This window comes from Actinomadura sp. BRA 177 (assembly GCF_013372625.1).
Taxonomy (GTDB): Bacteria; Actinomycetota; Actinomycetes; order Streptosporangiales; family Streptosporangiaceae; genus Spirillospora.
Genome location: NZ_JABXFD010000655.1, coordinates 1 through 53,035, shown reverse-complemented (window position 1 = coordinate 53,035; position 53,035 = coordinate 1). Strand labels below are relative to the sequence as shown.

Here is a 53,035-nt window from a genome sequence, read left to right as displayed (position 1 = left end):
TCGCAGGCCCACAGGGCCGCGCGCCGCGACAGCCCGAGCCCGTCGAACGCGCCCGCCGTGGCGAGCGCCTCCAGCGCCCCGCCCGACAGCGGCACGCGCCGGGCGAGGTCCTCCATGCTCGCGTAGGGACGTCCCGCCGCGATCGCCTCCGCCGTCGCGTCGCCCAGGTTCCTGATGCCGGACAGGCCGAGCCGGATCGCCGGCTGCGGCTCGCCCGGCGCATGCGGATGGTCGGACACGACCTCAACGGGCTCTTCCAGCGTCGGATGGACGTCGCTGGCGTTGATGTCCACGCCCCTGACCACGACACCATGATGCTTCGCATCGGCCAGGAGGCTTTGCGGGCTGTAGAATCCCATCGGCTGGTTGCGCACCAGAGCGGCGGTGAACGCAGCGGGGTAATGCCGCTTCAGGTAGGCGCTCGCATAGACGAGGTGGGCGAAGCTTTGCGCGTGCGACTCGGGGAACCCGAACCCGGTGAAGCCGAGGATCTTCTCGTAGACGCTCTCCGCGATGTCGGACGGGATGCCGCGCTCGGTCATCCCGTCCAGCAGCCGGCGCCGCAGCCGCTCCACGCGCTCGGGTGCGCGCTTGGCGCCCATCGCCTGCCTGAGCTGGTCCGACTCCGCCGGCGTGAACCCGGCGCAGTCGACGGCGAGCTGCATCATCTGCTCCTGGAACAGCGGCACGCCGAGCGTCCGGCCGAGCGCGGGCTCCATCAGCGGATGCGGGCACACCGCCGGCTCCAGCCCCTTGCGCCGCCGCAGGTACGGGTGGACGGACCCGCCCTGGATCGGCCCCGGCCGGATCAGCGCCACCTCCACCACCAGGTCGTAGAACTTCTCCGGCCGCAGCCGCGGCAGCGTCGCCATCTGCGCCCGCGACTCCACCTGGAACACCCCGACCGTGTCGGCGTCGCACAGCATCTCGTAGACCAGCGAGTCCTCCGGCGGGACGGACTGCAGGTCATAGCGGCGACCGTGATGCTCGTCCACCAGGTCGAAGCAGTCGTGCAGCGCGGCGAGCATGCCGAGGCCGAGCAGGTCGAACTTCACCAGGCCGGCCGCCGCGCAGTCGTCCTTGTCCCACTGCAGGACGCTGCGGCCCGGCATCGTCGCCCACTCGATCGGGCAGATCTCCCCGACCGGGCGGTCCGCGATCACCATGCCGCCGGAGTGGATGCCGAGGTGCCGGGGCAGCTTGAGCATCCGGTCGGCCAGGTCGAGCACCGGCGCCGGGATGTCGGCCTCCGACCCGACCGGGTCGCGCGGGTCGATGCCCTTCGACCAGGCGTCCTGCTGGCCGGGGGAGAACCCGAGCGCGCGTGCCGCGTCCCGGACGGCCATGCGCGGCCGGTAGCTGATGACGTTCGCGACCTGCGCCGTGCACTCCCGCCCGTACTTCTCGTAGACGTACTGGATGGCCTCCTCGCGGCGCCTGTGCTCGATGTCGAGGTCGATGTCGGGCGGGCCGTCCCGCCCGGGGGACAGGAACCGCTCGAACAGCAGCCCGTGCCGGACGGCGTCCACGCCCGTGATGCCGAGCGCGTAGCAGACCGCCGAGTTCGCCGCCGACCCGCGCCCCTGGCACAGGATGCCCTGGCTTCGGCAGAACTCCACGATGTCGTGGACGATCAGGAAGTAGCCGGGGAATCCCAGCTGCTCGATGACGTCCAGCTCCTTGGCGATCTGCGCGTACGCACCCGCCACCCGCTCGCTTTCGGGCGGCCCGTACCGCTTGAGCGCGCCCTCCTTCACCAGCCGCCGCAACCAACTCGCCTCGGTGTGCCCGTCCGGGACGGGCCAGTCGGGCAGCCGGGGCGCGACCACATCGAACCCGAACAGGCAGTCCCGCGCGAGCGCGACGGTCCGCTCCCGGACGCCGGGGAACCGCGCCAGCCGCTTCTCCATCTCCACACCGGACCGGATGTGCGCCGTCCCGCTCGCCGGCAGCCAGCCGACCATGTCGTCCAAGCTGCGCCGGGCCCGAACAGCCGCCAGCGCCTGCGCCAGCCGCGCATCGGCCCCGGGCGCCGCAAAATGCACATTGTTGGACGCCACAACGTCGACCCCGACACGCTTGGCCAACCCGAAGAGGGCGTCGTTGCGAAGATCATCGTCCGGCTGATCATGGTCAACCAGTTCAACGAACACGTTCTCGCGGCCGAACATGGAGATCAGGCCGCGCAACTCCTTCTCCGCCGCTTCAGGGCCACCCGCCTCCAGCGCCGCCGGGACGGGACCCTTCCGGCACCCGGTCAGCACCGCCCAGTGGCCGTCGTGCGCGCCGGCGAGGGCGTCCAGATCATAGACGGGACGGCCCTTGCGCCCACCCGCGAGCTGCGCCGACGTGATCGCCGAACACAGCCGCGCATACCCCTGCGCGCCCCGCGCCAGGACGAGCAGATGCCGCCCCGCCGGATCGGGCTCGCCGGTCTGCGGTCCGGGCAGGCCGAGGCTCAACTCCGCGCCGAACACCGTCCCGATCCCAACATCGTGCGCGGCCTGCGCGAACTGCACCGCCCCGTACATCCCGTCATGGTCGGTGACCGCCATAGCCTCCACCCCAAGCCGCGCCGCCTCCGCGACGAGCGAAGCGGGGTCACTGGCCCCGTCCAGAAAGCTGAACGACGAGTGAACATGCAGTTCCGCCCACGGCACCTCACCCTCGGCACGTCGCGGCAGTTCGGGGACTGGCGGAGGCTCTTCCGGCGCCCGCTCAGCCGGCCGCCACGACAACCGCTCCTCAAACTCCCGCCACGAGATCGCCGGGTTGTACCAGTTAGTCATACGCCGCGCCCCCAGCCCTGCGCCGTGGCCCAGTGATACGCCGTGCCCCAGCCATGCGCCGTGGCCTACTCATATGCCTTATAAGTCGTGGCCTTGTCATACGCCGCGCCTAGTCATAGACGGCCTCGATGTGCCATTGGCCGCGTTCGACGGCGAGGAGGTAGGCGGCGCTGTCCTCTGTGGTGATTTGGAAGCGTGCTCTGCGCCGCGCATTGTTCGGGTCCCACCAGCGTTCGTCGGCGGGCCATGGGCCCGTCCAGGCGGTTACGGCGGTGGGGTGGCCGTGGAGTATGAGGGTGGAGGGCGGGGCTGATACTTCGCAGCGCGCCGACACCACCACCGGCTCGCCGGACGCGTCGAGCAGTTCGGTGGCGGACGGTGACCGGGGGACGATTGCGGGCGCGGGGCCTGTTATGTGTCCCGGCCATGGGCCCTCGGGGAGGTTGGACGGGGGCAGGTCTCCGATGGGCACGCGGACGACCCGTTCGTCCGGAGCGCGACCGCCCACGAGGAGTGGGCGGGTGATTCCGCGATGGCCTAGCAGGGCCTGGATGCGGTCGGCGGCTCGGGTGATCCGGTCGGTGACGGCGGTGCGGCCCCAGAGCGACTCCTGGCGTCCCTCGTCCGGGACGATCTGGTCGGGGGCCAGCTCGACCCACGTGACGCCGCCCCAGATGTCCTCGGCCTTGGCGCCCTGCCAGGCCGACAGCTGCCAGCGCACCCGTTCGGCGACCGCCAGGGCCGACAGGCCCACGTGCCGCCAGAGCCGGCGCAGCACGTGGCCGTCCGCGAACCCGACCGCGACCTCCAGCCGGACGCAGGCCAGCCCGCCCGCCGCGAGCCCCTCGTGCAGCTCGCCCGCGAGCCGTTTCGCCGCGAACACCACCCGCTCGGCCTGCTCGGCGGGCGGGTCGAAGTCGCCGCGCACCGACAGGTCCGCCGCGCCCCGGACGGGGGCGAGCGGGCGCGGCTCCTCGCCGCGCGCCAGCCGGTGCGCGAGCGCGCCGTCCGGGCCGAACCGCCCGGCGACGTGCCCGGACGGCAGCGCCGCGAAGTCGCCGAGCGTCCTGATTCCTAGGCGCCGCAGCAGGTCGGCCAGTTCCGGCCGGTCCAGGACTGAGAGGGGGTACGGCGCTAGGAACGCCGCCGCGCCGCCGTCCGGGACTACTACGCCGCCGTCTCCGGCACGGGCCGCCAGTTCGGCGGCGAACAGGCCGTCCGCGATGCCCGAGCCGCAGTCGTGCCCGGCCTCCACGACCGTGTCCTGCACCAGGACGCGGAGCGCCTCCTCGCCGCCGTAGAAGCGGGCGGGCCCCCGTGCCGGGATCGCGCACAGCCCCGGCCGGACGACCTCGACGCGCGGTGTCAGCTCCGCGACCGCCTCTACGACCTCCTCGAACAGCCGTCCTTCCGCGTCCGGCTCCCGTTCCCGGACGACCAGGTCGGGGCAGCGGCGCTGCGCGTCCCGGAGCCGCTGCCCGCGCCGCACGCCCTGCGCCCGCGCTGCCGCCGAGCACGCCGCGACCCGCCCCTGCACCACCACGGCCCCGGCCGTCGCCGCGTCGACCCCGACGGCGGTGACCGGCCAGTCCGGGCACCACACCACCAGCACGCGCGTCATGCGGACGCCGGACTGATTGGGACCGCCGCGCCGGTGCCCACCGGTTGCGATGCGTGGTGGCGGGTCGTTGTCCTGGGCGAATGCGGTGTCAGTGGCCGGGGCGTGTGAACGGGCGCGCCGGCTGAAACGGTGTCGGGGACGAGTTCGAGCGGCGGTCGCGCGGTTTCGTCCGGTTTGACCGTGCCGTCGGGGGCGGGCAGCCAGAGGTGGGCGGTGCGGCCGGCGCCGGGGGCGTCGCGGCCCTCGGCGGTGATCTGGACGCGGCGGCCGGTCAGGCGGCCGTGGCCGTCGCTGAGGCCGTGCCAGGCCGCCTCGTCCAGGCGGAGGCGCAGCCGGGTGCCGGGCCAGGCGCGGGCGAACGGGCCGGTCAGCGTCAGAATGCAGCCGTGCTTGCGGGCCAGCGCCGACAGCCGCCGGACGGCGGCGGCGCCCGGACGTTCCGGCGGGCACAGCAGGATCAGGTCGACGGCCTCCGCGAGGGCGGCGACCACGTCCGGCCAGCGGTCACCCGGATCGTCGACGAGGAGCAGCCGTTCGGGGGCGGCGCCCATCCCGGCGGCGGCGGCCACGCCGAAGTCCGGGACGCCGACGACGCCGCACCAGCCGCCGGTGCCGTCCGCGCCGCCGTGCCGGGAGACGCCCGCGACGAGCGCGAGGCCGAGGGACGCGGCGCCGAGCCCGCCGAGGCCGACGACCGAACCGGGCCGCAGGCCACCGCCGGGCAGGACGGGACGCAGTGCGGGCAGCACGGGTACCGTGTCGCGCGGTGCCGTCTCCAGCACCGCCGACAGGTCCCGCAGCGCGGCCTCCGGCACCGGCGTCCCTCCTTTCGTGTCCCCTGCACAATTTCGAACACAAGTTCGACCTCTGTCAAGTTATCGCAGGTCACGGAGCGGAGTCGCGGCGGGTGGAAAGCCCGGTGGCGTGGGGGTTCGCGGTATTTTGGGGGATGTGACGAGTGAGGTGCGAACCCTGGAGTGGACGGGCGACGGGCTGCGGCTGCTGGACCAGACCGTCCTGCCGGGCCGCGTCGAGTACGTCGTGGCGCGCGACGTCGGCACGCTCGTGGACGCCATCCGGCGGCTCGTCGTGCGGGGTGCCCCGGCGCTGGGCGTCGCGGGCGCGTTCGGCGTCGCCATCGCCGTCCTGCAGGCCGCCCGCGAGGGATGGGACGACGCGGCGCGCGACGCGGCGATCGCGCGGGTCCGGGAGGCGCGGCCGACGGCGGTGAACCTCGCGGCCGGCGTCGACCGCGTCCTGCCGTACGTGGGCAAGGGCGCCGACGCGGTGGCGGCCGAGGCGCAGGCCCTGCTGGACGAGGACGTGCGCGGCAACCGGGCGATCGGTGCCTTCGGTGCCGACTGGATCCTGAACCGCACGGGCGACCGGCCCCTGCGCATCCTCACGCACTGCAACGCCGGTGCGCTCGCCACCGCCGGATGGGGGACGGCGCTCGGCGTCGTCCGCGAACTCCACGAGCGGGGCCGCGTCGAGACCGTCTACGCCGACGAGACCCGCCCGCTGCTCCAGGGCGCGCGGCTCACCGCCTGGGAACTCGACCAGGCCGGGATCCCGTGCGTCGTCCAGGCGGACGGGGCCGCGCCGAGCACGATCCTGCGCGGCCTCGCCGACGTCGCCGTCATCGGCGCCGACCGCATCGCCGCCAACGGCGACACCGCCAACAAGATCGGCTCGGTCGGCGTGGCGCTGGCCTGCCACGCCGCCGGAATCCCCTTCGTCGTCGCCGCGCCGTGGAGCACCGTCGACCTGGCGATCGCGGGCGGGGACGAGATCCCGATCGAGGAACGTCCCGCCGACGAGGTGCTGACCTGGGGCGGCACCAGGACCGCCCCAGATCGCGTGGCCGCGTTCAACCCCGCGTTCGACGTCACGCCCGCCCGCCTCGTGACCGCGCTGGTCACCGAGACGGGCGTGCTGGAGGTGTCGGCGGGTGCGACCCCCGGTCGCCTCAGGGGGTGAGCGTGCGGGTCGCGGCGCGGAGGCTCTCGTAGAGCCGAGCCTCGTATGCCTTGGCGGTTCGGACGTCGTGGTCGATGAACAGGGCGTCGTTGAGTGCAGGCAACCGCTGCGTGGCGTAACCCGTGTCGATGCCGGGCGCGTAAATCTGGTGTCGATACCAGGGGCGGCCCGGAAGCCCGGCTTGCGTCAGCAGGTCCCGTTCGGTCTGCATGATTTTGTCGTTCAGGCGGCGGAATGCGGCCGTGTCGCCCCTGCGAAGCGCCTCGTCCGCGCGCGCTTGCAGCGCCTCAGCGGCGCGCTGCCACGCCTTCGCCTGCTCGATATCGCGCGAGACGTCCACCACGACGGACCCCAGCCGTTTGCGCTGCTCGGCGGTGAAGTCGTCCAGGTACTGGGCCGTCTCCGCCGCGTATGGGCGGTAGCCCAGCGCGACGACGTCGGCGTTCGCCAGCCGCAGCGTCGCGATGCCGACCAGCCGCGACATCGCCGCGTGGTACTCCCAGCTCGGATCGCCGAAGTGCGACATCCAGTAGAAGTCGTCGCACGCGCAGTGGTAGTTCCCGGAGTTCCCCGGCGAGGACGACCCCAGATCCATCGCGGGCACCCCGTACCGCTGGAAGAACGCCTGGAAATCGGAGCCGCCGCCGATGCGGGAGATCGGCGTCTTGCCGTCGTTCTGCGCCTTCCACGCCTCGTACAGCGTCCCGTCCGTGCCGGGCCAGTGCACTTCCTTGGACGCGTCGATGACGGACTGGTCCAGCGCCGGTGTCGCCGTGGCGCCGAAGTTCGAGCCTCCGGCACCGTCCATGTTCACGTACGCGACCGCGTTGCGGAGCTGGTGCGCACGCTGCTCGGCGTACTCGGTCGAGCCGAACAGCCCGTACTCTTCGCCGTCCCAGGTGGCCAGGACGATGGTGCGCTTGGGCCGCCACCCCTTCTTGACGAGTTTCCCTAGCGCGCGTCCTATTTGCAGCACGTTCTCCGTGCCGGACAGGTTGTCGCTGCTCCCGTACGCCCACGCGTCATGGTGCGCGCCGAGGATGACCTCCTGCTCGGGATGCTCGCTGCCGGGGATGCGCACGGTGACGTCCCACAGCGGACGCACCTGGAACTTGTTCTTCAGATCGAGGTGCACTTTCGTGCCCCCGGGCCCGATCCGGTAGGTGAACGGCAGGCCGCCCTGCCAGTCCTTCGGAGCCTCTGCGCCCTTCAGCGCGCGCAGCAGCGGCTCGGCCGCGCCGTAGGAGATCGGCATCGTCGGGATGAGGCCCTTGAGCATGGGGGCCTGCGATGGCGGGATGCGGTGCGCGCCCTTCACCGCCGGCCAGCCGGGCGTCTGCGGGTCGCCGGCCGCGAGCTGGATCTGCGCGATGCTGCCGCGCTGGATGCCGTCCGGCGCGCGCCACGGCCCGTCCGGATACACCGGGCCGCGCCCGTACCCGTCGTCGGCGGGGTCGGAGTAGATCAGCACGCCCTTCGCGCCGCGCTTGGCGGCCTCGCGCGGCTTGATCCCCCGGAACACCGCCCCGTACCGGACGAGGACGATCTTGTCCTTGACCGAGACGCCGTTCTTGGCGAGCAGTGCGAAGTCCTCCGGCCGCCCGTAGTTGGCGTAGACGACCTCGCCTCGGACGTTCCCGGACGGCGAGAAACCGTTGTGCCCCGGAATGACGTCGTCGTAGTGCTTCTGCCAGGGCCGCTTCTTCTCCTTGACCGGCAGCGTGCGGTGCCGGGGCGCGGTCATCTCGACCTTCACGCGCTGCGGCATGGACAGGTACGCGTAGTACGTCCGGATCTGGGGCTTCAGTCCGTACGACCGGAAATGCCGGACGATGCGCTGGACGCGATGCCAGTCGCCGGTCGTCGTGGTCAGCCCCGGCTCGGCCGACAGTTCGGCGTCCAGGGCGCGGGCCGTCTTCGCGGACGGGACGGCGCTGAACAGCCTCTCGTGCTGCCGCTGCCATGTCGCGTGCGCGTCGGTGAAGCCCGCGATCGGGTGGTCGTTCTCGGCGGGGGACGAGGCCGCGGCGGGGGCGGCGGCCATGGTGAGTGCGAGGGCGGGGGCGCTCAGCGCCGCCAGTGCCTGGGTTTGGGAGCGGAACACCAGCGTTACCTCCCAGTACGCTCGGGACGAGTGCGCCCGGAACGTACGTCTCGATCGACCGAAGATCTAGCTCGCCTGCCGGATCCGGCCATCGCGTCACCCGGATCGTCCATCATGGTGATCGTGCCGACCTCCCCGAACCCCAGCGCCGCGCCGCGTCCGGTGGAGCTTGACGCGGTCTTGGAACGGATCACCTACGCCAACGAGGACACCGGCTACACGGTCGCGCGCGTGGCGACCGCCAAGAGCGGGCCCGACCTGCTCACGGTCGTCGGCGCGCTGCTCGGCGCGCAGGTGGGGGAGAGCCTGCGGCTGACCGGCCGGTGGCGCTCGCACCCGAAGTACGGCAAGCAGTTCGAGGTCGACTCGTACACGACGGTGCTGCCGGCGACGATCCAGGGCATCCGCCGCTACCTCGGCTCCGGGATGATCAAGGGGATCGGGCCGGTGATGGCCGACCGGATGGTCGGGCACTTCGGCACCGACATCCTCCGCATCATCGAGGAGGAGCCGAAGCGGCTCGTCGAGGTGCAGGGCCTCGGCCCGAAGCGCACCAAGCGGATCGCGGACGCGTGGGAGGAGCAGAAGGCCATCAAGGAGGTGATGGTATTCCTGCAGGGCGTCGGCGTCTCCACCTCCCTCGCCGTCCGCATCTACAAGCAGTACGGCGACAAGTCGATCGACACCGTCCGCAAGCAGCCCTACCAGCTCGCATCGGATGTGTGGGGCATCGGCTTCAAGACGGCCGACACGATCGCGCAGGCCGTCGGCATCCCGCACGACAGCCCCGAGCGGATCAAGGCGGGCCTCCAGTACACGCTGTCGGAGGGCGCCGACGACGGGCACTGCTTCCTGCCCGAGCCGAACCTCGTCACGGCGGCGGAGAAGATCCTCGGCGTGCCGAAGGAACTGATCGTCCCGGCGCTGGACGAGCTGGCCCGCGACGAGGGCGTCGTCCGGGAGCCGATCCCGGGGGAGGGGGACGACGCCGCGACGATCCCCGCCGTCTACCTGGTCCCCTTCCACCGGGCTGAACGCTCCCTCGCCCGCGGCCTCCTCGAACTCCTCGACGCCCCCACCGACCGGCTCAAGGCGTTCGCCGACGTCGACTGGGACAAGGCCCTCCCGTGGCTGAAGAAGCGCACCGGCCAGGCGCTCGCCGACGAGCAAGAGGAGGCCGTCAAGCTCGCGCTGACCTCGAAGGTCGCGGTGCTGACCGGCGGGCCGGGCTGCGGCAAGAGCTTCACCGTCCGGTCGGTGGTGGAGCTGGCCGCCGCGAAGAAGGCCAAGATCGTCCTGGTGGCGCCGACCGGGCGCGCCGCCAAGCGCCTCGCCGAACTGACCGGGCACGAGGCCGCGACCGTCCACCGCCTGCTCCAGCTCCAGCCCGGCGGCGACCCCAAATACGACCAGGACAACCCCCTCGACGCCGACCTGGTCGTCGTCGACGAGTCCTCCATGGTCGATCTGATCCTCGCGAACAAGCTGGTGAAGGCCATCCCGCGCGGCGCGCACCTGCTGCTCGTCGGGGACGTCGACCAGCTGCCGTCCGTCGGCGCGGGCGAGGTCCTCGCCGATCTGCTCGGCGCCGAGGTGATCCCGCGCGTCCGGCTCACCAAGATCTTCCGGCAGGCGCAGGAGTCCGGCATCGTCGTCAACGCGCACCGCGTCAACGCCGGCGACCACCCGCACACGCGCGGCTACAACGACTTCTTCCTGTTCCCGTGCGAGGAGCAGGACGAGGCCGCCGAGCTGACCGTGGACGTCGTCGCCAACCGCATCCCGCGCAAGTTCGGCCTCGACCCGCGCCGCGATGTCCAGGTCCTGGCACCCATGCACCGCGGCACGGCCGGGGCCGGCTCCCTGAACAACCTCCTGCAAGAGGCGCTGACCCCTCACGACGATGCCCGTCCCGAACGCCGCTACGGCGGACGCGTCTTCCGCGTCGGCGACAAGGTCACCCAACTCCGCAACAACTACGACAAGGGCGAGGCGGGCGTCTTCAACGGCACGGTCGGCGTCGTCACGAAGGTCAACCTGGAAGAGCAGTCGCTGACCGTCGTGACCGACGAGGACGAGAACATCGACTACGCCTTCGACGAGCTGGACGAACTCGCCCACGCCTACGCGATCACGATCCACCGGTCGCAGGGCAGCGAGTACCCGGCCGTCGTCGTCCCGCTGACCACCGGCGCGTGGATGATGCTGCGCCGCAACCTCCTCTACACGGGCATCACCCGCGCGAAGAAGCTGGTCGTCCTCGTCGGCTCGCGCCGCGCCCTCGCCGCCGCCGTCCGCACCGCCGGCGCGGGCCGCCGCCACACGGCCCTGGCCCACCGCCTGTCTCAGCGGTAGCGGGCCAGCTCCCACGGGTCGTGGGCGCAGAACACCTCGACCTCGCCGCCGCGCGCCAGCCCTCGTAGCCGCGCCACGTTGGTGAGCCGCAGCTCCCGGTCCACCTCGCCGCCCGCCTGGACGAGCTCCATCAGCGGATGCGTGACCGGCTCGGGGCGGTCGACCTCCCCGTGGTACATGTACGCGTCCCCGGCGTGCAGCAGCCAGCGGTCACCGTCCCGGACGGCCACGCCTGCATGCCCCGGTGTGTGCCCGCCGAGCGGGACGAGCAGGATCTCCTCGTCCACGCCGTCCAGAGCCCGGACACCACCGAACCCGTGCCAGGTCTCGCCCTCGCCGTCCTCGTAGACGACCCACTTCGGGCCGTGGGCGAGCTGCGCCGGGGTCTTGCCGCCGTCCATGCGCTCCGCCTCGAACACGTGCACCGCCGCGTCCGGGAAGTCGCTCAGCCCGCCCGCGTGGTCGCGGTGCAGATGCGTCGGGACGACGTGCCGGACGTCGCCGGTCGAGTACCCGAGCGCTTCGACCTGCCGGACGGCCGTCGCGGCGGGGTCGAGGGTCGGCCCGGCCATCTCCAGCCAGTCGTCGAGCAGCCGCTCGGACGGGCGCTCGATGTCGCCGAGCCCGATCCCCGCGTCCACGAGGACGAGCCCCGAAGAATCGGTCTCGATCAGCAGCACATGACCAACCGCCCGAAGCGGCCTCCCCGGCCCGTCGGCGGGTTCGATCTCCCGCATGGGGGCGCAGTCGAGATGGTGGACGCGCATGCGAACTCCTCACAGATGGTCGGCGAGCTGCCGGGTGACCTGGTGGATGACGGACACGTCCTGCTGGACGCGGGCGAGCATGATCGCGCCCTGCAGGGACGACAGCACCAGCGCGGCCAGCGGTCCCACGCGCTCCTCGGGCACGCCCCATCCGCGCAGGGCGGCCCGGAGACCCGCGAGCCAGTCCCCGTACGCGCCGTCGCAGGCGGCCCGGATCGGCTCGCTCTCGGCGGCCGTCTCCAGGGCCACGGTCGCGACGGGGCAGCCCTTGCTGAAATCCGACTCCCGCAAGCTCTGCGCGAAGTAGTCGCCCAGTGCCGCGAGCCCGGACCGTCCGTCCGGCGCGGCGAGGACGGCCTCGGCCAGCGCCTCGCCGACCGTCCGGCCGGACAGCGCCACCGACTCCGCCGCGAGTTGCTCCTTCCCGTCCGGGAAGTGGAAGTACAGCGAGCCCTTCGGCGCCCCGCTCTCGCCGAGGACCTGGTTCAGCCCGGTCCCGTGGTAGCCCTGCCGCTGGAACAGCTCCCCGGCCGTCCGCAGGATCCGCTCTCTCGTCTCTCCGCGCGGTGCCATGGCGGACACACTAGACCGACCGGTCTACAAACTCCAAGAAAATCGAGAGCCCGAACACGTTCTGCATGCTTAAGGCTGCAGAGTGTTGCTAGGCTTTGGTCATGGCTAGGTTCCGGCTATACCCCAGTGTGGAGCAGGAAGAGCGGATGCTCCTGCACTGTGCGCATGCCAGGTACGTATGGAACCTCGCTGTTGAGCAGCATTCCTATTGGCACAAGGGACGCAGATCGGCCCCCGGGTTCGCCGAGCAGTGCCGCCAGCTCACCCAGGCCCGACGTGAGAACGAATGGCTACGTGAAGGGAGCGTCACTGTTCAGCAGCAAGCGCTGAAGGATTTTGCGAGGGCCAAGCAAGCTCGATTCACCTCCGGGTTTGGTGAACCGACCTGGCGTAAGAAGTTCGTGCATGAGGGCTTTCGGGTGATTGGCACCGGACGTGTTCCGGCGTTCGGGTCTGATGGCAAGCCGCTGTTGAATGCCAAGGGCAAGCAGGTAATGTCTCGCGAAGTTGGAGTGCGCAAGCTAAACCGGCGGTGGGCGCAAGTCCAGGTGCCCGGCTGCGGCTGGGTGCGTTTTAGGCTCACTCGCCGAGAGTTGCCCGTAGCGAAGACGTTTCGAGTGACCCTCCGCCACGGACAGTGGCATGTGGCATTCGCCGTCATCCCCGAGCCGATCGAGCCGCCGCACAGAGGAAAGATCATTGGCGTCGACCGAGGGATGAAGATCACCGCTGCTCTGTCAGATGGCAGATCCCTGAACTGTCCGCAACTTTCGGCCAAAGAGCGTGCGCAGCTTCGCAGACATCAGCGTCGAGCGGTCATGGCGAAAAGGGGCAGCCAGCGGAAGGCGGCCGAGTATGCAAGGGCTGCTCAGCTGAAGGTGCGGGAGGTGAACCGGCGTAAGGACTGGTGCGAGAAGACATCGACGATGCTCGCCCAGACCTTTGATGTGATCTGCTTCGAAAAGCTGCACATCACGACCATGACGACTTCCGCGAGAGGGACCATCGACCAGCCTGGCCGGAACGTGCGCCAGAAGGCCGGGCTGAACAGGGTGATCCTTGCTCAAGGCTGGGGCCTGCTGCGGCGACGCACCGAGAACAAGGCACCGGGGCGAGTGGTGGATGTTCCAGCCCCCTACACGTCATTGCGGTGCAGTGCCTGCGGGTGGATCGAGAAGAACTCGCGCAAGAGCCAAGCCGAGTTCGTCTGCGTGACCTGCGGGTTCAACTGCAACGCCGACGTCAACGCAGCAATCAATATCGCAGCAACACGTGTCGCGGCAGGACAGGTCGCAAGACCCGCTCCCTCACGGGGGCGTGCCGGAGGGGTGACACCGCTCCCGCGGTCGAGCGCCCGTGAACCTCAACCTGATCGGGTTGGAATCCCGCGCTCCCGAGCACGGGAGGATGTCAAAGCTGGACGCATCCGCACGGGTCTCAGGCAGCCTTAGGCTGCGGCGGGGCGGTGCTCTTGCGGACTACCAGGCTGGTGGACAGCTCCAGCCGCGTCGCGACCGGCTCCCCGTTCCGGATGCCGAGGATGATCTGCGTCGCGGACTCCGCCATCTGCCGCAGCGGCTGGTGGACGGTCGTCAGCGCCGGGCTGGCCCACGGCGCCACCGCCACGTCGTCATACCCGACGACCGACAGATCGTCCGGCACGCGCAGCCCGTGGACCCGCGCCGCCTCCAGCACGCCGAGCGCCTGCAGATCGCTCCCGGCGAAGATCGCGGTCGGCCGGTCGGGCCGCCCCAGCAGCTCCATCGCCCGCTCGAACCCGCCGTCCACGTGGAAGTCGCCGTAGGACACATAGGACGGCTCGACGTCCAGCCCGGCCATGCTCATCGCGGAGCGGAACCCGTCCAGGCGAGCGACGGAGCACAGCATGTCCGCCGGCCCGGTGATGATCGCGATGCGCTGGTGCCCCTGGTCGATGAGATGCCGGGTCGCCGCGAGCCCGCCGGACCAGTTGGCGGAGCCGACCGACGGGACGTCCGGCTCCGGGTCGCCGGCCGGGTCGATGATGACGAACGGGATCGACCGGGACCGCAGCCGCTTCTTGTACTCCGGCGGCAGGCTGGAGAAGGTCAGCACGACGCCGAGCGGGCGGCGGCGCAGCACCCCGCTGATCCACTCGGGGCCGGGGGAGTGCCGGGTGCCGCTCTCGGTCAGCACCACGCTCGCGCCGTTGGCCTTGGCGACGCTCTCCACGCCGCGGATCAGCTCCATCGTCCAGAGGCTCTCGATCTCGTGCAGGACGATCTCGATGAGCGGCGCGTCCGGGCCCGACCGGGACCCGCGCCGGTACCCGTGGTGCTCCAGCAAGCGCTCCACCCGGAGCCGCGTCTTCCGGGCGACGTCCTCCCGCCCGTTGAGGACTTTCGAAACCGTCGAAATGGAGACTCCGGCCTGATCCGCCACTTGAGCCAGGGTCACCCGGCCTGATTCGTCCTCCTGCTGCATGCTCGAAGCATAAGGATCTCGGCGGTGACTCCGAAAGTTGGTATCCGCGCGGAGACGGAGATCACTTATCCGCCCGCATACCGCTCGATGGCGCTGAGAAGGAGCTCCTCCGCAAGATCGTAGACCCGGTCGACGTCCTCGGCGTCCCCGGTGAAGCGCCCGCCGGCCTCGGACGCGGCGAGCCCCATCCCGATCGTGTCCAGCAGCCGCTGCAGCGGCGTCACGATCTCCTCCGGCACCCCCGCACTGCGCAATATCGCCTGCATGGTGTTCCGCGCCCGCCGCGCCTCCTCCGTGACGGTCGGCCGCATGAACAGCAGCAAGAACACCTGCGGATGCCGCCGCGCGACGCTCCGTATGCCGGTGCCGATCATGCGGAGGCGATCTTGCCAGGGCAGTTCGGGGTCGTCCTCCGGCAGTTCCCGGATGAGGCGCTCGACCAGGCCGACTGTGCCTATTGCAGCGCCCTTGGCGTCGGGCCCTGGGGGCCCTCCTTCGGCGGGCGCTGCGGCGATCGCTAGCATCGCTCCGGCTCGCCTAGCGGCTCACTGCGCGATCAGGTTCTCGCAAGCTCGAACCTGGCTTCGCACGCGATCGCACGCATTGAGGTCGCCGCGTGGTTGCGGCGACGGCTGAGCTAGTCGCGTAGGTGCGATGGGCCCGTTCGCGTTGCTCGCGCCTAAAGAGCGGCATCCATGGTCCTTCGCGGTCGCCTCGGCCGCCGGGTACCTGCTCGTCCTCGACCTCGTCGGGGTGAACATCGCGCTGCCCGACATGCGCGACCGCCTGGACGCCGGCCTCGCCGAGGTGCAGTGGTCGGTCGACGCCTACGCGCTGGCGCTCGCCGGGCTGCTGCTGACGGCAGGGGCGCTGGCCGACCGGCTGGGGCGCCGCCGCATGCTGCTCGGCGGGCTCGCCGCGTTCACGGGTGCGTCGCTCGCCTGCGCGCTCGCGCCATCGGCTGCCGTTCTGGACGCGTTCCGCGCCGTGCAGGGATGCGGCGCGGCCGTCCTGTACGGGACGTCGTCGCCGCTGCTGGCGGCGGCGCACCCGGCGGGACGGGCCCGCAACCGGGCGCTCGGCGTGTACGCCGCCGCGTCGGGCGCCGCGATCGCGACGGGCCCGCTGGTCGGCGGCGGACTGACCGAGCTGTTCGGTTGGCGGGCGATCTTCTTCCTTAACGTGCCGGTCGGCGTGGTCGCGTTCGCGGTCGCCGTGGTGAAGGTGCCCGAGTCGCGGGACCCGCGTCCCCGCCCGCTCGACCCGGCTGCGGCCGTCCTGCTGACGGCGGGGCTGGGCGGGCTGCTGTGGGCGCTGATCGAGATTCCCCGGCTGGGCTGGGCGGCGCCCGGCGTGCTGTTCCCGGCCGTCGCGGGCGCGGCAGCCCTTGTCGTGCTCATCCGGCGCCGCGTCCCCGAGCCAATGATCGACCTGTCGCTACTGCGGGACCGCCTGTACGCGGCGAACGCCACGGCCGCGCTGCTTTCCCATGCGGCGGGCGCCGGGTCGCTGGCCTATTTTTCGCTTTATGTGCAGGGGCCGATGGGCACGGCGCCCGCCGTGGCCGGGCTGTGGTTTCTCACCTACAGCGCTCCGGCGCTGGCGGCGCCGCTGGTTCTCGGACGGGTCGCGTATCGCTTGCCGTCCGCCGCGCTCGTGGCCGCCGGGCCGCTGCTGACCGTGATCTCCACGCTGCTGCTGGCCGCCACCTACCGGACGGGGTCGTGGCCTGCGATGGTGCCGGGCTTCGCAGTCGGCGGCCTCGGTGCGATCGGCAATCTCGTGTCCAGCCAGGTCGCACTGGAGGCGGCCCCGCCCGAGCGTGCGGGTGTCGCCGCCGGGGTCACGAACACGGCCAAGCAGCTCGGGATCGCCGTGGGCGTCGCGGTCCTCGGCGTCCCGTATGGCTTGGACGGGCTGGGTGCGATGCTCGTCACCGCTGCGGCCTTGGCGCTTCTCGGTGCCCTCCCAGCCCTTTATTTCTTGATCGTCAGGTGGTCGAGGCGGAGGCCGGTGAAGGCGCCGGCGGTGACGCCGCGCACGCGTTCCGACCAGACCAGGTGATCGTGGGCGGACCACAGCGGCATCGCGGGCATGTCGCGCAGCATCGCGCTCTCGGCGAGGCGCGCGGGGATCACGCCGTCGTCGGGGGTGGCTGCGCGTTCGGCGTCGGCGATGAGGCCGGTGGTGTAGTCGTCGTCGAACTCGGTCCCGGCGTCCAGTAGCGGGGGCAGTGCGGCAACGGGTGCGGGGTAGGCGGCCGTGGTGTGGACGACGAATGGGCCGTCCACGTCATGGGAGTCCAGGGCCTTGCGCAGGTCGGTGACGGGACGGGGGCGCGCGTCGTGCCGGTTCGGCGGCACCTGCGTGGCGACGTCCAGGTCACCGGCCGAAGCGGCGTTGTACTGCTCCTTCGCGTCCGGTATCGCCTTGACGGCCACGGAACGGCCCTCGCCCGACCGGCGCTGCAGGACGATCTCCCGCGCACTCCGCGACGTCACCCGGAACAGTCCGTTCCCGACCGGCTTCCGTCCATAGGATGCCCAGTCCCGCGACTTCAGGACGCTTTCGGGCAGCGGGAAGAAGGCCGGGTCGCCCAGCAGGGCCGGAAAACCGCTCAGCGGACGGTCGAGTGTCACCTCGAAGGTCAGGTCGTCCTCGACCTTGAGCCCGGACACCTCCTCGGCACCCCGCCGCGCGCCCTTCACGTGCGCGACCTCGGTGAACAGCCGCGTCCCCGCCCAGCCCTCGCGCAGCACCGCCGTCCAGGCGCCGGTGAACGAGCGGGGCGTGACAGGCGAGCCGTCCTGGAACGTCGCGCCGGGACGCAGCCGGATCGTCCACACCCGCCGGTCCGGGCTGGTGACCGACGCGGCGGCGGCGTTCGTCGGCGCGCCGGTCTTCGCGTCGTAGGAGACGAGCCCCGTCCACACCGCGTTCGCGATCATGCGTCCGGCCGGGTCGCGGACATCGCCCGGCAGCAGCGTCGCCGGCGCCGGGGCGCCCACCGAGATCCGCGGATCGGCCGGCTCGCTCCACGCGCGCAGGGCCGCGACCGGTGCCAGCAGCACCACCACCGCCCCGGTGACCAGGGCGGCGGTGCGGGTGGAGCTCTTCATGCCTCTCCCGGGAGCAAGGGGGCGGCCGACGCCGGTGAGCGTAGATCACCACGACAGGTCTCACCAGCCCTGACGGTGCTGAGTCCATTTCGTGACCAACCGGACTGTTGATCAAGCTCGTGGCCGCGGTCACACTGGCGCTTGCGAAGATCTTCTTCCGTGGAGGCGCGATGCTCCCTCGCACATCCATCCCCGCCGGGCGCCTGGTCCAGGGCGGCGTGGCGGTCGCGGCGTCGGTGGCGCTGCTGGCCGGCTCCGCCTGGGCGTGCCCGCCCGAACCCGAGAACGCGCAGGCCGAGGCGGCCGCCGGGACGGAGGGCACCGGCGGCCACGCCGGGCACTACCACCGGGCGGACGCGGCGGCGGCCGAGAAGTCCGAGGCGGTCAAGGGCGTGCGGCGCGTCGGCGGCGTGTCCGACGCCAAGGGCGCCATCTCGCTGATGTTCATGGACTACGGCCACGGCCGGCACCAGCGGACGATCATGTACGCGACCGGCGAGTTCGGGCTGAAGGCCTACGACATCACCGCCGACCCCAAGGTCCCCAAGCTGGTCGGGCAGCTGAACATGCCCGGCATGTGGGAGACCGAGGACACCGACTTCGACCCCAAGCGCAAGATCATCTACCTGTCCCGGGACCCGCGCGCGTTCGGCGGCAACACCCGCACGGGCGAGTCGGGCATCTACGTCGTGGACGCGTCCAAGCCGGAGAGCCTCCGCCAGATCACCTACGTGAAGGTCCCCGCCGGGCACACCACGACGTGCGTGAACGACTGCAGGTACCTGTGGACGGGCGGCCCCGCCAAGGCCGACTGGATGCCCGAGGACTGGGGCGGACGACCGGTCTGGGTCACCGACGTCCGAAACCCGGCCAAGCCCAAGGTCCACAAGGACCCGATCGACACCGGCCGCAACGACGGCAAGACCGACTACACCCACGACATCCAGGTCGACTCCAACGGGGTCGCGTGGGCGTCCGGGCGCGGCGGCGTCCGCGGCTACTACACGACCGGCCGCCACTACGACCCGGTGGAGAAGAAGTGGCGCCGGGCCACCGCGGTCGACCCCGTCCCGTACGCGGGCGGCGGCCTGGACGAGGCCACCACCAACTCCACCTTCATGCACAACAGCTACCGTGCGGTCGGACGGACGCGGAACCAGGCCGCCGACCCCCGCAGGTGGGGCAACGGGCAGCTCCTCTACGTCACCGAGGAGACCTTCAACGACGGCTGCGCCAACGACGGCCTGCTCGTCATCGCGTCCCTGAAGGGCTCCCACCGGGGCGAGGGCTGGCGGTCCACGCCGGAGGACCCGTTCCGCCTGCACACCGTCGGAACGTGGGGCGTCGCGGGCAAGGAGGGCAGCGATCCCAACAGCACCGACTGCTCCGCCCACTACTTCGACGTCCGCGACGGTGTGATCGTCCAGTCGTTCTACTCCCAGGGCACCCGCTTCCTGGACGTCCGTGATCCCACGAACCCCAGGCAGGTCGCCTACTACCGGCCGGCGGACGCCGCGTCCTGGCAGCCCTACTGGCACGGCAAGTACGTCTACGTCGCCGACAACACCCGCGGCATCGACGTCCTGGAGCCGACCTTCCGCTGACCCCCACCCACGCAGAGGCCCGTCCCACACCCCCCAGGGACGGGCCTCTGCCCTCTGTCATGACCGATCTCCGGGTTTGCGGGGGTGGCGTTCGGCGGCGCGGGTGGCGGAGCCGGCGGCGCGGCGGAGCTGGTGCCCGGCCTGCTGGACGGCCTGGACCGGCCGCTCGGGCAGGTGCCGGGTCGCGCCGCGGTGCCGCCGCCAGTGCTCGCGGGCGCGGGCCCGGTGCTCGACGCGCAGGTTCTCGATCAGGCGGTCGATGTCCATGGACACCTCGCCGTACAGCGGCCACAGGTCCCCGGCGGCGGCCCGCCCGTGCAGCTCGCGGCGGAGCCGGGCGCGGCGCTCGCGGGCCACGTCCACCCGCACCTCCAGGTCGTTCTCGGCGAGGAAGGGGCGGGCGTCGCGGGTCAGGTCGGAGCGGGCGAGCCGGCCGTAGGCGGCGATGCTCGCGGCGATCCCGGCGAGGGCGTCGCCGAGCCCGTTGCGCAGCGCCGGGTCGGTCAGCAGCCGGCCCCGCTCGCCGAACCCCTCGTCGTCGGCGAGCGAGCGGGTCAGGCCGCGCAGCGACAGCATGAAGTGCTCCATGGTCTCCATGGCGTTGCGCAGCGCGACGCCGGCGTCGACGAGCCGCCGCGCCCGCGGGTTGAGCTTGACGCTCTCCTCGGCGGCGCCGAGGTCGCGGTCGGTGCGGCCGAGCTCGCGGGCGAGCTGCTCGGCCGCGTCCTGCCAGCGGGCCGCCTCGCCGCCGGTGCGGTCGCCGCGCAGCCCCTCCGCGATCTCCTCGATCAGCGCCCGCAGCTTCTCGGCGATGTCCTCCACGGCCTCCTCCGCCGGCCGCACCCGCACCGACGGGACCAGCAGCGTCGCCGCCAGCCCGGTGGCCGCGCCGATCAGCGTCTCCAGCACCCGCTCGGCCGCGCCCGCCCCGCTCGCCGTGCCCAGCGCGAAGATCAGCATCGCCGAGATCGGCACCTCCAGCACGTGCTCGCCGAGCCGCAGGACGTGCCCGATGACGAGCGCCGCGCAGATGGTGATGCCGAGCGTCCACCAGGAGAACCCGATGGTGGACGCGGCCATCACCGCGACCAGCACCCCCGAGGTGACCGCCATGACCCGCAGGATGCTCGCCCGGATCGTCCCGACGACGGAGAACTGCACCACCAGCAGCGCGGTCAGCGGGGACAGCAGCGGCGCCGGCGTGCCCGGCGGCAGCACCGTGTCCGCCAGCACGAACGACAGCACGGCGGTGAGCGTCAGCCAGGCGATGCGGTAGACCGCGGACTGCACCTCCATCGCCACGTTGAGCGGCGAGCGTCCGGCGCGGTCGCCCCGGTCGGACCGGGGGCGGAAGAACGGGCGTGGCATGCCGTGAGTCCTTCCCGCGTCCCGGCAATATTGCGGTAAAGCCGGTGAATGCGGGGCAGGTCACGTCCGCCGGCGGGCGCGGAACGCGGCGACGTTCGTCCGGTTCGCGCACGCCTCCGAGCCGAACCGGCCCCGCCCCCCCCGGGACCTCTCGGCGTACCCGCCGCGGCCGGCGCTCGCCCCGGCCGCGGAGAACGGGCGGCCGGCCGAGCAGCGGCCGTCGGCCCCCGAGCCCGAGCCGGCGTTGAAGGGGCTGCTGGAGGAGCCTCCCGCGGACCTGCTCGACACCGTCCTGTCGGGCCGCAAGGTGCTGATCGTCGACGACGACGTCCGGAACGTGTTCGCGCTCACCAGTGTCCTTGAGGGCTACGGTATGGAGGTCCTCTACGCCGAGGACGGGCAGGCCGGAATCGACGTCCTGCACCGCAACCCGGACGTGGCCGTCGTGCTGATGGACGTCATGATGCCGGGCCTGGACGGGTACGCGACCACGGCCGCCATCAGGGAGATGCCGCAGTTCGCCGACTTGCCGATCATCGTCATCACGGCCAAGGTGATGAAGGGCGACCGGGAGAAAAGCCTCGCGTCCGGCGCGTCGGACTATGTGCCGAAGCCCGTGGACGTGGACCATCTCCTTGACGTCATGCGGAACTGGCTGCAACCCTCCATCGTCCGCTGAGGAGAGGAGACGACCGGCAAGTAGGGTCGCCGTGGAGGCTTTCGGCCGGCGATGGCGGGGACCGGAATCGGAGAGGCGCGCGTGGACGACAAGGCGAAGATCCTGCTCGTGGACGACCGCGAGGAGAACCTGATCGCGCTGGAGGCCATCCTCAGCTCGCTCGATCAGGACCTCGTCCGGGCGCGGTCCGGTGAGGACGCGCTGAAGGCGCTGCTGACCGACGAGTACGCGGTCATCCTGCTGGACGTCGTCATGCCCGGGATGGACGGTTTCGAGACGGCCCGCGACATCAAGCGCCGCAAGAAGACCCGCGACCTGCCGATCATCTTCCTCACGGCGGTGAACAGCGACCCCGACTACGCGTTCCGCGGCTACGCGGCGGGCGCGGTCGACTTCATCTCCAAGCCGTTCGACCCGTGGGTGCTGCGCGCGAAGGTGTCGGTGTTCGTGGAGCTGCACAACAAGAACAAGCAGCTCCGCGACCAGACGGTCCTGCTGCGCGAGCAGGCCGCCCTGCTCCGCGAGCAGCAGACGCTGCTGAACGAGCGGCCCGGCGCCGACGCGTTCGAGGAGGCCCGCGCCGGGCTGACGTCGGTGGAGGAGCAGGCGGAGGCGGTCGGCAAGCACCTCCCGCCCGCGCAGCGCGACGAGTACGAGGAACTGACCCGCCGCCTCACCGACCTCCGCCAAACCCTGAACGGCGAGCAATCCCCGTAACAACGGCCCCAGCCCGCCGTCCCGGCCACGCGACTACCCCAGCCGTCGCGATCGCGACCGAAGGCAGTTTCGAGCTTGCGAGAAACTGATCGCGCAGTGAGCCGCTAGGCGAGTCGGAGCGATGCAGCGATCGCACGCGGTTAGCTCGTGTCGGGCGCCCCCAGGCGCCCGACACGAGCTAACCGCGATTCAATACAGCTCGGGCTGCGGCGATGCGGGCCAGGGTGCGGTCGCGGCCGAGGATCTCCAGGGATTCGAAGAGCGGCAGGCCGACGGTGCGGCCGGTGACGGCGACGCGGACGGGCGCCTGCGTCTTGCCGAGTTTGAGGCCGTGCTCGGTGCCGATGCGCTCCAGCCGGTCCTTGAGCTCGGCGGCGTTCCAGGGGGCGTCCCGGTAGGCGGTCTCGGCGGCGGCGAGGATCGCGGCGGCGGGCTCCTTCATCGCCTTGTTCCAGGACTGCTCGTCGGACGGCGGCTCGTCCAGGAACGCGAAGTCGATCATCTGGACGATCTCCGACAGCAGCGCGAGGCGGGTCTGGGCGAGCGGGGCCAGCTCGGCGAACACGGCGACGTCCACGTCGAAGGGGGCCCGCTCCAGGAAGGGCAGGCATTCGGCGATGAACTTCTCGGTGGGCAGCGCCCGGATGTACTCGCCGTTGATGGCGCGGAGCTTCTTGACGTCGAAGAACGCGGGCGAGGAGTTGACGTCCTCGATGCGGAACTCCTCGACGATGACGTCCCAGGGGACGATCTCGCGGTCGCCGGACGGGGCCCAGCCGAGCAGCATCAGGTAGTTGCGCATGGCCTCGGCGAGGTAGCCCTCGGCCCGGTAGTCCTCCAGCGCGACCTTGTCGCGGCGCTTGGACAGCTTCTGCCGCTTCTCGTTCACGATGACGGGGACGTGCGCCCAGACGGGCGGCTCGCCGCCGAGCGCCTCCCACAGCAGCTGCTGCTTGGGCGCGTTGGACAGGTGCTCCTCGCCGCGCACCACGTGGGTGATGCCCTGGCTCATGTCGTCGACCGCGTTGGCCAGCAGGAAGGTGACCGACCCGTCGGCGCGGGCGATGACGAAGTCCTCCAGGACGGCGTTCTCGAAGACGGGCTTGCCGCGCAGCAGGTCGACGACGGTGGTCTGGCCCTCGTCGGGGGTGCGGAAGCGGAGCGCGCGGCCGGGGCCGGGCTCCAGGCCGCGGTCGCGGCAGAAGCCGTCGTAGCCCTTGTGCTGGTCGCCGGTGCGGGCGACGACGGCCTCGCGGCCGCAGTCGCAGTAGTAGGCGCGGCCCGCGTCCCGGAGGCGGTGCGCGGCCTCGGCGTGCTTGTCGGCGTTCGCGGACTGGAAGTAGGGGCCCTCGTACTGCTCGCCGTCCATGCCGAGCCAGGCGAGGGCGCGGATGATGCCCTCGGTCCATTCGGGGCTGTTGCGGGAGGCGTCGGTGTCCTCGACCCGCAGCACGAGCGTCCCGCCCGACTGGGCGGCCATCACCCAGTTGAACAGCGCCGAGCGGGCGCCGCCGACATGGAACATGCCGGTGGGTGACGGGGCGAAGCGTACGCGGATCGAAGAACTCGAAGACATGCCTCAAGGGTAGAGCGCGCGGGCCCCCGCTCGCGCCGGGACCCGCGCGCCCCGCCGGGATTCGGGGCCCGCCCGGTTCAGGGCTTCCAGTGCGGGTCGCGGCCGGCCAGGCCGAGGACGCGGTCGAGCAGCGGCGCGTCCTCCGGCACGGGGACCTCGGGGCCGAACGCGCCGTACTGCCGGCTCATCTCGGCCGTCGGGACGATCTGCTCCCAGGCGGCCTGGACGACCTCGGGCGGGAAGCCGGGTTCGCGTCCGGTGGCGGCGGCGAGGTCCCAGCCGTGCACGACGCATTCGCCGAAGACGATGCCGGCGATGAACTCGGCGGGCATGCCCTCCTTGTTGCCGGTGAGGCTGGTGTTGCCCTCCCAGGCGTCCGGGTCCTGCCACGCCTCGGCGGTCTTGCGGGCCTGCTCCTCGAACCGCTCGGCCCAGCGCGGCTCGGCGGTGAAGTCGTGGTCCTCCCCCGGGCCGGTGACGGGCGTCCGGAGCGCGGCGGCCTCGCCCCGCTCGTTCCACAGGATCAGGTGGTTGACCAGTCCCCGCACGTCCCACCCGGGGCACGGGGTGGGCGCGTCCAGCTTCACCGCGGGGATCTCCAGGACGATCCGCGCCGCGGCCTCCGCGGCGGGAAGCATCTGGCTCCGGATATCCATGATCTTTCCCTCGCTCATCTGTTCGAACATACGGCCACGGTAGGACGGGCCGCGGCGGCCGGTCTTGAACAAACGCGACACCGCTAGCCTGAACCGATGGAACGATCCCTACCCGATGGGACGCGGGGCATCCTGCGTGCGCGGGCGGGCCTGGAGCGCTTCCGGGTGGACAAGACCGCGCCGGGTCCGGCGCTGGCCCCGTTCGTGGACGACTTCTGGGTGCTGCGGTGGGATCTGCGGGGCCGGCCGCCGCACCGGCAGCAGGTGCTCACGCGGCCGTCCGTCCATATGACGTTCACGAGCTACCTGACGGGCGGGGCGACGCGGGCGCGGATCGTGGGCGTCGTGCGGGACGACTTCGTCGAGGAGATCCACGACGAGGGCCGCGTGGTGGGGGTCGCTTTCCGGCCCGGCGGGTTCAGGCCGTTCATGGACGGCCCCGTCTCCGCGCTGACCGGCCGGTTCGCGGGTGTGGACGAGGTGTTCGGCGCGGCCGGTCTCGCGCTCGCCGAGGAGGTCTTCGCGTCGGCGGACGCGGGCGAGGCGCTCGTGCGGCTGGAGTCGTTCCTCGCCGGGCTGGCGCCCGCACCCGATCCGTCCGCCGAGCGGGCCGCCGCGGTCGTCGCGCGGATCGCGGCGCGGCCGGGCCTCGTGCGGGTGGACGAGCTGGCCGCCGACGTCGGGCTCGGCCCGCGCAGCCTGCAGCGCCTGTTCCACGAGTACGTCGGGATCGGCCCGAAATGGGTGATCCGGCGGTTCCGGATGCAGGAGGCCGCCGAACGCGCCGCGTCCGGCACCGGGGTCGACTGGGCGCGGCTGGCCGCCGAGCTCGGCTACGCCGACCAGGCCCACTTCACCCGCGACTTCACCGCGGCGGTCGGGACGCCCCCCGCGCGGTACGCCCGCGAGGCGGGTCCTGGCACTATCGAGGCATGACCGCCCCCCTCGATGACCTGGACGATTTCCGGACGCTGGCGGCGGGCCGGCTCTCCTCGTTCGCGCACACGACCGTCCCGGACGCGCCTGGCCTGCGCCGGGCCGGGGTCGTGCTGTGCGCGGTGGAGCACGACGGCGCCCCGTCGGTGATCCTGATCAAGCGCGCCTACCGGGGGCGGAACGCGGGCCAGTGGGGGCTGCCGGGCGGGCGGCTGGAGGCCGGCGAGACGCCCGAGGAGGCGGCGCTGCGGGAACTGCACGAGGAGATCGGCCTGGCCGCCGGGTCCGCCGATCTCCTCGGCCGGCTCGACGACTTCCCCGCCACCTCGGGCTTCGCGATCACGCCGGTCGTGGTCGTGCTGGACGATCCCGGGCCGCTGGCGCCGAACCCGGACGAGGTCCACTCCGTCCACCACACCAGCCTGCGGCGGCTCGCCGACGACGACACCCCGCGCTGGGTGCCGCAGCCGGACGGCGGCAGCCTCCTGCAGATGCGGCTCGGCCCGAACTGGAGCGTCCACGCCCCGACCGGCGCGATGCTGTGGCAGTTCCGGGAGGTGGTGCTGCTCGGCCGCGACGTCAGGGTCGCCGACTTCGTCCAGCCCGACTGGACGCGCCACTGAGCCGAGTACCACCGGCCGTCAGAACGTCCCGCCGTCGACGACGACGCGCTGCCCGGTGACGTAGGACGCGCCGTCCGAGACGAGGAACCGGACCACGTCGGCGACCTCCTCGGGCGAGCACACGTGGCCGTAAGGGGACGCGGCGTCCTGCTGCCGGATGTCCTCGACGCCGGCGGTGGCGCGCACGAGCCGGCGCCCCATGTCGGTGTCGACGAGGCCGGGCGCGACCACGTTGACGTGCATGCCGTTGCCGCGCTCCTCCTTGGCGAGGACCTGCGCGAGCGCCTCGCTGGCGGCCTTGCCCATCGCGTACGGGCCGCCGAACGGCGGCATGATGTCGGTGATCACGCTGGACACGAACACGATGTCGCTGCGCTCGGCGGCCCGCAGCAGCGGCAGCAGCGCCTGGCTGACGTGGTGCGGCCCGAGCGCGTGCACGCGCATGACCCGCTCCAGCTCGGCCGGGTCGGTGTCGGCGACGGTGTTGCCGCGGCTGGCGATCCCGGCGCTGTGCACCAGGATGTCCAGGCCGCCGAACCGCTCCTCCACCTGTGCCGCCAGGGCGCGGCAGTCGTCCACGCTGTCGACCGAGGCGCGGAACGCGCTCGCCTGCACACCGGCGGCCTCGATGTCGGCGACGGTCTTGCGGGCGGCCTCGTCGTCCCGCCGGTAGACGATGCCCACCCGCGCCCCGTCGGCGGCCAGTGCGAGCGCGACGGCGCGGCCGATCCCGCGGCTGCCTCCGGTGATCAGGGCGGTACGGCCGGCGAGGGAACTCATGGGGCACTCCTTCGGCAGAGGTCGCTTGTAACGGTCCATCCTGCACGTTCGCGACCTTCCGCCGTAAACGGCCCCCCGCGCTAGCTCGCGGGCACCGCCTCGATGACGTGGTAGGCCGAGGGCGGCAGAGGGCCGGTGAACGAGACGCCGGTGAATCCGGCCGCGTCCAGGAGGTCCCGGAACCCGGCCTCGGTGCGCTCGCGCCCGCCCGTCGAGACGAGCATGTTCAGGTCGTTGCGGACGATGCCCGCCGTTTCGGGGGTGACCATCTCCGGCAGTACCTGCTCCAAGATCACCAGGCGGGCATCCTGACGCATCGCCTCGCGGACGTTCCGCAGGATGGCGGCGGCCTTCTCGTCGCTCCAGTCGTGCAGGACGCTCTTGAGGACGTAGGCGTCCGCGTCCTCGGGGACGGACTCGAAGAAGTCCCCCGCGACGATCTCGACCCGGCTGGCGAGATCGTCGAGCGTGCCGGGTGCGGCGGCGAGCCCGGCGGGCAGGTCGAACAGCAGACCGCGCGGGCCCCTATGCGCGCGCAGGATCGCGGCGAGCAGCGTGCCGTCGCCGCCGCCGAGATCCGCGACCGTCCCGTAGCGGGAGAAGTCGTGGGCCTCGATGATCCCGGGCGCTACCGCGCGGGTGTGCTCGGCCATGGCCTCGTTGAACGTCGCCGACAGCGCCGGGTCGGACTCGAAGTACTCGAACGACGTCCTGCCGGTCACGCGTTTCCACGCGTACTCCCCCGTGCGCACCGTCTCGGCCATGTCGCCCCACGTCCGCCACACCTCCGGGCCGCAGAACAGCAGGATCAGCGCGCGGATCGAGTCGGGTGCGTCCGAGCGGAGGCGCTGCCCCTCGGCGGTGAGCGCGAACAGGTCCCGTTCCTTCTGCTCCACGGCGCCCAGGGTGACGAGGCCGAGCAGCAGCCGGTGCAGGGACGGCGCGTGCGTGCCCGTAGCCTTCGCCAGGTCCTCGCTCGTTCTCGGCCCGTCCGCCAGGGCGTCGGCCAGCCCGGTCTCGGCGGCCACGTGGATCATCTGCGCCGACATGTATCCGAAGGCCAGGTCCATCAGCGGTGATCTCGACATCGTCGGCTCCCCTCTCCGTCGCTTCGGACGCTACGGAGACCGGCCGTGCCCCGTCTTGGACGAATGGAACCTGCGCGGCGCCCGGGTCAGCGGGAGAAGGCGCGGAGCCAGGCCGCGGCGATGTCGAGGTGCTCGTCGGTCAGGCCGGTCAGCGGGTCGATCTCCACGAGGAGGTGGTCGGCGACGTCCGGTTCACCGCCGATGCACTCGGTGGCGTCGGGCTCGTCCTCGAACCAGACGAACGGGCGGCCCTCCGCCCACGCGGCCACGTGCCGCGCCTTCCATGCGCCGAGGGTGCGGCCCTCCTCCACGCCCGGGAACTGCGGGATGGGGACGAACGGCAGTTCCGGAAGCCCGACCCTGGGCGCGATCCATTCGTTGGCGTGGTCGCACCAGTAGCTAGCCCAGGCCAGTTCGGCGCCGGTGGACTCGACGAGTTCGAGCAGGGCCGGGCCGTGGGCCGGATTGAGCCACAGCTGGAACGTCCTGCCGTTCGGCGAGCACTGATGCCGTTTGAAACCGCGATGGGGTCTCTCGAAGGGATTGAGAACTCCGTCCACGTCGAGCAGAACCACCGGCGACCCCATACACCGGACGGTACGTCATCAAAGGGCCCGCCGTCGAAGGTCATTTCTTGGCGTCCGGGTCTTATCGCCCGTCCGGCCGGGCATCCTCCGGTCATGTGCCGACTGTTCGGTATGACAACCGGCGGGCCGCGCGTCCGCGCCACGTTCTGGCTGCTGGACGCCCCGCTCAGCCTGAGCCTGCAGAGCCGCCGCATGCCGGACGGGACGGGCCTCGGCTGGTTCTCCCTGGGCGAGGAGCCCGTCCGCGACCGCGCGCCCATCGCCGCGTTCAAGGACGCCGACTTCAACGCCGAGGCGCGCGGCGTCGTGTCGCACACGTACATCTCCCACGTCCGGTACGCGTCGACGGGCGAGATCAACGTGCACAATTCGCACCCGTTCGTCATGGACGACCGGCTGTTCGCCCACAACGGCGTGGTGCGCGGCCTCGACGTCCTCGATTCGTGGCTCACCGACGTGGACCGGGCGCTGATGCAGGGGCAGACCGACTCCGAGCTCGTCTTCGCCTACGTCACGGCGGAGATCCGGCGGCACGGCGACACCACGTCCGGCCTGATCGCCGCCGTCCGGCGCATCGCGGCCGAGCTGCCGGTCTTCGCCCTCAACGTCCTGCTGGCCGAATCCGGACGGATCTGGGCGCTGCGCTACCCGGAGACCCACGAACTCTGGGTGAACTGGCCCTCGCTCGGCGACCCCGGCGACGCCCGTGACCTGGACTCCGACCGCGAGCCCGGCCACGTGAAGGTGGCCTCGCACCGGGAACCGTGCTGCGCGCACGTGCTGGCCAGCGAGCGCATGGACGACGACCCCGGCTGGCGGCTCCTCGCGCCCGGCGAACTGCTCGTGGTGGACGGCTCGGAAGCGCACTCGCTGTTCCCGTTCGAGCCGCCGGCGCACCTGCTGACGCACGCCGACCTCTCCCCGGCGGAGTCCACGTCCCAGACGTGATCGACTCCGGCGTCCGCGACGTAGGGTGGACGACCGGAACCCTGGAGGAGCCCCGGATGACGCACGAACTCACGCTGATGGCCGTCCACGCCCACCCGGACGACGAGGTGCTCGGCACCGGCGGGCTGCTCGCCCGCAGCGCCGCCGAGGGCATCCGGACGGTCCTGGTCACCTGCACCAACGGCGAGCAGGGCGACGACTCCGGCGGCCTGAAGCCCGGCGAGCCTGGGCACGACGCCGAAGAGGTCGCGCGGCGCCGCCTCGCCGAGGTCCGCGAGTCGGCCGGCCTGCTCGACATCGCCCACCTGGAGCTACTCGGCTACCGCGACTCCGGCATGGACGGCTGGTCGACCAACGACGACCCGCGCGCGTTCGCGAACGTCCCGCTGGACGAGTCGGCCGGGCGGCTGGCGGAGCTGATGCAGCGCTACCGCCCGCAGGTCGTCGTCACCTACGACGAGAACGGCGGCTACGGGCACCCCGACCACATCCAGGCCCACCGCATCGCGATGGCCGCCGCCGAGAAGACCGGCGTGCCCGACAAGCTGTACTACACCGCCATCCCCCGCTCCGGCATCAAGCAGATGTTCGAGACCGCCCGGCAGGCGGGCGTGGAACTCGACTTCGACCCGCCGGACGACTTCGGCACCCCCGACGAGCTGATCACCAGCGTGGTGGACGTCTCCGCGCACGTGGACGCCAAGCGCAAGGCCCTGGAGGCGCACGCCAGCCAGGGCGAGAACATCTTCCTGCTGCGGATGCCGGAGGAGATGCAGCGCGCGGCGTTCTCGTTCGAGACGTTCGTCCGCCACTACTGCCGCATCGATGCCCCCGAAAAGGAGGAAGACCTCTTCGCGGGGCTCAGGTAGCGCGCCGCTGCGCCCGGTAGCGGTCGAGGACGTCCTGCCGCAGCAGGTACCCGAACCCCGCCCGTTCCAGGCGCAGCACCAGCGCCGCCTCATCGGCGCCGAGCGCGGCGGCCGTGGCGCTCAGCCGCCAGTCGTGCTCGGCGAGCCTCCTGAGCAGGTAGCCGCGCCTGACCTGGGCGTCGGAGAGCCGGAACGACTTCAGGTAGGCGACACGGCCTTCCGCGTCCGTGATCGCCTCGCCGATGTGGTTCTCGCCGTCCAGCGCGAACGACGGCAGGAACCGCGTGAGCTCGAATCCGTGCAGGTGCTGGACGACCTGCCGGGAGCCGTCCTCATCGAACAACTGCCCGGCCATGACCCCATCGTGGAAGGACGCCCACTCCTCCTGCTGGATCTCCGCCGCCGTCCGCAGGTCTTCCAGCGAGCGGACCTCCGTGTCGTCGATGCGCGCGGACAGGTCCCCGGCGGGCGCGCCCAGCAGCCCGTACGTGTAGATCAGCTCGCCGAAGAGGTCCTCGACCAGCGTCGCGTGCAGTGCCCGATAGTCGTCGGGATGCGGGACGGCGAACGCGCTCGCCAGCGCGTCCGCGACGTAGACCATGACGCCGCACTGCCCGGGATGGATCTCGAAGATCCTGAGCGCGTCCTCCAGTCCGCGCACCTGAAGCCCGAGATACGCCTCCTCGCAGCGCGGCGACAGGCCCTGCGCGACGGCCTTGCGCGCCCACTCCTCCCAGACGATCTCGGGCCCACCGAAGTGCAGCGCCAGATACCCCTCGACGGCCAGGTGCAGGGGCAGGAAGCGGAGCCGGTCCTTACCCGCCTTCCGCGCCATGCGCCGCACAGTCCGCACCGCCATACGCGGCAGCGCCTCCTCGGCGTCTCGCTCCAACAGCCGCGTCCCGTAGGAGGCCGCCGGCATCTGGTCACCGTCGCTCCAGGCCGCCACGAAAGCGTGCGGAACGAACGAGACGTAGTAGGCGTCGCCCACGTCCACGATCGACACCGGCTCCTGGTACACCTTCCGGTGCAACCGCAGATGCGGGACGGGCTCGTCGCGAATGAGCGGGACGAGCCGCACCGAACCCCACACCTGCGCCGGGCCCGTCCGCAGACCGTCCAGCTTGAACGTCATACGGACTCCCCCAGGAAACGGGCGACACGGCCGTCGAGATGGTCCCGCAGCCGGCCGAGCCCGACCCGCCCCTCGGCGAACCGAGCCAGCTCAACAAGCGTGGCCAGATTCTCCGCATCGCGGATCCCCGCCGTCGGCACGCCCGGAGCGAGCCGCCGCACGTCGAAGTCGTCGGCGTCGTACACCGGGTTCAGATGGACGATCAGCACCCGCCGGCCGGGATCGAGGCGGGTCCGCCAGATCCGCAGGACGTCCGCGGCGAGGCCGGGCGGCGCGTTGTCCCAGCCGTCCGAGACGATCAGGAGCCGCTCGGGCGCGGTGTCCAGCGCGTCGATGATCCGCAGGCCCAGCGGCGTCGGGCCGGACGGGTAGAGCAGCAGCTCGTCGGTGCGCCCCGACGTCCACAGCGGCGTGTACTCCTTCGCGAGCGCCTCCAGCAGGTAGTGCGAGGCGAGCGCGACCGCCAGCGGCCGGCGCCGCTTCACCCCCGACCCGAGCGAGGAGTAGCTGTCGTCCAGCACGGCGGCGACCCTGCCCCACGATCCGCGCGCCGCCCCGGCCACCCGCCGCGCCGCCGTGCGCAGCGCCCCCGACAGCTCGGCCCGCCGCTCGGCCCGCTCGTCCAGCGGCAGCGACAGCACGTACGACGCCAGCCGGGTCAGCGGCATCTCCCCCAGCTCCGCGCGGACGCCGCTCCCCTGCATGCGCAGCCGCTCCAGCCGCGTCATCCTGTGCTCGATCCGCTCCAGGAACACCTCGCGCGGAATCCCGTGCTTGGCCGCGAAGCCCTCGGCGACCGTGTACGGAAGCTCATAGATCGCGGCCTGCTCGTAGTGGGCCCGGCGCCACTTCTCGAAGATCGGCGTCCGGAACGACTTCATCTCGTGCGGCGCGAAGAGGAACGCGTGCTGCTCCTCGCCGAGCCGCAGATGCGCATGCCGCGCCACGTCCTTCACCGCACCCCGGTACTTCACGAAGTCGAACGCGGGATCGCGGCGCCCTGCCATCCAGTCACGGATAATGGCGCGCGTCCGCCGGTTGTTCACCCCGAGCCGCCGCAGTTCGCGAAAGACCCGGTACACGCGCTGCTGCGGCATCAACTCCAACCGCCGCGCGATCAGCAGTCCTTCGCGCCTACGCTCCTCGACTCCGACATCACCAGCGCGCACCAGCAGATTCCGGATGATGATCGCCGCATTGTGGTCGTTGACGTCCAGCGCGAGGGCGGCGCCATACACCTCGCGATAGTTCTCCAACATGTACTCGTGCAGGAAATCAAGGCTGAGACGCTGTTCCCCAGCGTCGTGGTGGAACTCCCGCTGCCCGGTCGACGTGACCGCCGCGTTGACGAACATCAGCACGTCCTCGCACGCGACGAGATCCGCGAACGTGTCGCTCATCATTTCCCAGGGTCGAGGATGGGAGTGCCGGCCGGGGAAGGGGAGCACGAGCAGCGAATCATCACTTTAGAGGTGGGTTCCGGAAGTCGCGCCGAAGTCCCGCGGCCGGCACCCGAACCGTAACACCGTCCCTCACCCACGGACCTCCCAATAACCGCGCGCTAGGGCTCGATGAGCCAGTGGTTCGCTCGTAGTGACTTGCCGGCGAAGACGACTTCCTTCTCCTCGACGAACGTGAAGCCGAGGGAGCGACAGATTCCGTTGGACGGGGCGTTCGTCGTTGCGGGGAACGCGTGGACGGTGCCCCAGCGGCCGTCCTCGCGGGCGGCTTCGAGGACTGTTCGGACGGCGCGTTTGGCGACGCCCCTGCCCTGCCATTCGGGCAGGACCATCCAGCCGATCTCGGAGAAGGTCTCGCCGTCCTTGGTGTGGGACCACAGTGACACCGTCCCGGCGACGGCGGCGGGGTCGCCGGCGGGGGTGATCATCTTGATCCAGGATCTGTCGGCGGCCGCGTCGGCGACGTCGCGGCGGACCTTGGCCGCCATGCCGTCCTCCGGCAGCGGTCCCCCGAGCTCGGCCATCATGACCGGGTCGCACCGCATTCGGATGTAGGCGCCGAGATCGTCGGACTCAACGTCGCGCAGAAGCATCGCCGCATCCATGACCCCGATCATTCCAAACCTTTCGGGCCGGCCCGTCACAGTCCTAGATTCGGGACCATGACGGGGTGGCGGATCGAGGGCGTGTTCCTGCCCGAAGGGCAGGCGGGAATCGGCGGGATCGACGAGCGGGGGCGCTGGACGGACACGCCTCCGGATGGGGGCGAGCCGGTTCCGGGGCGGTTCTTCCTACCGGGCCTGGTCGACGCGCACTGCCATCTGACCGTCGGCAGCGGCGCGGACGGGTGGCCGCGTCCGCTCAGCTTCGGAGAGGCGCGGGCGAACCTGCGCGCGGCGCGGGAGGCGGGGATCACGGTCGTCCGGGATCTCGGCAGTCCCGGCAGCATGACCCTGCGGCTGCTGGAGGAGCCCGGCGGCGTCGGGTTGATGGCCTGCGGGCGGTTCCTCGCGCCGGAGGGGCAGTACTTTCCCGAGCTGCATTCGCCCGTGCCGGCGGACGGGCTGATCGAGGCGGCGCTCGCGGAGGTCGGCGCCGGGGCGCGGTGGGTGAAGCTGATCGGCGACTTTCCGCTGCTGGAGACCGGTGCGCCGCGTCCGGCTGATGCGGTTCCTACGTACTCGGTGGATGACGTTCGGAGGCTGGTGAGCGCTGTTCACGGGGCCGGAGCGAGGGTGGCCGCGCATACGACCACGGCGTTCGCGGGGGAGCTGGTCGGCGCGGGGGTCGACTCGATCGAGCACGGCGCCGGGATGAGCGAGGCGGACGTGGCGGCGCTGGCCGAGGCGGGCGGGGCGTGGACGCCGACGCTGTGTGCGGTGGTCGCGCCTAGGAGCGGGGAGGATGCCGGGCGGCGTGAGCGGCGATTGGTGCGGCGGGAGCGGATCGGCCATCTGCTGCGGCTCGCGGATCGGCTCGGGGTCCGGATCCTGGCCGGTACGGACGTGGTGGGCAGCGTGCCCGAGGAGGTCGCGCTGCTGGTCGAGCTGGGGCTGGCGCCGGAGAAGGCGCTGGCCGCGGCGAGTACCGCGGCCTGCGACTTCCTCGGCGTGTCCGGGCTGCGGGCGGGCGGTCCCGCGAATCTCGTGGCCTACCGGGAGGATCCGCGCGACGACCCGGGGTTCTGGCGCGGCCGGCGGCGGTGTTCGTCGCGGGGCGGCGGGTCGGTCAGGGGCGGTAGGTGCCGAAGTACCACTCGTTGCCGTCCGGGTCGCGGGCCGCGTAGTCGCGGGAGCCGTAGTCCTGGTCGGTGAGCGGCCGGAAGACGTCGGCGCCGGCGGCCTTCGCGCGGTCGTGGTGGGCGTCGGGGTCGTCGACGGCCACGTAGATCGCCGCCGCGGGGGTCTCGGCGGCGCCCAGCATGATCATGCCGGTGTCGAAGGTCATCTCGGCGTGGACGATCTTCCCGGTGTCGTCCTTGTGGGCCGCGATCTCGGTGAAGCCGAAGGCCTTGTCCAGCCACGCCATCGTCCGCGCCGGGTCGGCGGACCTGATCAGCGGGTAGAAGGTCCGGCGGATCTCGCTCGTCATGTCGTCCTCCCTGGTCTGACATGCCCAGTCTGCGGGACGCGGACCCCGCTGGTCTTGGACGAATGTCACCTCAGCGCCGCGTCGCGCTCGGCGGCGAGGCGGCGGGTCTCGGGCGAGACGGGGGCGCCGAGGATGGCGGCGACGACGTCGATCAGGTAGCTGGTGAACAGGCGGTCGTCGGTGCGGGGGCCGGAGCGTGCACGGCGGGCCAGCTCGATCGACGCGTACAGGATGGCGGTGAAGCGGCGGTGCAGGCGCGCCGCGTCCGCTTCGAGGAGGGGTTCGACGAGGGTGCGCCAGCGGCAGAGGCTGTCGCGCGGGTCGTCCAGCACGGCGACGGGGACGAGGGGGTCCGGGCGGTTCACGACGTCCGCCCAGATCTGCAGGTAGGCGCGGCCCGACGCGTCGGCGAGGCGCGCGGCGAGCGGGCGGACGAGGGCCTCCGCCAGGGGCCGGACGCCCTGCTCGCCGTCCTCGTAGGCGTCGAGCAGGGCGTGCCGGCGGGCCTCCACGTCGGGGGCGTGCCGGGTGAAGATCGCGCGGAGGATCCCGGCGCGGTCCCCGAAGTGGTACTGGACGGCCGTGGCGTTGCGGGCGCCGGCCTCCTGGAGGATCTCCCGGAGGCTGACGGCGTCCACGCCGCGGGCGGCGTAGAGGGCCTCGGCGGCGTCCAGCAGGCGTCCGCGGGTGTCACTCATCGGCGATCGCGAGCTCCAGCGCGTCGGCGAAGCGCTCGCGGGCCGCCTCCCGGCGGGTCGGCAGGTGGCCGGACGGCCACAGGCCCTCGACGGGTTCGACGTCGCGCAGCAGCTGCCGGGCCAGGGTGATCTTGTGGACCTCGGTGGGGCCGTCGGCGATGCCGAGCGCCTCGGCCGCGAGCAGCATGCCCGCGAACGGCATCTCGTTGGACACGCCGAGGGCGCCGTGCAGGTGCAGCGCGCGCTGCGCGACGTCGTGGTAGACCTTCGGCATCGCGGCCTTGACTGCGGCGATGTCCTTGCGGACCTTCTTGTAGTCCTTGTGCTTGTCGATCAGCCAGGCGGTGCGCAGGACGAGCAGCCGGAACTGCTCGATCTCGATCCAGCTGTCGGCGATCTTCTCGCGGGTCATCTGCATCTTCGCGAGCGGGCCGAACCGGGTCTGCCGGGAGACGGCCCGCTCCAGCATCATGTCGAACGCCTTGCGGACCTGCGCGATCGTCCGCATGGCGTGGTGGATGCGGCCGCCGCCGAGCCGGGTCTGCGCGATGACGAACGCGCCGCCCTCGTCGCCGAGGAGGTTCTCGGCCGGGACGCGGACGTTCTCGTAGCGCAGGTAGCCGTGCGAGCCCTCGCGTTCGCCGCCGACGCCGACGTTCCGGACGGTGGTCAGGCCGGGCGCGTCCGCCGGCACGAGGAACATCGACATGCCCTGGTATGCCGACACGTCGGGATTCGTCACCGCCATCACGATCAGGAAGGTCGCGTGGCGGGCGTTCGAGGAGAACCACTTCTCGCCGTTGATGACCCAGCCGTCCCCGTCCCGGACGGCCCGCGTGGTGAACAGCGTGGGGTCGGCTCCCCCGTGCGGCTCGGTCATCGAGTAGGACGAGGAGATCTCGCCGTCCAGCAGGGGCCGCAGGTAGCGCTCCTTCTGCTCGGGCGTGCCGAAGTGGGCGATGATCTCCGCGTTGCCGGAGTCGGGCGCCTGGCAGCCGAACACCGACGGCGCCCACCGGGAGCGGCCGAGGATCTCGTTCAGCAGGGCCAGCTTCACCTGGCCGTATCCCTGGCCGCCGAGGTCGGGGCCGAGGTGGCACGCCCACAGGCCCTTCTCCCGCACCCGGTCCTGGAGGGGGCGGACGAGCCGCTTGTAGCGGGGGTCGGTCTTGTCGTACGGGTCGCCGAGAACGAGGTCGAGCGGCTCGACCTCGTCCCGGACGAAGGCGTCCGCCCAGTCGAGGAGTTCCTGGTAGTCGGGGTCGGTCTCGAAGTCCCAAGCCATGGCGAGCCTCCTGCGTCGTTTCCCCGATAATCGGCCCACCTCAGTAAGTAATGCAAGTGCATGACTGTTACTCTCCGGTTGACCTTGCGTCGGAAAGGGACCCGCCGTGCAGCCTGAGCAGATCGACCGCGCCCTCGTGGACTTCGGCGTCCTCGCCGGGTGGATGGACGGCGAGGGCCTGCCGGACGGCCCGTTCGAGGACGTCGTGCCCCTCGCGGGCGGCACGCAGAACACGCTGATCCGGTTCCGCCGGGGCGGCCGCGACTACGTCCTGCGGCGCGGGCCGGCCCATCTGCGCGCGCGGACGAACGACGTCCTGCGCCGCGAGGCGCGCGTCCTGGCGGCGCTCGACGGCACCGACGTCCCGGCGCCGCGCCTCATCGCGGCCTGCCCGGACGAGTCGGTGATGGGCGGCGCCGTCTTCTATTTGATGACGCCGGTGGAGGGCTTCAACGCCACGGTGGCGCTCCCCGGGTTGCACGCGGACGACGCGTCCGTCCGGCGGGAGATGGGCCTGAACGCGGCACGCGCCCTGTCGGCGCTGGGCGCGGTCGACCACGAGGCCGCCGGACTGGGCGACTTCGGCAAGCCGGAGGGGTTCCTGGAGCGGCAGGTGGGCCGCTGGATGTCCGAGCTCGACTCCTACGGCACGCTGGACGGCTATCCGGGCCCCGACATCCCGGGCCTGGACGGCGTCGCCCGCTGGCTGGAGGACAACCGCCCCAAGGTGTGGCGGCCGGGCGTCCTGCACGGCGACTACCACCTGGCCAACCTGATGTACTCCTTCGACGGCCCCGAGGTCGCCGCGATCGTCGACTGGGAGATGTGCACGATCGGCGACCCGCTGCTGGACCTCGGCTGGCTGCTGGCCACCTGGCCGGACCGCGACGACCAGAGCGCCTCGCTGGCCGGTCCCCTGGGCGCGGCCGGCGGCCTCCCGACAGCGGACGAGCTGGTCGCCGCCTACGCCGAGCGCGCGGACGCCGTCGCCGGGCGCGACCTGTCGTCCATCACCTGGTACGCGGTGCTCGCCTGCTTCAAGCTCGGGATCGTCCTGGAGGGCACGCACGCCCGCGCGTTCGCCGGGAAGGCCCCGAAGGAGACCGGCGACCTGCTGCACGCGATCACCCTGGGCCTGTTCCAGCGCGCCCACCGGTTCATCGGGTCATGACGGAGATCCGCAGGGGCGGCCCCGGCGACGCGCCGCTGATGCTTGCGATGCTGGACGGCGCCGTGGCATGGCTCGCGGCGAACGGCCGGACGGGGCAGTGGGGCAGCGAGCCGTGGTCGGAGGATCCGCGCCGGGTGGAACGCATCACCGGCATCGCCCGCGATGACGAGATCTGGGTGGCCGAAGTGGACGGCCGTCCCGCCGGAGTCATGGCGGTCGCACCGCACCCACCGCGCTACGTCGACCCGATCGACGAGCCCGAGCTCTACATCACGCTGCTGGTGACCGACCGCGCGTTCGCCGGGCACGGGGTGGGCGGCGCGCTCATCGCCAAGGCGAAGGACGAGGCACGAGCGAAAGGCGCCGGCCTGCTGCGCGTCGACTGCTACGCGGGCGGCGACGGGCAGCTCGTCCAGTACTACCGGCGCCACGGGTTCGCCCCTGTCGCGGAGTTCACGGTCGGCGACTGGCCGGGGCAGCTGCTGTCTCAGCAGGTGAAGCCCGCAAAGGTTGAAAATCCGGGCGGCGGGACGCAGCCTGGAGAGTGACCGGTGCGAACGGGGCAGTCGGTGACGCCCTTACGCCGCACGGACGGCGACCGAGCCGCTCGCCTCGTTCCGCCGGTCGACGACACTCACGTCGGATTCCTGCCAGCGAACCCGCCCGGTGCGCGGGCACGCTCGGAGCATGCCAAAGAATTTTCGCTTCGGTGTCGTGGGCGAGTCGATCCGGTCGGGCGCTGATCTGGCCGATACCGCGCGCCGCGCCGAAGACCTCGGATACGACGTCCTGACGTTGCGGGACCACTTCGTCGCCGAGCCGTTCGGCGACCAGCTCGCCCCGATGGTGGCGCTGGCGTCCGCCGCGTCCGTCACGAGCACGCTGCGGTCGGGCACGATGGTCCTGGCCAACGACTACCGGCATCCGGTGATGCTCGCCAAGGAGGCCGCGACCCTCGACCACCTTTCGGACGGACGGTTCGAGCTGGGCATCGGCGCGGGCTGGCTGCGCGAGGAGTACGAGGCCGCCGGGATGCCCTTCAACGCGGCCGGAATTCGAGTCGGACGGCTGGAGGAGTCGCTGCGCATCCTGCGAAGTCTCCTGGACGGCGAGAAGACCGCGTTCGCCGGAGAGCACTACCGGATCGACGGCCTGACGGTGTTCCCGCACCCCGCACGGCGCCCGCCGCTCGTCGTCGGCGCCGGAAGCAGGCGCATGCTCGGCATCGCCGGACGGCTCGCCGACACCGTCGGCATCCTCCCCCGCGCCCTCCCCGAAGGGACGATCTCCGACGAGGTCACCGAGCGGCTGCCGGACACCATCGCCCGCAAGGTCGGCTGGGTGCGGGAGGCCGCCGGGGCGCGGGACGTCGAGCTGAGCATGATGGTGACGCCCACATTCGGCCCCGACCCCCGGCGGACGGCCGCCCAAGTCGCGGTGAAGCGAGGATGGGGGACGGCGTCGGCCGAACTCGTCCTGGACATGCCGTCCCAGTTCGTCGGCCCGCCCGAGCACATCGCCGAGCAGATGCTCGCCCGCCGCGACCGCTACGGCTTCACCTACTACCAGGTCCCGGACGCGTGCATGGAGGAGTTCGCCCCCGTCATCCCCTTGCTGGCCTCCTAGACGGGATCGGCGAAGCCGGCGTTCATGGCGAGGCTCAGCTCCGGTTCGGTGAGGCGGTCCCCGTCCAGCGTGTCGACGATGCGGCCGTGCTGCAGGACGACGACGCGGTCGCACAACTCGACCAGCTCGGCGAGGTCGCTGGAGGCGATCAGCACCACCTTCCCTTCGGCGGCCAGGCCCCGGACGATGTCGTGCAGCTCGGTGCGGGCGCCGACGTCGACGCCGCGGGTCGGATCGTCCAGGGTGAGGACGGCCGGGTCCGCGTCCAGCCACTTGGCGAACACGACCTTCTGCTGGTTGCCTCCAGACAGGTTGCTCGCCCGAGCGTGAACCTCGCCGCGCACCCGCAGCCGCTCCAGGTGGCCGCGCGACCGCCCGACGAGCCGGGAGCGGCGCGGCATGAGGCCGCCGCGCCCCTGCCCGAGCCAGCTCACCGACGTGATGTTCTCCCAGAGCGTCTTGTCGAGCATCAGCCCGCGCCCCTTGCGGTCGCCGGAGATGTAGGCGACGCCTTCGGTGACTGCGTGCCGGGACGAGCGCGGCGACCGGCCGTCCGGCAGCCGGACGGTCCCCGACGACGGGCGAGCACGGCCGCAGACGGCGTCGAGCACGGCGAGATGCCCCGATCCCTGCAGCCCCGCCAGCCCGACGATCTCGCCGCCCGCCGCGGTGAGCGACACATCGCGGAGCCGCCCCGGCACGGTGACGGAGGTGAGGGCGACCGCCGCCCCGCCGGGGCGACGCGGGGCGGCGGCCGCGGGGGCCGCGTGCCGGGCGGGCTGCCCGAGCATCGCGGTGACCAGGGAGTCCAGGCCGACGTCGGCGGCCGGTGCGCCCGGCAGCACGACCTTGCCGTCCCGGAGGACGGTGACCCTGGTCGCGACGCGCATGACCTCCTCCAGGAAGTGCGAGATGTACAGGACGGCGAGGCCCCGCCCGGCCAGCCGCCGGGTGACGGCGGCGAGCCGCGCGGCGGCGTCGCGGGGCAGCGCCGAGGTCGGCTCGTCCAGGATCAGGACGCGGGGGTCCTGCAGCAGCGCCCGGCATATCTCCAGCAGCTGCCGGTCGGCCAGCGGCAGCCCGCCGACCTTCGCGTGCGGTGGCGGGTCGAGGCCCAGCTCGTCCAGGACGGGCCGGGCGAGCCGCCGCATCTCGCGGGTGCTGACCAGACCGCGGCGGCGCGGCGCCCCGTACGGGAAGAGGTTCTCCAGCACGGTCAGGTCGTCGTAGGTCATCAGCTCCTGCGAGACGATCGCGACGCCCTGCCCGGCCGCCTGCCGCGCGTCGGTGAACCGGACGGGCGCGCCGTCCAGCTCGACGGTGCCGCCCTCGGGCCGCACCACCCCGGAGAGGATCTTCACGAGGGTGGACTTGCCGGCGCCGTTCTCGCCGACGAGGGCGTGCACCTCCCCCGCCTCCAAGGTGATGCCGCCCCCGTCGAGCGCGGTGACGCCGCCGTAGTGCTTGACGAGGTCCGACGCGACGAGCATGTCAGCGGGCTTCCTTCAGGGGGCGGATGCTCGTGTCCGGGTTCGCCAGCAGCTTGTCGAGCTGCGGCTTGTACCACTGGTAGGCGTTCTGGACCGATTGCTGCCGCTTGAGGATCTCGTCGATGTTGGACGAGTTCATTACAAGGCCGGGCGTCTTGAACCAGCCGTCCGGCAGCTTGCCGTCGCTCTCCCGCACCGACTTGATCAGGATCGCGGTCGCGATGTAGCCCTTGAGGTAGTGCTCGGGGTCGATCCCGGCGAAGTTGGTGCCCTTCTTGATGTATTCGAGGGTCTTCGGGTCGACGTCGAACCCGGCGGTGAGGTACGTGCCCTTCTTCTGCTCCTTGAGGCGGCCGAGGTTGTAGCTGTCGGCGTCCCCGACGCCGAGGAACGCCAGGGCCTCGGGGTGGGCGTTCACCTGCGACTGCCAGGCGCCGTAGTTCTGCGCCGGGTCGCTGTAGGTCTGGAACGGGCCGAGGACGCGGATGCCGGGCGCCAGCTTCGCGAACGTGTCCTTGATCCCCTTGGCCCGGCTGTCGAGGACGGGCGTCCCGGGGTTGGGGACGCCGACGACCACGGTGCCCTTCGCGTCCTTGCCGAGCTTCTTCACGGTCGCCTCGGCGAGCATCCCGCCCAGCTCGTAGTTGTCGTTGCCGACGTAGAAGGTGACCTTGCTGCCGTCGGTCGGCGCCGTGTCGAGCGCGACGATCGGGATGCCCTTCTCGACGGCCTGCGCGGCGGGACGGGTGAAGATCGGCGGGTCGAGGTTCTCCAGCACGATCCCGTCCGGGTGCGTGACGGTGAGGTTCTGGAACAGCTGCTGCTCGGCGGGCCCGTCGGTGTTGGGCGGGCCGACGACCTTGAAGTCGATGTTCCCGGCCTGGTCGGCCGCCTCGGTCGCGCCCTCGTACATCTCGCGGGCGAAGTTCAGGCTGTAGTTGGCGACGGCGATGCCCATCTTGAGCCGGCCGCCCTCGCCGCCGGAGTCGCCGCCGTCACCGCACGACGCGGTGCCGAGGGTGACGCCGAGCACGAGGGCGACGGCCGCCGCGACGGGCCCGCGGGGACGCGGGATCATGGGTTCCTCCCTGAAGAGCGCAGGTCACGGACGCGGCGCAGCAGCGGCGCGGCGCCGACGGCGGCGAGGATCACGCCGCCGGTCGCGAAGGTCGTCCAGTTGATGGGGACCTCGAAGAACACCAGCGCCGCGGTGACGACGCCGAGGATGAGGGTGCCCGCCGCGGCGCCGACGACGGAGCCGGTCCCGCCGCTCAGCGGGGTGCCGCCGATGATGGCCGCGGCGATGGCGGTGAGCTCGTAGCCCTGGCCGATGGTGGGGTCCCCGGCGATGAAGAACGCCAGCGCGAGGACGGCCGCGACCCCCGCCATGAGGCCCGACAGCGCCAGCGCGGCGATGCGGGTGCGGGTGACGGGCAGCCCGCCGAACGCGGCGGCCTCGGGGTTGGAGCCGATGGCCCGCACCCGCGCGCCGAACCGCGTCCGGGTGAACACGACGGTCAGCACGATCACGGCGAAGGCGAACACCCACACCGCGTTGGGGACGCCGAGCGACTCCCCGCCGCCGAGGACGCGGAAGAACGCGTGGTCCTGCGGCAGGTTCGTGACCTGCTTGCCCTGGGCCAGCGCCAGGCCGATGCCGCGCAGCAGCATCAGCGTGGCGAGCGTGACGATGAAGGACGGCAGCCGCAGGTAGGTCGTGACGGCGCCGTTGAGCGCGCCCAGCAGCGCCGACAGCGCCAGGACGGCGAGCGCCGCGAGCCACGGGTTCCAGCCGTCCCGGATCAGCAGCGCCCCGACGACGATCCCCATCGCGTACATGCCGCCGACCGACAGGTCGACCTCCCGCATGGCGAGCGCGAACACCATCCCGCACGCCATCAGCCCGACGTAGACGGAGTTGTGCGCGGTCGTGAGCAGGTTCCCGGTCTGCAGGAAGTCCGGCTTGAGCAGCCCGACGCCGAACACCAGCAGGACGAGCACCCCGACGACGCCGGCCTCGTCGGGGAAGGGCCGCCGCGCCCGGCGGCGCGCCGGCGGGCCGTCCCGGTCGTCGTTCTCCGAGGCCGGCCTGGCCGCGGGCTTTCGTACGGACATGCGGCGAGCATGTGACCCGCGGCACCGCGCCACAAGGAACCCGTTTCAACCAATGAAAACGGGGTCTTGCCGGGGTGCCGGGGGTGGCGCACGCTTCCGTCCATGAGCGAGACGCCGTCCAACGACGGAACGCAGCGGGTCGCCCTCGTGACCGGTGCGGCGGGCGGGCTGGGGCGGGAGTTCGCGGTCGCCCTCGCCGCGCGCGGGCACCGGGTCGCGGGCCTCGACCTCGCCGACATGTCGGGCACCGCGGACCTGGTCGGCGACGGCTTCCATCCCCTGCGCGCGGACGTGACGGACCCCGACGAGGTCGAGGCCGCGGTCGCGGAGGCGGCCGCCCGGTTCGGGGCGCTGCACATCGTCGTGAACAACGCGGGGATCTATCCGCCGCTGGAGTTCGAGAAGACCACGCTGGAGGACTGGCGCCGGATCATGCGGGTGAACCTCGACGGCCCGTTCCTGGTGTCCCGCGCCGCGCTCCCCCACCTGAAGGCCGCGGGATGGGGCCGGATCGTGAACATCACCTCCGCCGTGGTGTTCCTCGGTCCGCCCGACCTCGTCGCGTACACCACGTCCAAGGCCGGGCTCGTCGGGTTCACGCGGGCGCTGGCGAGCGCGGCCGGCCCGTACGGGATCACGGTCAACGCGATCGCGCCCGGCCTCACCCGCACCGAGACCGCCGCGCGCACGACCGGCGCGGACGGCGGGTTCGAGCGGGTACGGGACCTGCAGGTCGTGCGCTCCGTGGAGGAGCCCCGCGACGTGGTGTCCACGCTGCTGTACGTGTGCGACGAGGGCAGCGGCTTCCTCACCGGGCAGACGATCAACATCGACGGCGGCTCCGCCCTGCACTGACCACCGGGCACTGACCCTTGCAACCAACTGAAAGGCAGGACATGAGGCCCATCGAGGCGCTGCTGGAGATCGCGCGGGACGAGGGCGTGACGCGGATCTTCGGCAACCCCGGCACGACCGAGCTCCCCCTGATGGACGCGCTGGCGGAGGCTCCCGATCTGCGGTACGTGCTGGGCCTGCAGGAGGGGTCCGTGGTGGCGATGGCGGACGGGTACGCGCGGGCGTCGCGGCGCACGTCCCTCGCCAGCCTGCACGTGGCGGCGGGCGTCGCCAACGGGCTGATCGGGATGCTGAACGCGCTCCGCTCCCGGACCCCAATGGTGATCGTGGCCGGTCAGCAGGACCGGCGGCATCTCCGCCAGGATCCGATGCTGTCGGGCGACCTGGTCGGGCTCGCGTCGGCGGCGACGAAGCAGGCGGTCGAGGTGCAGCACGCCTACGACCTCCCGATCGTGCTGCGGCGGGCGTTCGCGCTCGCGGCGCGTCCCCCGGCCGGGCCCGTCCTGGTGTCGGTGCCCATGGACCTGCTGGAGGAGGACGCCGACGTCGCCGTGCCCGCTCGCTCCCCGCTGACGGGCCCGGGACCGGCCGATACCGTCGCCGCCGCGGCGCTGCTGGCGGGCGCGGAACGTCCCGTGGTGATCGCGGGCGACGGGGTGGGACGGGCCGGCGCGGTCGCCGAACTCGTCGCGGTGGCGGAGCGGCTCGGCGCGGCCGTCCACCACCAGCCGATGAACGACGGGATCGACTTCCCCACCGGGCATCCCCTGTACGCGGGGATGCTGCCGCCGCGCAACGCGGTCATCCGGGAGACGCTCGCCGAGCACGATGTGGCGCTCATCGTCGGATGCCACGCGTTCATGCCGCACCACTACACGCCCGGCCCGGCCGTCCCCGACGGGCTGGCGATCGTGCAGGTGGACGAGGATCCCGCCGAGATCGGACGGAACTTCGCCGTCCAGCACGGCCTGACCGGCGGGCTGGCCGGGACGCTTCGGGCACTCGCCGATCAACTGGACGGGCGGGTACCGGACGCGCGGGAGCGCATCGAGCGGCTCGGCGCCCGGCACGGCCAGGCGCGGGACGAGGTGGAGGTGGAGGCGCGGTCGGCCTACGGGCCGTCCCCCATGGATCCGCGCGCCGCCGCCCACGCCGTCGCGTCCGGCCTGCCGGACGGGACGGTCGTGGTCGAAGAGGCGATCACCGTCGGCCTGAAGCTGCGGGCGGTGCTGCGGCAGAACCTGCCCGGCTCGTACGTGCACACGGTCGGCGGCGGCCTCGGCTGGGGCATCGGCGCGGCGGTCGGCACCCGGATGGCGGACCCGGACCGCCCGGTCGTCGCGGTGCTCGGCGACGGATGCGCGATGTTCGGCCTGCAGGGCCTGTGGAGCGCGGCCCGATACGAGGTCCCCGTCGCGTTCGTGGTCATGAACAACGGCGAGTACCGGACGCTCAAGGACACCCTCGATGAGGGCGGCGGAGCCGCCGCCGAGCACGGCCGCTACATCGGCATGGATCTCGCCCCGCCGGCGATCGACTGGCAGAGCGCCGCGCGGACGTTCGGCGTCGAGGCGCTGCGCGCGGGTTCGGCGGGCGAGCTGCGGGACGCGGTCGCCGGGGTCAAGGACCTGGCCGCGCCGCTGCTCATCGAGGCGCCGGTCGCCGGGCACGGCGCAGGTACCGGCGGATGACGGGACCGCCCGGCCGGTTTCCGGCCCTTGCCGACCGGCACGATCGCGGACACCATCGGGGGATGGACGGTCGTGCCGCGGGCGGGGATCCGCCGAGGTCGGTGCTGGCGCGCGGCCTCAGCCTGCTGGACGCCTTCGGCTCCGCCGACACCGAGCTGACCCTCACCGAGCTGGCCGCCCGCACCGGCCTGCCGAAGCCGACCGCGCACCGCCTGCTGGGCGAGCTGGTGCGGTGGGGCGGCGTCGAGCGGACCGCGAACGGCTACCGGCTGAGCATGCGGCTGTTCGTCCTCGGCCAGCGGGCGCCCCGGCCGCGCGGGCTGCGCGAGGCCGCGCTCCCCTACCTGGAGGATCTGTACGAGGCGACGCACGAGAACATCCACCTGGCCGTCCTGGACGGGACGGACACGCTGTTCCTGGAGAAGGTGAGCGGGCGGCGCTCGATGCCGATCGTGTCCCGGGTGGGCGGGCGCCTGCCCGCGTACTGCACGGCGACCGGGAAGCTGTTCCTCGCGCTCGGGCCGCCGGAGCGGCTGGACTCGGTCCTCACCCGCGGGCTCGTCCGCTACACCCCGCACACGATCATCATGCCGGGGCTGCTGCGGCGGGAGCTGGACCGGACCGCCGACCGCGGCTACGCGGTGAACCGCGAGGAGTCGGAGGCGGGGGTGTCGGCCGTGGCCGCGCCGATCCTGGACCGGCGGCGCCGCGCCATCGCCGCGATATCCATCACCGGGAACGTGTGCCGGCTGGACCTGGACCGGCTCGCGCCCGCCGTCCGCACCGCGGCGCTGGCGCTGTCCCGGGAGCTGGCGCGGGAGCCCGGAGAGCTGAAAATGGGGATCCCCCGGTGATCTCGCGATCCCGGGGAATCCCCGTTTTCCATGCACCGGCAGCCCTGTGCCGGGTCCGTGCGAGGCCTCGCGGGCGGCCGTGAGCGGGCTCACATTTCCTTTGTGAGCCATTTCACCGGCGGCCTGCCGGCCGCACGTCAATTGTGGCCGTGAGCCGATTCGGATCAGGAGCCGAACGGCCGGGGCTCGCCCTTCTTCCCGGCGCCCTTGCCCCAGGAGAGGACCTCCCACTTGACGTTCTTCAGGTGGCCCTCGCCCGTACCGGAGGTGTACTTGCTCTTCGGCTTCTCACCGTCCAGCAGGTAGCGGAAGGTGTAGGTGTCGAGGTCGAGCATGATGCCCCGGTGCGAGGGCTTGCCGGGCCCGCGGTCGCCGATGAAGCCGGTGACGCTGCGGCCGTCGTAGGTCACCTTGACCTTGGTGTGCAGGGGCCAGCTCGGGCTGGCGAACAGCCCCTTCTGCATCGGCTTGCCGCCGGCGGGGGCGCCGGTGTCGCCGTTCACGCCCGACCCGTCGTCCCAGAAGTAGGACGCGGTGGTCTTGCCGCTGAGGAGGACGTTGGAGTCCTTCTCCGCGCGCTTGGAGTCGTTCTTGCCGGCCTTGTCGCCGGCCTTGGCGTCGTTCTTGGCCGTGCTCTTGCCGCCCTCGTTCAGCGTGTGCTTGGGGGCGGTCTTGTGCTCCTGCGAGGCCACGGCCTGCTGCGACAGGAACTGCTTGTCCGGAGCGGAGTCGTCACTGGCGGCTGCGACACCGGCCACGAGCATGCCCGCGAGGGCGGTGCCGGTGACGCCGGTCAGGACGACGTTGATCGCTCGCTGCTGCATGGATTTCCTTCGTTCGGGGTACAGGGCTGCCGCTCCGCGCCGGGGGGCACCGCCGTTCGGTACTGGTGGCGATGCGCCGTTTCCGGGCAGGGGGGAGCGGCTCCGAGACTCGGGACTCGGGAGATGCCGCCGCGGGGAAGGACCCGCTTGGAACGGTCCACGGGCATGGCGGACCGCGCCCGCGCTCAGTCGCGCACGACCGTTCCCGGACGTGCGTGAGACGCGGACTTCAATGAAGCGGAAGAGCTGCCGGCCGGGGGCTCATGGGCCCACCCGGTGCGCGGCCGGTGCATGGTGCGACCGCGATTCGGCAGAGTGGATCCCGCCTGGCGGGCGGGAGGCGACGGCTATGCGATTGGCCAGGTCAAGGGTTCTTTGGCCCGACCTGAGCTTGACTATATACGGACAAACCGTGCTTTTGCCAAACTCGTCTTTTCTTTACCTTTGCCCAGGTAGATCTTTTTCTCGGGTGCTGACCCGAGGCGGGCAGAGGGCCGCGCTGGTACTGGACCGGATGGTCGCAGCATCACCACGACAGTGCAAAGAACGCCTGTACCCAAACGAACATTCCAGCTGCAGCCCTGGGGGAGGTAAAGCCTCGCGCGGCGCGCGGCGGCCGCGCCTTGGCCCGCGCGCGGCGCGGCGTCAGTGCGTCGGGTAGACCGTCGGCACGAGCGGCGCCGGGCCGGTGCCGCCGGTGAAGACCGGGGCGCCCGGCTGCTGCGGGACGTACGGAGCCTCCGCATAGGCGGGCCCCGCATACGCGGTCCCCGGGTACTCGGCTCCCGGGTACTCAGTGCCCGGGTAGGCGGCTCCCCCGTACTCGGTGCCCGGATAGGCGGGCTCGCCGTACGGGCCGGCCGCCGCCACGATGGGGCCCTGCGCCGCCGGAACGGCCTGGGCCACGGGCGGGACGTGCGAGCCGTCCGCCCGGCGCGGCTCGGGCCCGGGAACACCGCCCGGCCCCGCACGGCGCTCGGCCAGCACGGCCATGAGCGCCTGGGCGGTCTCGGCGTCCATCTTCAGCAGGACGCTCGGCATCCCGGACTGGTCGACGAACGGGGAGACCGAAGGGGCCGGCAGCTGCGGGAGGGCCGCCCGCATCTCCTCGCGGAGATCCTGGGCCAGCCGCAGCGCCTGTCGGTCACTGTCGCTCAAGTGTGCGTTCATCGCGATCTCCGGGGAGTTCACGTGCGGGGGGGGTCCGGGGATCATCCTGCTAGGGATGGCGTGCAGGTGCAAGAGCTGATGCACGTGCATTTCAAGAAATATCACCCCGTAACCCCCGCGCCCGTCGATCGTTCCAGGGACCACTCGATCCCGCGCCGGGCGGGCGTCCAGAACGGCCTGACCAGCACGGACCCGCGCGGACGGGCTCGGTCGCGGACCAGGTGCGCCCGAACGGCATGCACGGTGCGTGCCTTCCCGGCCACGCAGGCGATTCCCGGCTCGGGCGGCAGACGCAGGCCGCGCACCGCGTCCAGAAGTCGCGGAGCCGCGGACCCGTCCCCGCGGTGGCATCAGGTCGGCTCCCCGGCCCTCGAGAGCGGCAGCCCGTCGTCCGGGCGGGAGACCTCGATCACACCGCGCACCGGATCGTCCGGTTCTGTGGCGCGGAGCATGGCGGCGAACGGGACCGAGGCCGTCTCCTCTCCGGCGGGCCGGTCGTAGTCCCAGACCCGAGTACGTGGCAGCGCATTTCGGACAGCACCACTCGTCCACGTCCGGGCGGCCGTGATGTCCGCCACGCGGACGCGGGCCTGCCGGCCGGGCCTCCAGGCTAGGCCGTGCGCCGGAGCGCCGTGTTCTTCGGACACTTTGTCGGTGGCCACCGGCATCCTGGACGGATGGCAGAGACTCTGAGCCTCCAGGCCCTCAACCGCGCCACGCTGGCACGCCAGCTGCTGCTCGCCCGGGAGGCCGTCCCTGTCGACGAGGCCGTGCGGCGGCTGTTCGGCATGCAGGCGCAGGAGCCCAAGCCGCCGTTTCTGGGGCTGTGGACTCGGCTGGACGGTTTCCAGTCGTCCGACCTGCACGCCGCGTTGCGCGACCGGTCGATCGTCCGCGCCACGATGATGCGAGCCACCCTGCATCTGATGGCGGGAGCCGACTACACGGCGTTCCGCACGACCATGCAGCCGATGCTGGACGGCGCCCTGCGCGTCCTGGGCGATCGCGCCAAGGGGCTGGACCTGGGAAAGGTCGTCCCGGCGGCGCGTTCACTGCTCGCTGAGCAGCCCCGGACGTTCAACGAGATGCGCGCACTGCTTCAGGAACAGTTCCCGGACGTCAACGACCGTGCCCTCGGCTACACCGTCCGGCTGTGCGTGCCGCTGGTCATGGTTCCCACGGAGGACAGGTGGGGTTTCCCTCGCACGTCGCAGTTCACACCGGCCGGCACCTGGCTTCACGACGAGCCGACGCCCGAGGAGGCCGTCGACGAACTGGTGCTCCGGTACCTGGCGGCCTATGGGCCGGCCTCCGCTGCGGACGCGCAGACGTGGTCCGGGCTCGCCTCCACCGGCGAGGCGCTGGAACGGCTGCGTCCCGGCCTTCTCGTCTTCGCCGACGACAAGGGCCGGGAACTGTTCGACCTGCCGGACGCCCCGCGTCCCGGTGAGGACGTCCCGGCACCTGCACGCTTCCTGCCCGAGTTCGACAGCCTGGTCCTGGCGCACGCCGATCGCCGTCGGATCATCTCCGACGCCCACCGGCCCATGCTCACCACCAAGAACCTGCGTGTCCGTGCCGTTTTCCTCTGGGGCGGCTTCGCGCACGGCATCTGGGAGACCGAGTACAAGCGCAGGGTCGCCACGCTACGGATGCGTCCGTTCGAGCCCCTCCCCCAAGCGGCCGTCAACGAGCTGACCATTGAAGGGGAGGCGCTCCTACAGTTCCTTGAACCGGATGCCAAGGAGACCGTCGTCAGCGTCGAGGCCTAGGCGATCGTGCGGCCCAGCCCTTCCCAGTAGGGGGCGCGGAGGTCCTTCTTGAGGATTTTGCCGCTGGGGTTGCGGGGCAGCGCGTCCACGAAGTCGACCGAGCGGGGGCGCTTGAAGCCCGCGAGCCGCTCGCGCGCGTACGCCATGACCTCGTCCTCGGTGAGCTCGGTGCCCGGCGCGAGCACGACGACGGCCTTGACGGTCTCGCCCCAGCGCTCGTCCGGGACGCCGATGACCGCCACGTCCGCGACGGCGGGATGGGCGGCGAGGACCTCCTCGACCTCGATCGGGTACACGTTCTCCGCGCCGGTGACGATCATGTCCTTGATCCGGTCGGTGAGGAACAGGTAGCCCTCGTCGTCCACATAGCCGGCGTCGCCGGTGCGGAGCCAGCCGTCCCCGGCGATGAGCCGGCCGGTCTCCTCCGGGCGGTTCCAGTAGCCGGGCGTGTTCTGCGGGGAGCGCGTCAGCACCTCGCCGACCTCCCCGGCGGCGCGCTCGGCGGTCCCGCCCGGTTCGACGATCTTCACCTCGACCCAGTCGTAGGGGCGTCCGGCCGAGCGCATCAGATGCCCGCGCGGACCCCCGGGGTCGTGGTCCTCCGGCTCCAGCTGGACGATGGCGCCGGTCGTCTCCGTCATCCCGTACAGCTGGAAGAGCGGCGCCTTGAACGTGTCCAGGGCGCGGCGCAGCACCTCCGAGGTGATCGGGGACGCGCCGTAGGTGATCGCGCGCAGGGCCGAGTAGTCGCGGCCCGCCGCGCCCGGGACCTGGCACATGAACTGCAGGACGGCCGGGACGATGAACGCGTTCGTGATCCGCTCGCGCTCGAAGGTGTCGACCAGCGCGGCTGGGTCGATGTCGCGGACGAGCACCTGCCGGCAGCCCGCGTACATCCCGGCCAGCGTCCAGCCGGAGCCGCCGATGTGGAACAGCGGCATCGGGACGAGGCTCACCGACGAGCCGTCCAGCCGCCAGCGGCGTGCCATCCGCTCCCCCACCTCGAAGTTGGCGTTGCTGAGCTGGACGCCCTTCGGTACCCCGGTCGTGCCGGAGGTGTAGAGCTGCACGACGATGTCGTCCGCTCCGCCCACGAAGCCGGGGTCGTCGGCGGGATGCTCCGCCAGCCACCCCTCATGCTCGCCGCCGGTGCGGACGACACGTCCGGGGATCTCGCCGGCCAGCTCCGCGAACTCGGCGTCCAGCACGGTCACCGGCGCGCCCGCGTCGGCGACGACCGCGGCGATCTCGGCGGGGGTCAGCCGCCAGTTCACCGGGGCGGTCACAGCACCGATCTTCGCGGCGCCGAACAGCAGGTCGAAGAACTCGGGCGCGTTCTTGCCGACGTAGGCGACCCGCGAGCCGGGCCCGAGCCCCGCCGCCTCCAGCGCCCGCGCCGCCCGGCTGGAGCGCTCGTCGAGCTCGGCGTAACTCACGGTCCGCCCGTCGCCGGTAACGGCGGGCGCCGTCCCCCGCTCGCGGGCGTGGTCACGGACGATGGACACGACCCGGTACTCCACCCCGACCCCTTCCGAATCTCATTCGGTTCCGTGCGGGCGACCCTATCGATCCGAGCACTTCCCGGGAAAGCACCGATACGCCGCCACATGCGGACATGACGCTGTGAGCGTGGACAACTTCGAATAGTGATCAATCCGATACCTGGACTGGTTGAAAGATCCACCAAATGGGCGCAAGCTGTGGCCGACGTCTGGAATGCCCCGCCCGTTCCTTCCGACCGACCGCCGACAGGACGACCAATGTTCGAGATCTGGGAGACGAGTGAGCCTGCGCGGCTCATCAGCGACGCGGGGAGCCTGAAGGTGGCGCTGGAGAAGGTCGACACGATGTGCCGGCTCCGGCACGACCAGGCCGTGGCGCACGTCGGCTCGACCCGTGAGGGCTACCACTTCGAGATCCGCGACCACGACGGCAAGGCCCTCGCGCGGCTCAGCTACGTCCCCGACACTACGCGCGCCTACCAGAGCGTCGTGGTGGAGGAAATGCGCGGCGAAGGCTAGTAACCCCCTCGCTCGACGGCCCCGGTCCAGTTGACCGGGGCCTTCGCATGTGCGGCCACACGATCCCGGCGCCGACCGGGCGGCCCGACCCGCGCACCGGCTTTCGAATGGCAGGATGCGATGTGCGTGAAACCGGCCGGCGGGAGTGGTGATGCGGAAGTCGTGGCGACGCGGTCCCGGCTCACCGGAGGACATCGTCACCCTGACCACCGAGGCGGTGCGGTCACTCCGCCTCGGTGACAGCACGACGTTCGGCCGCCTGGTGGCCGCCTTGGCGGACCGTCCCGCCACCGACCACTACCTGGCCACCCGCCTGCGGCAAGGCATCACCACGGCCCGGTCCCGAGGCTGGCAACCGGCCGACGTGGCCCGCTACACGACCCGCCGCCACACCCCCCGCCACGCACGCCTCGCAACAGCCGCGATCGCGGACGAACGCACCCACCCCTCCGTGGACGGCCAGGAGCAACTCGCATCCCCGGGATCCGAATGGCGCCAACGCGAAGGCGCGGACCACCCGCTCTACGTGAGAACGGCGCTCGAACTGATCCACCTCCTGGAAACCATCCCGCCCC

The 53,035-nt window shown here is 71.8% G+C and carries 49 protein-coding genes and 2 pseudogenes; 21 read left to right on the top strand and 30 right to left on the bottom strand.

Annotated elements, in window-relative coordinates; all coding sequences use genetic code 11:
* The 3 genes from HUX53_RS36690 to HUX53_RS42825 form a co-directional block, all read right to left on the bottom strand.
* Positions 1 to 2,789, bottom strand: a 2,789-nt coding sequence (locus tag HUX53_RS36690) for an error-prone DNA polymerase (RefSeq protein WP_176407873.1), incomplete at its 3' end; no start/stop codon positions are given.
* 109 nt (positions 2,790 to 2,898) lie between these two features.
* Positions 2,899 to 4,410 (bottom strand): DNA polymerase Y family protein, encoded by a 1,512-nt coding sequence (locus HUX53_RS36685; protein WP_176407872.1) that lies wholly within the window; start codon positions 4,408 to 4,410, stop codon positions 2,899 to 2,901.
* Positions 4,407 to 5,225, bottom strand: coding sequence for a hypothetical protein (locus tag HUX53_RS42825; RefSeq protein ID WP_176407871.1), 819 nt, complete (start codon positions 5,223 to 5,225; stop codon positions 4,407 to 4,409). Before HUX53_RS42825 ends, HUX53_RS36685 begins: the two co-directional genes overlap by 4 nt.
* Positions 5,226 to 5,361: 136 nt before the next feature.
* On the opposite strand from HUX53_RS42825, the gene mtnA reads away from it, so the two are divergent.
* Positions 5,362 to 6,390, top strand: coding sequence for an S-methyl-5-thioribose-1-phosphate isomerase (gene mtnA, locus HUX53_RS42820; protein ID WP_176407870.1), 1,029 nt, complete (start codon positions 5,362 to 5,364; stop codon positions 6,388 to 6,390).
* On the opposite strand, the gene HUX53_RS36670 is transcribed toward mtnA, so the two are convergent.
* Complete coding sequence (locus HUX53_RS36670; protein WP_217920333.1) at positions 6,380 to 8,494, bottom strand: M28 family peptidase; 2,115 nt, start codon at positions 8,492 to 8,494, stop codon at positions 6,380 to 6,382. The two genes, mtnA and HUX53_RS36670, sit on opposite strands and share 11 nt — an antisense overlap.
* A 123-nt stretch (positions 8,495 to 8,617) precedes the next feature.
* Here HUX53_RS36670 and HUX53_RS36665 point away from each other — a divergent pair, with 123 nt between their 5' ends.
* A complete protein-coding gene (locus HUX53_RS36665) occupies positions 8,618 to 10,849 on the top strand; it encodes an ATP-dependent RecD-like DNA helicase (protein WP_309237610.1) in 2,232 nt (743 codons plus the stop codon).
* Here the strand turns inward: HUX53_RS36665 and HUX53_RS36660 are convergent.
* Both HUX53_RS36660 and HUX53_RS36655 read right to left on the bottom strand, forming a co-directional pair.
* On the bottom strand, positions 10,840 to 11,616 hold the full coding sequence (locus tag HUX53_RS36660; RefSeq protein WP_176407868.1) for an MBL fold metallo-hydrolase: 777 nt from the start codon (positions 11,614 to 11,616) through the stop codon (positions 10,840 to 10,842). The genes HUX53_RS36665 and HUX53_RS36660 overlap by 10 nt on opposite strands.
* A gap of 9 nt (positions 11,617 to 11,625) precedes the next feature.
* A complete protein-coding gene (locus HUX53_RS36655) occupies positions 11,626 to 12,189 on the bottom strand; it encodes a TetR/AcrR family transcriptional regulator (protein WP_176407867.1) in 564 nt (187 codons plus the stop codon).
* A 101-nt stretch (positions 12,190 to 12,290) separates the two neighbouring features.
* Between HUX53_RS36655 and HUX53_RS36650 the strand changes: the two genes are divergently transcribed.
* Positions 12,291 to 13,640, top strand: coding sequence for a transposase (locus HUX53_RS36650; protein ID WP_255205980.1), 1,350 nt, complete (start codon positions 12,291 to 12,293; stop codon positions 13,638 to 13,640).
* On the opposite strand, the gene HUX53_RS36645 is transcribed toward HUX53_RS36650, so the two are convergent.
* Positions 13,627 to 14,652 (bottom strand): LacI family DNA-binding transcriptional regulator, encoded by a 1,026-nt coding sequence (locus HUX53_RS36645; RefSeq protein WP_176407866.1) that lies wholly within the window; start codon positions 14,650 to 14,652, stop codon positions 13,627 to 13,629. The genes HUX53_RS36650 and HUX53_RS36645 overlap by 14 nt on opposite strands.
* A 65-nt stretch (positions 14,653 to 14,717) precedes the next feature.
* Positions 14,718 to 15,176, bottom strand: coding sequence for a TetR-like C-terminal domain-containing protein (locus HUX53_RS36640; protein WP_176407865.1), 459 nt, complete (start codon positions 15,174 to 15,176; stop codon positions 14,718 to 14,720).
* 130 nt (positions 15,177 to 15,306) lie between these two features.
* Between HUX53_RS36640 and HUX53_RS36635 the strand changes: the two genes are divergently transcribed.
* A complete protein-coding gene (locus tag HUX53_RS36635; protein WP_176407864.1) occupies positions 15,307 to 16,716 on the top strand; it encodes an MFS transporter in 1,410 nt (469 codons plus the stop codon).
* Here HUX53_RS36635 and HUX53_RS36630 read toward each other — a convergent pair.
* Complete coding sequence (locus HUX53_RS36630; RefSeq protein WP_176407863.1) at positions 16,629 to 17,771, bottom strand: ABC transporter substrate-binding protein; 1,143 nt, start codon at positions 17,769 to 17,771, stop codon at positions 16,629 to 16,631. The genes HUX53_RS36635 and HUX53_RS36630 overlap by 88 nt on opposite strands.
* A gap of 170 nt (positions 17,772 to 17,941) precedes the next feature.
* Between HUX53_RS36630 and HUX53_RS36625 the strand changes: the two genes are divergently transcribed.
* Positions 17,942 to 19,375: an LVIVD repeat-containing protein gene (locus HUX53_RS36625; RefSeq protein ID WP_176407862.1), complete on the top strand. Its 1,434-nt coding sequence runs from the start codon at positions 17,942 to 17,944 to the stop codon at positions 19,373 to 19,375.
* A gap of 57 nt (positions 19,376 to 19,432) precedes the next feature.
* On the opposite strand, the gene HUX53_RS36620 is transcribed toward HUX53_RS36625, so the two are convergent.
* Positions 19,433 to 20,743, bottom strand: coding sequence for an aromatic acid exporter family protein (locus HUX53_RS36620; protein WP_176407861.1), 1,311 nt, complete (start codon positions 20,741 to 20,743; stop codon positions 19,433 to 19,435).
* 60 nt (positions 20,744 to 20,803) lie between these two features.
* Positions 20,804 to 21,031 carry a CGNR zinc finger domain-containing protein gene (locus HUX53_RS36615; RefSeq protein ID WP_309237609.1) on the bottom strand — a complete coding sequence of 76 codons (228 nt, stop codon included), beginning with the start codon at positions 21,029 to 21,031 and terminating at the stop codon, positions 20,804 to 20,806.
* A gap of 1 nt (position 21,032) precedes the next feature.
* Between HUX53_RS36615 and HUX53_RS36610 the strand changes: the two are divergent.
* Together HUX53_RS36610 and HUX53_RS36605 are read left to right on the top strand one after the other, a co-directional pair.
* Positions 21,033 to 21,422 (top strand): annotated as a pseudogene (locus tag HUX53_RS36610) (response regulator); the annotation flags it as partial.
* Positions 21,423 to 21,503: 81 nt separating this feature from the next.
* The gene (locus HUX53_RS36605; RefSeq protein WP_176407860.1) at positions 21,504 to 22,139 is read left to right on the top strand and encodes a two-component system response regulator; all 636 of its coding nucleotides are present in this window, start codon (positions 21,504 to 21,506) and stop codon (positions 22,137 to 22,139) included.
* A gap of 178 nt (positions 22,140 to 22,317) precedes the next feature.
* On the opposite strand, the gene gltX is transcribed toward HUX53_RS36605, so the two are convergent.
* Both gltX and HUX53_RS36595 read right to left on the bottom strand, forming a co-directional pair.
* Positions 22,318 to 23,715 carry a glutamate--tRNA ligase gene (gltX, locus tag HUX53_RS36600; protein ID WP_176407859.1) on the bottom strand — a complete coding sequence of 466 codons (1,398 nt, stop codon included), beginning with the start codon at positions 23,713 to 23,715 and terminating at the stop codon, positions 22,318 to 22,320.
* Between the two features lie 77 nt (positions 23,716 to 23,792).
* Positions 23,793 to 24,389: a TIGR03086 family metal-binding protein gene (locus HUX53_RS36595; RefSeq protein WP_255205978.1), complete on the bottom strand. Its 597-nt coding sequence runs from the start codon at positions 24,387 to 24,389 to the stop codon at positions 23,793 to 23,795.
* Positions 24,390 to 24,467: 78 nt separating this feature from the next.
* Between HUX53_RS36595 and HUX53_RS36590 the strand changes: the two genes are divergently transcribed.
* Together HUX53_RS36590 and HUX53_RS36585 are read left to right on the top strand one after the other, a co-directional pair.
* Positions 24,468 to 25,307, top strand: coding sequence for an AraC family transcriptional regulator (locus tag HUX53_RS36590; protein WP_176407858.1), 840 nt, complete (start codon positions 24,468 to 24,470; stop codon positions 25,305 to 25,307).
* Positions 25,304 to 25,930: a CoA pyrophosphatase gene (locus HUX53_RS36585; protein ID WP_176407857.1), complete on the top strand. Its 627-nt coding sequence runs from the start codon at positions 25,304 to 25,306 to the stop codon at positions 25,928 to 25,930. Before HUX53_RS36590 ends, HUX53_RS36585 begins: the two co-directional genes overlap by 4 nt.
* Before the next feature lie 18 nt (positions 25,931 to 25,948).
* Here the strand turns inward: HUX53_RS36585 and HUX53_RS36580 are convergent, their stop codons facing one another.
* The 3 genes from HUX53_RS36580 to HUX53_RS36570 all read right to left on the bottom strand — a co-directional run bounded on the left by HUX53_RS36580 (position 25,949) and on the right by HUX53_RS36570 (position 28,385).
* Positions 25,949 to 26,710 carry an SDR family NAD(P)-dependent oxidoreductase gene (locus HUX53_RS36580; protein ID WP_176407856.1) on the bottom strand — a complete coding sequence of 254 codons (762 nt, stop codon included), beginning with the start codon at positions 26,708 to 26,710 and terminating at the stop codon, positions 25,949 to 25,951.
* 80 nt (positions 26,711 to 26,790) lie between these two features.
* A complete protein-coding gene (locus tag HUX53_RS36575) occupies positions 26,791 to 27,798 on the bottom strand; it encodes a methyltransferase (protein ID WP_176407855.1) in 1,008 nt (335 codons plus the stop codon).
* Between the two features lie 86 nt (positions 27,799 to 27,884).
* A complete protein-coding gene (locus HUX53_RS36570) occupies positions 27,885 to 28,385 on the bottom strand; it encodes an HAD domain-containing protein (protein ID WP_176407854.1) in 501 nt (166 codons plus the stop codon).
* A gap of 93 nt (positions 28,386 to 28,478) precedes the next feature.
* Between HUX53_RS36570 and HUX53_RS36565 the strand changes: the two genes are divergently transcribed.
* Positions 28,479 to 29,333, top strand: a complete 855-nt coding sequence (locus HUX53_RS36565) for a class II glutamine amidotransferase (protein ID WP_176407853.1) — start codon at positions 28,479 to 28,481, stop codon at positions 29,331 to 29,333.
* A gap of 56 nt (positions 29,334 to 29,389) precedes the next feature.
* Positions 29,390 to 30,202, top strand: coding sequence for a PIG-L family deacetylase (locus HUX53_RS36560; protein ID WP_176407852.1), 813 nt, complete (start codon positions 29,390 to 29,392; stop codon positions 30,200 to 30,202).
* Here HUX53_RS36560 and HUX53_RS36555 read toward each other — a convergent pair.
* The 3 genes from HUX53_RS36555 to HUX53_RS36545 form a co-directional block, all read right to left on the bottom strand.
* Positions 30,195 to 31,337 carry a hypothetical protein gene (locus HUX53_RS36555; protein WP_176407851.1) on the bottom strand — a complete coding sequence of 381 codons (1,143 nt, stop codon included), beginning with the start codon at positions 31,335 to 31,337 and terminating at the stop codon, positions 30,195 to 30,197. The genes HUX53_RS36560 and HUX53_RS36555 overlap by 8 nt on opposite strands.
* The gene (locus HUX53_RS36550) at positions 31,334 to 32,737 is read right to left on the bottom strand and encodes a hypothetical protein (protein ID WP_176407850.1); all 1,404 of its coding nucleotides are present in this window, start codon (positions 32,735 to 32,737) and stop codon (positions 31,334 to 31,336) included. Before HUX53_RS36550 ends, HUX53_RS36555 begins: the two co-directional genes overlap by 4 nt.
* Before the next feature lie 161 nt (positions 32,738 to 32,898).
* Positions 32,899 to 33,402 (bottom strand): GNAT family N-acetyltransferase, encoded by a 504-nt coding sequence (locus tag HUX53_RS36545; protein ID WP_217920331.1) that lies wholly within the window; start codon positions 33,400 to 33,402, stop codon positions 32,899 to 32,901.
* Positions 33,403 to 33,459: 57 nt separating this feature from the next.
* Between HUX53_RS36545 and HUX53_RS36540 the strand changes: the two genes are divergently transcribed.
* A complete protein-coding gene (locus HUX53_RS36540; RefSeq protein WP_176407849.1) occupies positions 33,460 to 34,611 on the top strand; it encodes an amidohydrolase family protein in 1,152 nt (383 codons plus the stop codon).
* Here the strand turns inward: HUX53_RS36540 and HUX53_RS36535 are convergent.
* The 3 genes from HUX53_RS36535 to HUX53_RS36525 form a co-directional block, all read right to left on the bottom strand.
* Positions 34,526 to 34,888, bottom strand: a complete 363-nt coding sequence (locus tag HUX53_RS36535) for a VOC family protein (RefSeq protein WP_176407848.1) — start codon at positions 34,886 to 34,888, stop codon at positions 34,526 to 34,528. The two genes, HUX53_RS36540 and HUX53_RS36535, sit on opposite strands and share 86 nt — an antisense overlap.
* A gap of 65 nt (positions 34,889 to 34,953) precedes the next feature.
* Complete coding sequence (locus HUX53_RS36530; protein WP_176407847.1) at positions 34,954 to 35,586, bottom strand: TetR/AcrR family transcriptional regulator; 633 nt, start codon at positions 35,584 to 35,586, stop codon at positions 34,954 to 34,956.
* A complete protein-coding gene (locus HUX53_RS36525) occupies positions 35,579 to 36,871 on the bottom strand; it encodes an acyl-CoA dehydrogenase family protein (protein ID WP_176407846.1) in 1,293 nt (430 codons plus the stop codon). Before HUX53_RS36525 ends, HUX53_RS36530 begins: the two co-directional genes overlap by 8 nt.
* 106 nt (positions 36,872 to 36,977) lie before the next feature.
* Between HUX53_RS36525 and HUX53_RS36520 the strand changes: the two genes are divergently transcribed.
* The 3 genes from HUX53_RS36520 to HUX53_RS36510 all read left to right on the top strand — a co-directional run bounded on the left by HUX53_RS36520 (position 36,978) and on the right by HUX53_RS36510 (position 39,668).
* A complete protein-coding gene (locus tag HUX53_RS36520; RefSeq protein ID WP_309237608.1) occupies positions 36,978 to 38,042 on the top strand; it encodes a phosphotransferase family protein in 1,065 nt (354 codons plus the stop codon).
* A complete protein-coding gene (locus HUX53_RS36515) occupies positions 38,039 to 38,590 on the top strand; it encodes a GNAT family N-acetyltransferase (protein WP_176407845.1) in 552 nt (183 codons plus the stop codon). Before HUX53_RS36520 ends, HUX53_RS36515 begins: the two co-directional genes overlap by 4 nt.
* 139 nt (positions 38,591 to 38,729) lie before the next feature.
* Positions 38,730 to 39,668 carry a TIGR03621 family F420-dependent LLM class oxidoreductase gene (locus HUX53_RS36510; protein WP_176407844.1) on the top strand — a complete coding sequence of 313 codons (939 nt, stop codon included), beginning with the start codon at positions 38,730 to 38,732 and terminating at the stop codon, positions 39,666 to 39,668.
* On the opposite strand, the gene HUX53_RS36505 is transcribed toward HUX53_RS36510, so the two are convergent.
* Genes HUX53_RS36505 through HUX53_RS36495 form a run of 3 tightly spaced genes read right to left on the bottom strand, consistent with a single transcriptional unit; the run spans position 39,665 to position 43,273 of the window.
* Positions 39,665 to 41,158, bottom strand: coding sequence for a sugar ABC transporter ATP-binding protein (locus HUX53_RS36505; RefSeq protein WP_176407843.1), 1,494 nt, complete (start codon positions 41,156 to 41,158; stop codon positions 39,665 to 39,667). The genes HUX53_RS36510 and HUX53_RS36505 overlap by 4 nt on opposite strands.
* A 1-nt stretch (position 41,159) precedes the next feature.
* Entirely contained in the window at positions 41,160 to 42,236 is a 1,077-nt protein-coding gene (locus HUX53_RS36500; RefSeq protein ID WP_176407842.1) for a sugar ABC transporter substrate-binding protein, read from the bottom strand.
* A complete protein-coding gene (locus tag HUX53_RS36495; protein ID WP_176407841.1) occupies positions 42,233 to 43,273 on the bottom strand; it encodes an ABC transporter permease in 1,041 nt (346 codons plus the stop codon). Before HUX53_RS36495 ends, HUX53_RS36500 begins: the two co-directional genes overlap by 4 nt.
* Positions 43,274 to 43,375: 102 nt before the next feature.
* Between HUX53_RS36495 and HUX53_RS36490 the strand changes: the two genes are divergently transcribed.
* The 3 genes from HUX53_RS36490 (at position 43,376) to HUX53_RS36480 (ending at position 46,673) form a co-directional block, all read left to right on the top strand.
* Positions 43,376 to 44,128: an SDR family NAD(P)-dependent oxidoreductase gene (locus tag HUX53_RS36490; protein WP_176407840.1), complete on the top strand. Its 753-nt coding sequence runs from the start codon at positions 43,376 to 43,378 to the stop codon at positions 44,126 to 44,128.
* A 41-nt stretch (positions 44,129 to 44,169) separates the two neighbouring features.
* Positions 44,170 to 45,819: a thiamine pyrophosphate-binding protein gene (locus HUX53_RS36485; protein ID WP_176407839.1), complete on the top strand. Its 1,650-nt coding sequence runs from the start codon at positions 44,170 to 44,172 to the stop codon at positions 45,817 to 45,819.
* 62 nt (positions 45,820 to 45,881) lie between these two features.
* Positions 45,882 to 46,673: an IclR family transcriptional regulator gene (locus HUX53_RS36480; protein ID WP_176407838.1), complete on the top strand. Its 792-nt coding sequence runs from the start codon at positions 45,882 to 45,884 to the stop codon at positions 46,671 to 46,673.
* A 164-nt stretch (positions 46,674 to 46,837) separates the two neighbouring features.
* Here the strand turns inward: HUX53_RS36480 and HUX53_RS36475 are convergent, their stop codons facing one another.
* From HUX53_RS36475 to HUX53_RS36460, 4 genes and pseudogenes are all read right to left on the bottom strand, one after another.
* Positions 46,838 to 47,497, bottom strand: coding sequence for a hypothetical protein (locus HUX53_RS36475; protein WP_176407837.1), 660 nt, complete (start codon positions 47,495 to 47,497; stop codon positions 46,838 to 46,840).
* Positions 47,498 to 48,142: 645 nt separating this feature from the next.
* Positions 48,143 to 48,667 carry a hypothetical protein gene (locus tag HUX53_RS36470; RefSeq protein WP_176407836.1) on the bottom strand — a complete coding sequence of 175 codons (525 nt, stop codon included), beginning with the start codon at positions 48,665 to 48,667 and terminating at the stop codon, positions 48,143 to 48,145.
* Between the two features lie 101 nt (positions 48,668 to 48,768).
* Positions 48,769 to 49,002 (bottom strand): annotated as a pseudogene (locus HUX53_RS43240) (SIP domain-containing protein); the annotation flags it as partial.
* A 15-nt stretch (positions 49,003 to 49,017) separates the two neighbouring features.
* Positions 49,018 to 49,329 carry a hypothetical protein gene (locus HUX53_RS36460; protein ID WP_176407834.1) on the bottom strand — a complete coding sequence of 104 codons (312 nt, stop codon included), beginning with the start codon at positions 49,327 to 49,329 and terminating at the stop codon, positions 49,018 to 49,020.
* 15 nt (positions 49,330 to 49,344) lie between these two features.
* Here HUX53_RS36460 and HUX53_RS36455 point away from each other — a divergent pair, with 15 nt between their 5' ends.
* Entirely contained in the window at positions 49,345 to 50,439 is a 1,095-nt protein-coding gene (locus tag HUX53_RS36455; RefSeq protein ID WP_176407833.1) for a winged helix DNA-binding domain-containing protein, read from the top strand.
* Here HUX53_RS36455 and HUX53_RS36450 read toward each other — a convergent pair.
* Positions 50,436 to 51,944: a long-chain-fatty-acid--CoA ligase gene (locus HUX53_RS36450; RefSeq protein ID WP_309237607.1), complete on the bottom strand. Its 1,509-nt coding sequence runs from the start codon at positions 51,942 to 51,944 to the stop codon at positions 50,436 to 50,438. The two genes, HUX53_RS36455 and HUX53_RS36450, sit on opposite strands and share 4 nt — an antisense overlap.
* Positions 51,945 to 52,199: 255 nt before the next feature.
* Here HUX53_RS36450 and HUX53_RS36445 point away from each other — a divergent pair, with 255 nt between their 5' ends.
* The gene (locus tag HUX53_RS36445) at positions 52,200 to 52,460 is read left to right on the top strand and encodes a hypothetical protein (protein ID WP_176407831.1); all 261 of its coding nucleotides are present in this window, start codon (positions 52,200 to 52,202) and stop codon (positions 52,458 to 52,460) included.
* A 151-nt stretch (positions 52,461 to 52,611) separates the two neighbouring features.
* Positions 52,612 to 53,035: hypothetical protein (locus tag HUX53_RS36440; RefSeq protein ID WP_217920330.1), on the top strand; the 424-nt coding region annotated here is incomplete at its 3' end.

Coding starts and splice junctions, on each gene's coding strand:
- HUX53_RS36630 (WP_176407863.1), bottom strand. CDS start 17,771: ATGAAGAGCTCCACCCGCACCGCCGCCCTGGTCACCGGGGCGGTGGTG.
- HUX53_RS36635 (WP_176407864.1), top strand. CDS start 15,307: ATGGGCCCGTTCGCGTTGCTCGCGCCTAAAGAGCGGCATCCATGGTCC.
- HUX53_RS36455 (WP_176407833.1), top strand. CDS start 49,345: ATGGCAGAGACTCTGAGCCTCCAGGCCCTCAACCGCGCCACGCTGGCA.
- HUX53_RS36655 (WP_176407867.1), bottom strand. CDS start 12,189: ATGGCACCGCGCGGAGAGACGAGAGAGCGGATCCTGCGGACGGCCGGG.
- HUX53_RS36540 (WP_176407849.1), top strand. CDS start 33,460: ATGACGGGGTGGCGGATCGAGGGCGTGTTCCTGCCCGAAGGGCAGGCG.
- HUX53_RS36560 (WP_176407852.1), top strand. CDS start 29,390: ATGACGCACGAACTCACGCTGATGGCCGTCCACGCCCACCCGGACGAC.
- HUX53_RS36530 (WP_176407847.1), bottom strand. CDS start 35,586: ATGAGTGACACCCGCGGACGCCTGCTGGACGCCGCCGAGGCCCTCTAC.
- HUX53_RS36685 (WP_176407872.1), bottom strand. CDS start 4,410: ATGACGCGCGTGCTGGTGGTGTGGTGCCCGGACTGGCCGGTCACCGCC.
- HUX53_RS36475 (WP_176407837.1), bottom strand. CDS start 47,497: ATGCAGCAGCGAGCGATCAACGTCGTCCTGACCGGCGTCACCGGCACC.
- HUX53_RS36490 (WP_176407840.1), top strand. CDS start 43,376: ATGAGCGAGACGCCGTCCAACGACGGAACGCAGCGGGTCGCCCTCGTG.
- HUX53_RS36515 (WP_176407845.1), top strand. CDS start 38,039: ATGACGGAGATCCGCAGGGGCGGCCCCGGCGACGCGCCGCTGATGCTT.
- HUX53_RS36445 (WP_176407831.1), top strand. CDS start 52,200: ATGTTCGAGATCTGGGAGACGAGTGAGCCTGCGCGGCTCATCAGCGAC.
- HUX53_RS36550 (WP_176407850.1), bottom strand. CDS start 32,737: ATGAGCGACACGTTCGCGGATCTCGTCGCGTGCGAGGACGTGCTGATG.
- gltX (WP_176407859.1), bottom strand. CDS start 23,715: ATGTCTTCGAGTTCTTCGATCCGCGTACGCTTCGCCCCGTCACCCACC.
- HUX53_RS36590 (WP_176407858.1), top strand. CDS start 24,468: ATGGAACGATCCCTACCCGATGGGACGCGGGGCATCCTGCGTGCGCGG.
- HUX53_RS36575 (WP_176407855.1), bottom strand. CDS start 27,798: ATGTCGAGATCACCGCTGATGGACCTGGCCTTCGGATACATGTCGGCG.
- HUX53_RS36640 (WP_176407865.1), bottom strand. CDS start 15,176: ATGCTAGCGATCGCCGCAGCGCCCGCCGAAGGAGGGCCCCCAGGGCCC.
- HUX53_RS36470 (WP_176407836.1), bottom strand. CDS start 48,667: ATGAACGCACACTTGAGCGACAGTGACCGACAGGCGCTGCGGCTGGCC.
- HUX53_RS36495 (WP_176407841.1), bottom strand. CDS start 43,273: ATGTCCGTACGAAAGCCCGCGGCCAGGCCGGCCTCGGAGAACGACGAC.
- HUX53_RS36545 (WP_217920331.1), bottom strand. CDS start 33,402: ATGGATGCGGCGATGCTTCTGCGCGACGTTGAGTCCGACGATCTCGGC.
- HUX53_RS36650 (WP_255205980.1), top strand. CDS start 12,291: ATGGCTAGGTTCCGGCTATACCCCAGTGTGGAGCAGGAAGAGCGGATG.
- HUX53_RS36660 (WP_176407868.1), bottom strand. CDS start 11,616: ATGCGCGTCCACCATCTCGACTGCGCCCCCATGCGGGAGATCGAACCC.
- HUX53_RS36645 (WP_176407866.1), bottom strand. CDS start 14,652: ATGCAGCAGGAGGACGAATCAGGCCGGGTGACCCTGGCTCAAGTGGCG.
- HUX53_RS36580 (WP_176407856.1), bottom strand. CDS start 26,710: ATGAGTTCCCTCGCCGGCCGTACCGCCCTGATCACCGGAGGCAGCCGC.
- HUX53_RS36510 (WP_176407844.1), top strand. CDS start 38,730: ATGCCAAAGAATTTTCGCTTCGGTGTCGTGGGCGAGTCGATCCGGTCG.
- HUX53_RS36565 (WP_176407853.1), top strand. CDS start 28,479: ATGTGCCGACTGTTCGGTATGACAACCGGCGGGCCGCGCGTCCGCGCC.
- HUX53_RS36585 (WP_176407857.1), top strand. CDS start 25,304: ATGACCGCCCCCCTCGATGACCTGGACGATTTCCGGACGCTGGCGGCG.
- HUX53_RS36570 (WP_176407854.1), bottom strand. CDS start 28,385: ATGGGGTCGCCGGTGGTTCTGCTCGACGTGGACGGAGTTCTCAATCCC.
- HUX53_RS36535 (WP_176407848.1), bottom strand. CDS start 34,888: ATGACGAGCGAGATCCGCCGGACCTTCTACCCGCTGATCAGGTCCGCC.
- HUX53_RS36555 (WP_176407851.1), bottom strand. CDS start 31,337: ATGACGTTCAAGCTGGACGGTCTGCGGACGGGCCCGGCGCAGGTGTGG.
- HUX53_RS36525 (WP_176407846.1), bottom strand. CDS start 36,871: ATGGCTTGGGACTTCGAGACCGACCCCGACTACCAGGAACTCCTCGAC.
- HUX53_RS36480 (WP_176407838.1), top strand. CDS start 45,882: ATGGACGGTCGTGCCGCGGGCGGGGATCCGCCGAGGTCGGTGCTGGCG.
- HUX53_RS36625 (WP_176407862.1), top strand. CDS start 17,942: ATGCTCCCTCGCACATCCATCCCCGCCGGGCGCCTGGTCCAGGGCGGC.
- HUX53_RS36505 (WP_176407843.1), bottom strand. CDS start 41,158: ATGCTCGTCGCGTCGGACCTCGTCAAGCACTACGGCGGCGTCACCGCG.
- HUX53_RS36500 (WP_176407842.1), bottom strand. CDS start 42,236: ATGATCCCGCGTCCCCGCGGGCCCGTCGCGGCGGCCGTCGCCCTCGTG.
- HUX53_RS36620 (WP_176407861.1), bottom strand. CDS start 20,743: ATGCCACGCCCGTTCTTCCGCCCCCGGTCCGACCGGGGCGACCGCGCC.
- HUX53_RS36595 (WP_255205978.1), bottom strand. CDS start 24,389: ATGAGCGAGGGAAAGATCATGGATATCCGGAGCCAGATGCTTCCCGCC.
- HUX53_RS36485 (WP_176407839.1), top strand. CDS start 44,170: ATGAGGCCCATCGAGGCGCTGCTGGAGATCGCGCGGGACGAGGGCGTG.